Below are 57,671 nucleotides of genomic sequence, written 5' to 3'. Positions count from 1 at the left end.
CACAAGCTTGAATAGGAGCAAGCCAAGGTGGCATGAAACCAGCGTAGTGTTCAATTAGTATACCAATAAAACGCTCAAAACTGCCAAGAATTGCACGATGTAACATGACTGGTTGATCACGATCGTTATCTTCTGTGACATAAGAGGCATCTAAACGAATCGGCAAGTTGAAATCACACTGGATTGTACCGCATTGCCATACACGACCTAAGCAATCTTTCAATGAAAATTCAATTTTCGGACCATAAAATGCCCCTTCACCAGGTTGCAAGTCCCAAGCCAAGCCAGCATCATCCAGTGCATCTGCCAAAGATTTCTCAGCGATGTCCCAAAGTGCATCATCACCCACACGCTTTTCTGGACGTGTTGACAATTTCATTTGTACTTCTTCAAAGCCAAAATCTTTATAAACATCTAAAGTCAGTTTAATAAAGTCAGCGACTTCCTTACCAATTTGCTCTTTGGTACAGAAAATATGGGCGTCGTCTTGCGTAAATCCACGAACACGCATAATACCGTGTAAAGAACCTGATGGTTCATTACGATGACAAGAACCAAACTCAGCCAAACGAATTGGTAAATCACGGTAAGATTTTAAGCCTTGGTTAAAGACCTGTACGTGACATGGGCAGTTCATTGGCTTTACTGCATAGTTACGACTTTCTGAGTGCGTCGTAAACATGTTTTCTGCATAGTTTGCCGCATGTCCAGATTTTTCCCACAAGGTAAAATCAACAATTTGTGGTGTCTTGATCTCTTGGTAACCATTGTCTTGCTGAACTTTACGCATGTACTGTTCAAGCACTTGGTAAATGGTCCAGCCGTTCGGATGCCAGAACACCATACCCGGTGCTTCTTCTTGCATGTGGAACAAGTCTAAAGCTTTACCAATTTTACGATGGTCACGCTTTTCAGCTTCTTCAATACGTTTAATATATGCAGCTAACTGTTTCTTATCAGCCCAAGCTGTACCATAGATACGTTGTAGCTGTTCATTTTTCGCATCACCACGCCAGTAAGCACCAGAGATTTTAGTGAGCTTGAATGATTTTAAAAATTTAGTGTTTGGTACGTGCGGACCGCGGCACATATCCAAATAATCTTGATGATAGTACAAGCCCATTTGTGTTTCATTTGGCATGTCTGAGATCAAACGTAATTTGTATTCTTCGCCACGTGCGGTGAACTCAGCAATCACTTCATCACGTGGCGTCATTTTCTTAATAACGTCGTAATCTTGATCAATGAGCTGTTTCATGCGCGCTTCAATCGCAGCCATATCATCTAATGTAAAGGGACGTGGCATCCAGATATCGTAGTAAAAGCCTTCTTCAATAACAGGGCCAATTACCATTTTCGCTTCTGGGAACAATTGCTTAACCGCATGTCCAACGAGGTGTGCGCATGAATGACGAATGATTTCTAAACCATCTTCATCTTTAGGCGTAATAATTTGAACTGTTGCATCTTCTGTGATGAGATCAGAAGCATCCACCAAACGATCATTGATACGTCCCGCAACGGTATTTTTTGCAAGACCAGGCCCAATACTTTGAGCTAGTTCCATCACGGATATCGGCTGATCAAATTGTTTCTGATCACCATTTGGTAAAGTAATGATTGGCATAATAAAATCCTTAAGGAGTGATGCCCTCTACGAAGGAGCATATCACCGCGAGATTATGTATTGAGGTAAACCCCAAAAGATAAAAAACGGCGGATAAAAAGTATCGAAGATTTTACACAGGTTTAGGCTAGGATGAAACCTTTGTGTCATAAAAACCCAAGTTCATTCAAGGTTTTCTCTCAGACTAAAGCCTAAATGATTTAGATTGAACTAAACACTATGTTGATCTAGTTAAAGATGACAATAACATTCACGGAGCAATACACATGGTTAGTGCATATGATGAGTTACCACAAACACCCGCAAACTTCGTAGCCTTATCACCATTACGCTATTTAGAACGTGCCGCTTATATTTATCCAGATCAAGCTGCGATTATTCATGGTGAACGTCATATTACATGGAAACAAACCTATCAACGCTGCCGTCAATTCTCCCATCAACTCCAAAAATTAGGCATTCAGAAAAATGATACCGTCTCGGTGTTATTGCCCAATATCCCTGCCATGATTGAAGCACATTTTGCTGTACCGATGGCTGGTGCGGTTTTAAATACCTTAAATACTCGCCTTGATGCAAAAACCATTGCCTTTATGCTTGAACATGCTGAGGCAAAAGTCCTATTGGTTGATCCTGAATTTCGCCCAATCGCTGAAGAAGCACTCACACTTATCGCACAAGAAATTATTGTGATTGATGTGTTTGATGCCGAATTCGATGGTGAGCAAATTGCCATTGGACAATACGAATATGAATCTTGGATCGCTCAAGGTGATCCTGAGTTTGAATGGCATTTACCTCAAGATGAATGGGATGCGATCAGTCTAAATTACACCTCAGGCACAACAGGTAATCCAAAAGGTGTGGTCTATCACCATCGAGGAGCCTACCTCAATGCTGCAAGCAATATTTTAGCTTGTGGGATGAAACCACGCGCGGTGTATCTATGGACACTCCCGCTATTTCATTGCAATGGTTGGTGTTTTGCATGGTCGATTGCAGCCAGTGGTGGTACTAATATTTGCTTACGCCGTGTAGATCCAACGTTGGTCTTTAAATATATTGCAAAGCACAAAGTTGATTATTTCTGTGGTGCGCCCATTGTTTTATCCATGTTGATCAATGCACCTCAAGAACAAAAAATAGCATTTGAACACCATGTTGAAGTTATGGTCGCTGGTGCCGCCCCTCCCGTTGCTATCATTGAAGGAATGCATCATATAGGCATCAATGTCAATCATGTGTATGGTTTAACCGAGACCTATGGCCCTTCAGCACTTTGCGCTACGCAAGCAGGCTGGAGTGATTTATCTATTCAGGAACAAGCTCAGCTTCATTCCCGTCAAGGTGTGCCATATCCGTTGCAAGATAGTATGCGTGTACTTGATCCAGAGACCATGCAACCTGTACCGAATGACGGTCAAACCATGGGAGAAATTATGTTCCGTGGCAATATCGTCATGAAAGGTTATTTGAAAAACCCTCAAGCAACGGAAGAGGCGTTTAAAGGAGGCTGGTTCCATACTGGTGATTTAGCCGTCTGTCATCCTGATGGCTATGCCAAAATTACCGACCGCTCTAAAGATATTATTATTTCAGGTGGCGAAAATATTTCATCTTTAGAAGTTGAGGATGTGCTCTATCGTCACCCCGCAGTATTAACGGCAGCTGTGGTGGCAAAGCCAGATCCTCGCTGGCAAGAAGTACCATGTGCATTTATTGAATTAAAACAAGGCGCATCTACGTCAACAGAAGAGATCATTGCCCACTGTCACAAAGAGCTAGCTCGCTTTAAAGTTCCTAAAGATATCGTGATTACTGAAATTCCAAAAACATCGACAGGTAAATTACAGAAATTTATTTTACGCGAGTGGGCTAAACAACGTGCGTCAGGTGAGTTTGGAAATTAATCCCAAAAAAAAAGAAGTTTCAAATGAAACTTCTTTTTAGTCTTTAGCCTTGTTCAGATAACAACGCCACTTGCTGTACATAGTTCACTAATTTAAGCTTAGAGGCTGCTAGCTCTTCTTCACTCACTTCTCGTTTAACATCACGATGAATACGCAATACATGCTGCCGTAAAGTATGGCGTTCAGAGGCATTATAGACTTTACTAAATTCATTAATGATTGGATCACCCTGATCAATCATACGATCGACCCAACGTAACAACTGTGCTTGTTTCTTCGCACCTTGCTGTGGGGTTAGATAAGATAAAATCGTTGTTTCATTTTCATTGCGCAATAATTTACCAATTCTTAGAAACTGACGACGTTTTGCTTCATATGAACTAATCGTTTGTACATCAAGCAGTGCATCAATTAAACGCTCATCGACAGGCAATTTTTGAATCTGTTTTGGATTCAATTGAGCCAGTTGTTCACCCAAAGCGGCCATGCGCTGTACTGCTTTTTTTTGCTCAGTTCTACTTGCACGCCCTTCTAATGACTCGAAATCTTCATCGGTATAACGCTGCTGGGTACGACGTGACACTATTACTCTGCCTCATAAAATTTTGCTGCGAACAGCGATTGAATTTCTTCCAGTGCCTTTTCTTCATCAGCACCTTCAATGACTAATTTTAATGTGGTGCCCTTACCAGCGCCCAACATCAACAACGACATAATATTTTTTGCATCAACCAACTTATCGCCCTTACCAATTTGGATAGAAGAACGAAACTTCGTCGTCACTTCAATAAGTTTACCAGATGCGCGCGCGTGTAAGCCGAGTTTATTAATTACATCAATCGTTGTGTCTATCATGACCAGTGCTTCATTTCTCTATGTAAGATTTGGACAGCCCATTTTGCCTCAAGGGCTTGTTTGAGTCTATCCACAATATAAACTGAACGATGTTGCCCGCCAGTACATCCCACTGAAATGGTCATATAGTGGCGATGTCCCTCTGCAAAGGCAGGCAACCATTTATCTAAGAAAGCATAAATATCTTCAAACATTTCATTAGTTTGCTGACTACTCTCTAAAAAACGACGTACCGGCTCATCCAAGCCAGAAAAACGACGTAACTCTAAATCCCAATGCGGATTAGGTAGATGACGTACATCAAATACATAATCCGCATCCAGAGGAATACCGTGCTTATAACCAAAGGACTGTAAAATAACAATCAAATTGTTCGATTGCCCAAGTTTAGACAACAAAATATGCTTTAAATCATGGACACTTTTATCCGAGGTATCAATATGCACTGTAGAGCGGAATTGTATCGGAATTAAAAGTTGTTTTTCTTCCTGTATACATTGCAACAGGCTATTAAAACGATTCGCCAAAGGATGCGGTCTTCGTGACGCACTAAAACGTGCAATCAAATTTTGATCTTGCGTGGTTAAATAAATAATATCCACTGACCCATGTTTTTGTAATTGGTCGAAAACTTGATCGAACTCTTGCATATCTGCACGAGTACTTCGAACATCGACACCTAAAGCAAGTTGTTCCAGATTATTTTCACGATCCAGTTTTGCCACTATTTCAGGCAACAATGCCAAAGGTAAGTTATCTATACAATAATATCCCAGATCTTCGAGCACTTGTAATGCAGAGGATTTCCCTGAGCCAGATTGTCCTGTGACGATAAGAATACGCTTCATGGCATTTTGCCCTTTTTATTTTTCAAGTTCTAAGTTTTAAAATGTATTTGTAAATTATCAATCAAACGTGTTGCACCTAGTTTTGCAGCAATAAATAAAACCAAATCTTGGTCAAATCGTTCTATAGGTTGCAAGTTGGTTTGCCGAGCTTCCACATAATCCACAATGAACCCAGCGTGTGTCAATTGAGCGGAGACATTTGCTAACACTTCGGAAAGTGCTTGTCCCTCATGCAATTGTTGCTCAGCTTGTTTTAACGATTGATAAATTGTAGGTGCAACAGCTCGTTGTTGTTCAGACAAATATCCATTGCGTGAGCTTAATGCCAAACCATCTTCAGCACGCACAATCGGCACACCAATGACTTCAAGTGGCATGTTCAAGTCTTGGACCAACTGACGAATCACAGCCAACTGCTGATAGTCTTTTTCACCAAAAAAGGCATAGTCAGGTTGCACAATATTGAACAACTTAGTGACCACCACAGCGACCCCATCAAAATGGCCTGGGCGTGACTGACCGCATAAATCTTCGGTGATTTGATTCACACGAATATTGGTCAAACGAGGATGCTTGCCATACATTTGCTCAACAGAAGGTGCAAAAATAATATCGCAACCCACATCAGCCAATAGCCGACTATCTTGCTCTAAAGTACGGGGATAACTATCAAAATCTTCGCCCACACCAAACTGAATTGGATTGACAAAAATACTGACCACCACTACATCACAGATCTTTTTTGCAGCACGCACCAAAGTCAAATGACCTTCGTGCAAATTTCCCATCGTCGGCACGAAACCAATCATTTTTTTTGTACTGCGTGCAGGTGCAAGCGACGCAGTTAAGCCTTGTATCGTTGTTTCTGTTTTCATGAATCAAAGCTCAACTTGGAAAGTATGTTCTTTTGCAGGGAAAGACTGATCTTGAACTGCAGCATGATACGCTTTAAATGCATCTAAAATAGCAGTTTCACCGGCCTGCTCTTTCATAAAATTACGAACAAAACGTGCAACACGCCCAAAAGTTAAGCCCAACATGTCTTGTGCAACGAGCACTTGTCCATCCGTTTCATTACCTGCACCAATCCCAATCACAGGTGTATTTGGGAATAACTCAGCGATTTCTTTACCGAGTTGCGCAGGAACACATTCGAGCAATAAAACAGCCGCACCAGCATCCACAACCGCTTGGCAGTCAGCAATCAATTGATCTGCCGCTTCGCGCGTTCTCGCTTGAAGCTTATAACCACCAAATACATGTACGGATTGTGGTGTTAAGCCCAAATGTACACAAACAGGAACGCCGTTACGGGTCAAGACTTGAACCAACTCACTCAGCCAAGCCCCGCCTTCAATCTTGATCATTTGTGCGCCAACTTGCATGACTGCTCTAGCATTTTTCAAACCATCTTCAAGTGTTGCATAGCTCATGAAGGGTAAGTCCGTCATAATGAGGGCATGAGCATTACCACGGCGCACAGCGGCTGTATGATAAGCCATATCTTCAACCGTGACAGGAAGTGTTGAATCTCTTCCCTGAATCGCCATTCCGAGAGAATCACCGATTAAAATCGTATCAATTTCAGCCAATTCCATTGCTTTCGCCATACTTGCATCGTAGCAAGTTAGGCAAGAAAACTTGCGTCCTTCGGCTTTAAACTTTCTTAAGTCACTTAGACTAATCATGATGATGTCCTCTACAGGCATTTCCAGAACAAAATAATCTTAAGCGTTTGCCCAAGACTGATTTACGATTACAATCAAGTTTGCTTGCTGTACCAGTTCTAAATCTTTTAACGGATGACCATTTAACTGTAAATCGGCATCTAAATCTAATAAAGGAATAACCACAAAATCACGCTCAAGAATCCCCGCGTGAGGTACAGTCAAACGTTCATTATGTATTTGCTCTTGACCATAGATCAGTAAGTCTAGATCAAGGGTGCGCTCGCCCCAACGACGTAAACGTACACGCCCTGCTTCTTGCTCAAAGTGTTGTAATTGATCCAATAAAGCCAGAGGTGCAAGCGTGGTATCCAGTTGAACAACCGCGTTTAAGAAATTGGGTTGATCTTGAGGCCCCATCGGTGGACTTTGATAGAGCTTGGAAACCTTTACAGAACCTAAAGTCGAGAGTTTCGCAACAGCTTCTTTTAAAATCTGTTGCGAATCACCTAAATTACTTCCAAGACCAATAAAAGTGCGAATTGTCATTGCGTTGGTCCAAATACCACTTGGCTCAAATCACGTTGAACACGCTTACGCTTGAGAATCGGATGATCTGCATGAATCTTATGCGGGTCCATCGTTGCTTTTTCAGCGAATCGATTCGCCGACTCAGGTGCTCTCACACGTTCTTTCTTCGCACGACGATTTCTTGGTTCTGGCTCATTCACTAAAGATTCTATTTCAGTAACTTTAATATCATCCGCATCAGCAACCTTGCGACGAGTTCTTGTGCGCTGACGATTGTACTGACGAATCGCCGCTTCTTTTTGATCAGCTGACATTTCTTGGTAGTTTTCCCACCAAACACCCATACCTTCAGTTTGGGTATCGCCAGATTTCTCACGAAGTAACAAGAAATCAAATCCAGCACGGAAGCGTGCATGCCCAGCCAAAGCTTCTATTTGCTGTGGTTTAGGATTCAACAAACGCGTTTGCATTTCCCAAACTTCACGGATAAAAGTTTCAGCAAAGCGTGGAATAATCGTTCGCGTTGCTTGACGCTTCAACACATCCAGACCAGCTTGAGCACGCGCTTCAGCAGGAACAATCCCTTTATTTAAATAAAAGTCACAACGCTCTAAAAACGGTTTCCATAGTAATACTGCATAAAAGAATGCAGGATTGATGGTTTTCCCAATTTGAATCCGTTGATCAGTATTTCGAGCCGCACGCTCTATAAATGCGGTGATATTCGGTGGAATTTCAGCAAATAACTGCTTCCATACCCCAAAATCAATCAACATCGGTAACACTCGTGTTAAGTGTCCCATGGTAAAGAGCTTTTGCGATTCATCATATAAACGATGTGGCGAAACATCACGCAATAGCTGCGTCATGTCTGGATTAAATACATCGAGAATCGATTGATCAATTTGAAAATTCAGTTTCGCCGCAAAGCGTAAAGCTCGCAACATACGCACTGGATCTTCTTCAAAACGTTGTGCAGGTTCACCGAGAAAACGTAAGGTACGTGACTTTACATCTTCAACAGCATTGCAAAAATCCAGCACAATGCCTTGACGAGGTTGATAATACAAAGTGTTGATTGAGAAATCTCGACGTGCGAAATCCTGCTCAATCGTTCCCCAATTATTATCACGAAGAATCATACCAGATGCACTGGTGACTGCTTTTTTAGGGGGGGCACGGAAAGTCGCAACCTCAATGAGTTCGCGACCAGAATAAACATGTGCTAATTCGAAACGTCGCCCAATAATACGGCAACGTCGACCAAAAACTTCTTTCACTTGAGCGGGTGTTGCATCAGTAACTGCATCAAAATCCTTCGGATTAAGACCTAACATCAAGTCACGAACACCACCGCCCACAATATATGCCTCATAACCTGCTTTAGTCAGGCTATCAATCACATCTAATATGGAGGAAGGAAGTTGAGTTGTGGATAACCCACATTTTGACGCACGCAAAGTTTGCAAAAGACACTGTCTCCTACGTCAGGACGTAAATAACAATTTGTCGCTAATCATAGCTCTAACACACACAAAGGGCAATTTATTCTGTTGAAGATTCAATAGATCGATGCGTTTAATGTGTGATTTCATAACAAAACCTCTTTTAAAGCACCAGTCTTGCTTTATTCCTTTCAAGTAACTTTGGTCCTATTCCTTTTACATTCATCAGTTCATCCACCATTTTAAAGCCACCATTCTTTTGACGATACTCAACAATAGCTTGCGCCTTTTTCTCCCCGACACCTGCTAAAGTTTGCAACTGCTGTAAGTTCGCATGATTTAAACTAATTTTATCACCACGAATATTTACAGAAGATGAAACTGGCTTGGTTGTTTGCTGCTGTGTAGGTCGTGATAGATAATAGTTATTATTAGGCTGACTCGCCAATTGTTGATCACGTGTTTGCTGCTGCGCTTTCCATTTTTCATAGGATTGATCAAACTGCTGTGCATGAATACTCGGTACCAAACCCAAGCATAAAACGATGCACAAAAAAATATTATGTTTGCTGCTGAGTTGCGGCAAATTCATTGGATGTCCCCTGAAGTTTTAATGAGGGTCTATTGATATTTGAGCCATGCATTGCGTTATAGGCTAAAACCACTCAAACAAGGCATGAAACGCAGGCAATGGAACCCCCTTGTCAAGTTTCATAACGATGTTTGGGGCAGTTTTAGCCATAACCCTTCGGGACGTAAACATTTTTTGCCGCTACTGTGTTATGCCTTGCTTATTTAGAATGACTAAATTTCGTAAGTCATGCCTTGTATCGACTAAAAAATATCTTCCGTCGCAAGCATCTGTCAAATTTCAATAGACCCTATGTTTTGCTTGCTCCCATAGTTCGTCCATTTCTGTCAAACTCATTTCTTGCAAGTCTTTCTGTTGCCGTTGTGCCTGTTGTTCAATAAATGCAAAGCGATGTCTAAATTTATGAATCGTTGCCAACAGTGCTGTCTCACTCGACAGCCCAAGTTTACGTCCTACATTGATCAAAGAAAATAGACAGTCACCAAATTCTTCTTCTATTTCATCGGCTTTTTGGTTTTTTATCGCTTGCTGTAACTCTGCCAATTCCTCATCCAATTTTTCATAGGCATCTTCTACTGTTTCAAAGTCAAAACCGAGTTGTGCTGCTTTGTGCTGGATTTCATGAGCCTGCACCAGTGCAGGTGCATGTTTGATCTCGTCTAAACGCGACTGAGTTTTGCCCTGTTTCTCTTGCTGCTTAATTTGTTTCCATAACGCACTAACTTGTTCGGAACTTAAATTTTGAAATTTTTCAGCTTGAAATACATGCGGATGACGGCGAATGAGTTTCTCACTGATCGCACCCACAACATCTTGAAAATCAAATGCGCCTTGCTCACTAAACATTTGCGCTTGGAATACGACTTGGAGTAACAAGTCTCCTAGCTCATTACGGATTTCATCTAAATCCCCTGCTCGAATCGCAGCTTCAACCTCATAAGCCTCTTCAATGGCGTAACGCGTCAAACTGCTTGGTGTTTGTTGTTGATCCCATGGACATTTTCCTCGTAACTGTTGCATGATTTCTAATAACTTTTCCATGATGATCTCCCAAACCCAATACAGCCGAATTGTTGCAGCATAAAGCAGCTTATGCGTAATATACACCCACTCAAGAAATATCAATATAAAGGAAAGCCATGCAGTATAGCGTTTTTATCACTGGAGCAGCCCAAGGAATCGGTGCGGAAATCGCTCGACTTTTTCATCAAAAAGGCTTCAGAGTCGGAATCTATGATATCAATGAACAACAGGCTCAAGCTTTAGCTCAAGAACTTGGGGGAAATGCTAAAGCGGGATACCTAGATGTGAGCAATGATCACCAATGGCAAATCGCGCTACAAGAGTTTCAACACTGGGCAGGTGAACTGAATATTTTAATCAATAATGCTGGAATTTTATATTCTGGTGCATTTGAACAGACTTCAATTCAATCACACCAGCGTACGATGGATATTAATATCAAAGGGGTTTTAAACGGCTGTCATACTGCTTTTCCATATCTTAAAAATGCCAGTTTTGCTCGTGTGATTAATCTCTCTTCAGCGTCAGCAATTTATGGTCAAGCAGATTTAGCATCCTATTCTGCCAGCAAGTTTGCAGTGCGCGGTTTAACCGAAGCACTCGATGTAGAATGGCAAAAATATAATATTCGCGTGTTAGATGTTATGCCTTTATTTGTAAAAACCGATATGATTAAAAATATGGATGCAGCAAGTATTCAGAATATCGGCGTTGATTTAACTCCAACCGATGTAGCTAAACAGGTATTTAATTTAGCACTACAAAAAAACCATCTCCTCCTCCCAACACATACTCCGGTAGGAATGAAATCAAAACTCATGTATCAATTATCTAGTATTAGTCCACAATTTTTAAATCGGCTCAGCAATTTATTATTATCTAGGCAAAACAAATCATTTTAATCGCAACATTATCTTCAAATAAAATATAAGGTGGATGATTTTCAAAACTCCACCCATGTTTAGTTGAAATTTCACATAAAATCCAATTTTTAAATAAAATTCGATCAAAAAGAGAAAAAATGCACAATTTCAAGGAATATAAAATATATCAACCAACCACAAACAAACAATAAAATAAATTATAAAAATCAATAATATAAAATAAAAACTCTTTATTAAAAATACAATCAATATAACTATAATGAAGTTAAATAATAATGTAGACAGACAATTCTTTAAAAAAAGTATTAAAAAATCGTGACATTTAAAAATAAATTAAATAGAATCCACCCGCCAAACATATCTTGGTCATTTAACCGAAAACCTTTTAAAGTGTTTATAATATGAAAAAATTATTAGTTTTAACTGCTGCTGCAACCCTTTCTTTTTCTACTTTTGCAGCAACCGAGGGTAAACCTTTCTCTACAACTGAATTAAGAGCGATGGACTGCCCAACGCTTTCTGTTGAGCAAGCCAACGCAAAACGTGAACTCGCTGCCGCAGAAAAAAATATTGCCAACATTAATGCCAACGCTCAAGCACCGGGTAAAGCAATTAGCAAATGGGCTGGCGTTGCAGGTGGTGCATTAGCTGCATTTGGCGGTAACTCTGAGAAAACAGCGAAAGCAAGTCAAATTGCAAATAATATTGCAGGTGAAGACGATACTTCTGATGTGAACAATCTTTCTGTTCAAGAAGCAGTTAAAGTTAAAGCTCAAACCAATATTGATAATATTGCCACTTATCAAAAAAGCAAAAAATGCAAAATCTAATATAAATATTATGTTCAGATTTATATGAAAATTCATATTTATTGATCATAGATATAATAAAACCCGCCTAAGCGGGTTTTATTATGATTCAACAATATTTAACTGCCTTGAACCAAACGTCTTGCACTAATAATCCCCGGTTGTTGCTCTAAGCGAGCCAATAAACGAGAGAGTTGTGCTAAACCTTTAACTTCAATCAGCAACTTCATATTGGCAATACCATCGGATTCAGAAATGGTATTGACCTGACGAATATTGATTTGATCAGAAAAAATCACTTGGGTTAAATCTTTAAGCAAACCACGACGATCATAAGCCTCAACCACGATCTGCACACTCTGACCACGGGTTGGTTGCATTTCCCAATCCGCTTCTACTACACGTTCAGGTTCTAGTCCTGTCATCCGTATATAATCCGTACAAGCGACCTTATGAATGCTCACACCACGATTTAAAGTGATGTAGCCGCCAATCGACTCACCATGTACAGGCTGACAGCATTGCGCAATATGTAACTCCACATTATCCAAACCATCAATCAAGATCCCATGTGCAGATAAAGTATGGCTGGCACGCGGATTCAATGCTGGCTTCAACACCAACTCAGGCTCATCTTGATCCAAATGCATCTGACGATTCACTTGGTTAATCAGCGCATGCAGACTAATGTCCCCACTGACCAATGCCACTAAAATATCATCACCAGATTTTAGATTAAAATGAGATGAATAATCCTTTAAATCAATACTTTTCGGGTGAATAGCCAGCCGCGCGAGCTCCTTATTCAACAGCTCTCGACCCACTTCAATATTCTTACTACGATCTTGTTGCCTAAACCAGTGGCGTAGCTTGTCTCGTGCTCGTGAAGTTTTGATATAACCTAAGGAATTTACTAGCCAATCACGGTTTGGTTCCCGATCTTTTTTGGTTAAGATCTCAACCTGTTCACCTGTTTTTAAGGTATAGGTTAATGGCACATACCGCTGATTTACCCGTGCGGCATAGCATTTGTTCCCCACCTCGGTATGCACATGGTATGCAAAGTCGAGAACCGTTGAACCACGCGCTAACTCTTTAATATCACCATCACGACTAAACACATAAATCTTTTCAAAATTCTCAAAATCTTGAATCTGATCTATACCATTTGACTCATCATCTTCGCCATGTGGTGTAGTTTCAGTACGTTCCTGATAATGCTCAAGTACTGCACGCAAGGAATGTAAACGATCATTAAAGGAGTGATCGGTATTTTTTGCACCTTCTTTATAATTAAAGTGCGAGCAGACCCCGAGTTCAGCTTCTTCATGCATCTCAAAAGTACGAATTTGCACTTCTAGTGATTTATTCTCTGCAATGACTGCCGTATGCAAAGAGCGATAACCATTGGCTTTCGGATTGGTAACATAGTCATCAAACTGATTAGGAATATGTCGCCATAACTGATGCACGATCCCCAAGGCATGGTAACAATCGGGTACGCTTTTCAACAATACACGCACTGCGCGAATATCATAGAGCTGATCGAAGCTGAGATTCTTGCTTTTCATTTTTCGATAAATCGAATAAATGTGCTTCACTCGCCCTGTAATTTCAGCATCAATATCATATACAGCCAATTCAGTCTTAAGCTTGTCAATCACAAATTGAATATACTGCTCTCGCTCCAAACGTTTTTCATTTAGTAACGACGCAATTTCTTTATAACGTTCAGGCGCTAAATAACGAAAGGCAAGGTCTTCCAACTCCCATTTAAGTTGTGCAATCCCTAAACGATGTGCCAACGGAGAGTAAATGGTTAAGATTTCACGAGCGACACGTTCTTGACGCTCTTTACTTGCAGTTGCTAACTCACGCAATGCATAAGTACGTTCTGCCAATTTGATTAATACAACACGCACATCTTCTGTCACTGAGATGAGCATCTTGTATATGCCGTTTAAATGTTCACGCTGGTTATTATTAAAATGATCTTCTAGGCGCTTATTTTTTTCAATCAACTCAGACAGTTTACCCATCGCAAGTGTACCTTTGACGAGAGCCAATACTTGCTCGCCAAACTCACGCTGAATATCTTCTAGAGTGATCAATCCTTCACGTACACTGCGATATAATACTGCCGCTGACAACGTATCTTCATCTACATGTAAATGCGCTAGAATATCTGCCATACCAATCCCAGTGCTAAAGGTGTTGGTATGATGATTAACCGTAGTTTCTAACTCTTTTGCTAAGGTAAGCTCTGCAACTTTTTGTAGTTGTTTCAGCTCATCCCTATCCAAGATATCGCACACTCGATCTAGCCAAGAAACTAGACTACTTTGCGCTTCAGCGGCATGTTCTACAGTCGCTTCCTCAGACAATTCTTGGAATCGCCCAGGTAACTGTTCACGTACTGTGACCATACCATTCTCCTCTGGATATATAACTCATTTTCTAATCGTTTATCTCTTAGATTTTATCAAACTGATTTTTTTCAAATAAGGCAATAGATTCAACATGTTCAGTGTGGGTAAACATATCCATCACTGCGGCTTTCCTAAGCCGATAACCATATTGCGCCAATACACCCGCATCCCTTGCCAGTGTTGAAGGATTACATGAAACATAAACGATTCTTTTTGCTCCAAAGTTCGGTACATATTGCATTACCTCAAATGCACCCGATCTAGGTGGATCAATCAATAATGCATCAAATCCTTGTTTTGCCCAAGAATGATGCGAAAAGTCTTTTGTTAAATCTTGTGAAAAAAACACAGCATGAGCCAAATCGTTTGCTTTTGCATTCTCTGTGGCCCGTTGTACCATTTCATCACTTGCTTCCACACCGACCACTTGACCCGACTCACCAACACAACGTGCTAAAGGCAGAGAGAAGTTACCTAACCCACAGAATAGATCAAGTACCCTTTCCCCTTGTTGTAATTCTAGCAATTCACATGCCAATTGAACCATTTTAGCATTTATAGCGCCATTTACTTGTGTAAAATCCAGTGGCGAAAATGCAAAGTTGACATCAAAATCATCTAATTGGTAATGCAAACGCATCGGGGCTCGCGGATCATCCACGCGATGTACACTATCCGCACCTTTAGGTTGCAAATACAACTGCCATTGCTTGTCTAACGCAAATTGACGTAATTGGTTGACATCCGACACATTTAATTCATCTAAGTGACGAATTAGTAATGCGACCTCAGTATCTCCCATCGCCAACTCAATATGACCAATCTGTGCTTTACCCGCTAAGTTTTCAAGTAGCGCTCTTAGCTCAGGTAGTGTTTCCGATAAGCTTTGTTCCAAGACTTTACACTGTTGAATCGCAGTTAAATGATTACTATGATGCTCTCGAAAGCCCATCACTAAGCGGTCTTGTCTTGCGATATAGCGAACACCAATCCTAGCGCGACGTCGATAGTCCACTTTAACCGAACGAATTGGATCGAGCCACTGTTCAGGCTGTAAACCCGCAAAGTGCTGTAGATGAGACTGCAACACATTTTGCTTCAGTCGAATCTGCTCATCAGGATGGATATGTTGTAAGCTACAGCCACCACACACGCCATAATGCGGACAAATCGGCTCTATTCTCTGTTCAGCAGCCTCACTCTCAAGCGTCAGCATTTCAGCTTCTTCTAAACGAGTGGTCTGATGGGTAATTCTTGCCTGAACAGTCTCACCGACCAAAGCATTACGAATAAAAACTTTTTTACCCTGCTTTTCTTTCGGATGGTCTGCATGCGTTCCATAATGCGCAATCCCTCGCCCCTCATGCGAAAAAGCTTCGACTTGAAAGGTATAAATGGGATTTTGGGCTGGACGCTGTTTCGCTTTATGTTTCAAAAGATGAACCTAATTTTGGGGCGCAAAAGTGTGTGCGGTGAATACAGTATATTGCGATGTTCGCTGCCATACCTGTAAAAAATCTGATTGTTGCGTTTGCGTTTGTAAATATTCAACTGTTGACTGAATCATCTGTTGATGATCTTGTTGATTTAGCTGCCCTTTTAACAGCAACCAACGTAAATACACCAACCACGTATTTAAAACATCGCCTTCACAATAACTGGTCAGTTTTAACCACTGCTCAGTACGAACATACTCAGGCACATGATAGCCAGACTCGCCACGCTTTCCAGGAAAACCAAGAAGACACGCAATATCATCCAGTTTTTGGAAATTACGACCATTAAACATGGCCATGACATCCATCAAATCAACATGACGATGATGGTAACGGTTCTGGTAATTATTAAAGCGTTTTTGGTTATCAATTTCACCTTGATCAAATAAACTCGGTGCCGTAAGTCCGTGGTACATGGCACGGAATAAAATCACCGGCAAATCAAACTGTGAACCATTCCAACTGACCAAAGTTGGCTGTTTCTTATCAAAAATAGATAAAAACTTAGTTAACATTTCCGCTTCAGAGTTCTGTTCCCGACTAAATGAAAACAGTCTAAAACCTTTTTCATCAATCCATAAACCTGAGATACACACGATTTCATGTAAAGGCAAACGCTGAAAGTCCATACCAGACTCTTGACGGCGAATCTTGGTCAGTGCCTGCTCCACGTCGGCTTCAGGCATATCAAGGTGATACAGATGAGCACCAGCTTTTAAATCAGTCAGTGTTTCAATATCAAAAACTAAAATCGGAAAACGTAAGCTCATCATTCAATACAGTTCAGTTAGGCTTGGTCTTCATCTTGCACTGAAAACAATCCAGTCGACAAGTAACGATCACCTCGGTCGCAGATAATACAAACAATCACGGCGTCTGGATTTTCTTCTGCGATTTTGAGCGAAGCCCAAACAGCACCGCCCGAAGATGTACCTGCGCTAATTCCTTCCTTACGAGCAAGTTTACGCATGGTTCTTTCCGCTTCAATCTGCGGAATATCCATAATACGATCGACACGACTAGCATCGTAAATAGTGGGTAAATATTCTTGCGGCCAACGGCGAATACCCGCAATACTCGATCCATCTGAAGGTTGTAGACCAATAATTTGAATCTCTGGATTTTGTTCTTTTAAATATTTTGAGACACCCATAATCGTGCCCGTCGTACCCATTGAACTGACAAAATGCGTGATTTTTCCAGCAGTTCGCGTCCAAATTTCAGGGCCTGTGGTGAGATAGTGCGCTTCTACATTGTCAGGATTGCCAAACTGATTGAGTACAAAGCCTTGACCCTGTGCTTGCATTTGCAGTGCTAAGTCACGTGCGCCTTCCATGCCTTGTTGCTGTGTCACTTCAATTAACTCAGCCCCATACGCTGACATGGCATCTTTTCGTTCTTGACTCATGTTGTTCGGCATGATCAGCTTCATATTATAGCCACGCATGGCTGCGACCATCGCTAACGCAATCCCAGTATTTCCACTGGTTGCTTCAATTAAAGTATCACCTGGCTGGATTTGTCCGCGCTTTTCGGCTTGGATAATCATATTGTATGCAGGACGATCTTTGACTGATCCTGCAGGGTTATTGCCTTCTAATTTGGCTAATACCGTGGCCTGAGTATGACTTGCTAACCGCTGTAAACGCACTAAAGGAGTTTTACCAACATAACGATCTAGCAAATAGTCGTCGAGTAAAAATTCATTTGCTAAAAAATCAGTTTGCATGTTCGTCATGATCGACACCGATATCAATGTGGCGACTATTGTATGAAAAAAACAGAGAAACTGCACCTTTTCACGCTGCTTTTTATTGACCGCTAAACGCTCACGCGATGTAAAGCGTGCTAAGATATTTTGCAGAATGATAAATCTGCCCCAACTATGTCAAATTTCAATAAAGCCATCTCTAAACGTTTACGGCTCAATCATGCGTACGGACAACTGATTGCACTCATTTTCGTGCCGATCGCCATTTTGACAGCCGTGGGAATCATCTGGGTTTTATCAGAAACAACCAATGCCGCCAAACAACAACAAAATGCGGAAGCTTCCGCCATTTTGGCACGTTACCATCAGACCTCAACTGAGTTATTTCATCTGATACAAGAACATCCAGATCAATACGATCGTGCTCAAAACCTGATGCAGAAAATGTTTGATGAAAAAAACTTACAACGCGCAGTGTTGATTGACAATAAAGGACAAACTTACTTAACCGTTGGTTATCAGAATAATCGCTTCTGGCCAAACTTCCCCAAAAACAGTCATTTTTTTGGTCCTATTCCACATAATGATAATAATATTTATGGTGTAAGACTGGATAACAGCAACCCCAATTCAGTGTGGTTAATGATTGAGTTAAATAATCACTCACTCGAACTCGCTCGCTACAAGATTTTATTATCATTGGTTGCGACAGGACTGTTAACACTCTTAATTTTATTGTTTTGCTTAAATGTTTTTTCTCGTCGTTGGCTGGCACCGTTATACGAGATCCGTATGCAAATGCAACGCCTCAATGCCGATACACTGGATCAGCATATTGTGGTCAACAGTACAGGCGAACTGCGATTACTCCAACGAGACATTGCTAATGTGGTCAAACGCTTACACTTCAGTTTCTTAGAATTAAAAGAACATACCGAACAAACTGAAGAAGACTTACGCCGAACACTGGACACTTTAGAAGTTCAAAACATTACCTATCGTCAGGCACGTGACCAAGCTATTTCATCGAATCAATCGAAATCAGTCTTTCTCGCCAATATCAGCCACGAGTTAAGAACACCACTGAATAGTATTGATGGCTTTATTCACTTGTTGCTACGTCAGCAGAACTTAAGCAACGAACAGAATTTATACCTACAAACCATTCGCAAATCATCGGCACACCTTCTAGCGCTCATCAACGACGTTCTTGATTTTTCTAAAATTGACGCTGGAAAATTAGAGCTTGAAACTGCACCCTTTGACCTAGAAGAAGCCATCTTTGATGTGATGGATATGCTGTCTCCCTTGGCCGCACAAAAACATATTAATATGGCATTTTATTATGCGGATAATATCCCACAGCATGTAGTCGGTGATGCCTTACGCTTTAAGCAGATCCTAACCAACCTCATTTCTAATGCGATTAAATTCACACCTGATGGTGAAATCATCGTTCGTGTGCGTATGGAAGATGATGAGATTGGACAGTGTCTATTACATTTTAGCGTGCAGGACAGTGGGATTGGTTTAAGCGGCACAGATCGCAAGAGATTGTTTGAGTCCTTCTCGCAAGGCGATGCGTCGGTCACACGTCAATTTGGCGGTACAGGACTAGGCTTAGCCATCTCCAAACAACTGGTGCATTTGATGCGAGGACAAATCGGCTTTGAAGACAACCAAGAACGCGCACCGACTGAAAAAGGCTCAACATTCTGGTTTACCGCTTCATTTAAAGTAGAGGAACAAGATGCCATAATCGAACATCCTCGATTTGACCATTTACAAGTGGTGTCTTATCTTGCACACCCTGCGACAGCCAGTGTACTTCGTTTATATCTCGAAAATTATCATGTTGATCATATCGAAACGCAGTCGATTTTAGATTTATTTAGTCGACTCAATCACCTAAATCAGCAAGAAAATACTTGGCTGATCGTCGATCACAGTGGTGATACCGAAGCGTTACTCAAAGAAATTCGTCAACGCTATCATGGCAATCTCGCTGTTTACGGCTATCAGATGAGTCTCGATCCAACCATGTTGAATGAGTATCGTGCTCGACCAATTTACCAACCACTCAGCCGTCGTGAACTGATTCAACTGTTAGGCAATCAACCTATTTTTGAGCAAGAACCAGAAGATTTTAATGGTCAAGGCTTACACATTTTAGCTGTAGATGACCATTTACCAAACTTGATCGTACTTGAAGCACTATTAGGTGAGCTTAATGTCACCACTACCAAAGCATTGAGCGGGCAGAAAGCCATTGATATCATCCAAGAGCGTATAGAACAAAAATCGCCACCTTTCGATCTGGTCTTTATGGATATCCAAATGCCTGTGATGTCAGGCATTGATACCACTCGTGCGATTCGCTCATTAGAGTCAACTTTAGATTCAGGTATGCAACTGCCGATCATTGCACTGACTGCACATGCGCTGGCAGATGAAAAACAAAAACTCCTCAAAGTTGGTATGAATGACTATGTCACCAAGCCGATTCAAATGGAGCAAATCATTCAAATCTTGACGCAGTGGACCAAGAATAATTTTAGCTCTCAACCTGTAAATAGTGAAACCAAACGCCCTGTAGAATCAATTGATCCGCAAATTCTAAATTGGCAACAAAGCATTCAACTGGCTGCCAATAAAGAAGATTTAGCTCAAGACTTATTGCGTATGTTAGTCGATAGTTTTGATACCGAATTGACAGAAATGCAACAACTGATAGAGGTGGAAGATTTCCCACAACTTGAACACGTGTTGCACCGTCTATATGGTGCTACGCGCTATGTCGGTACACCAACCTTACAACGGGTGGCAGGTGAATTTGAACAATTTGTTTCGACACTGCGTAAAGAGCGTCGCAAAGCAGATGAAAGTTTTACTCGAGAAACCAATCATCGTTTTAATGAGCTCAACTTTGCAATTGAACAAGTTAGACAATCAGCAAATTTAATCCTTAATTTAAATGACGGTTAAGGTGACTGTTGTGTCATGTTTCATCTTAAAAACTCATGCTATGCTGCCGATCATCAAACACAATAAGAGTATGACAGATGGCCGTTTTACGCGTTGAAAAGAACAATGGAATTGCAACGGTTTACCTCAACCGTCCAGATAAACGCAATGCAATGAGTTTTGCGTTGTTAAAGGAACTTGTCGCAACTGCCAAAAAAATTGAAAAAGATCGTTCTATTCGCTGTGTCATTTTAACAGGAGAAGCACAAGTCTTCAGTGCTGGTATTGATCTTTCTGATCTAAATAATCCTAAAAATACTGTATTTGCGGCATGGGAACTGATCAAACCGGGACAAAGCCTCTTTCAAAAAGCGTTCTTAATTTGGCAAAACCTACCGATTCCAGTCATCGCGGCAATTGAAGGCTATTGTTTCGGCGCAGGTATGCAACTTGCACTCGCTGCCGACATTCGTATTGCCACACCTAATACACAAATGTCGATTATGGAAAGTCGTTGGGGGCTTGTGCCTGATATGGGCTTAACCCGTTCTTTAAAGGGTTTAATCGGCGTTGATTTAGCCAAAGAATTGACTCTGACAGCACGTATTTTTGATGCGCAATATGCCAAAGAAATCGGCTTGGTCACGCATTTGGACGCTGATCCGTTAACAAAGGCAAATCTCATTGCTCAAGAGATGCTACAACGTTCACCTGATGCATTGATGGCTGCCAAACGCGTATTAGATGCAATGCAACATCAACCAGAAAAAGCACTACGTTTAGAAAAGCTGTGGCAGCTTAAACTGATTTTAGGTAAAAACAGCGCACTTGCACGTAAGAAAGATAAGAACCCTGAAGTTGAGTTCTTACCGCGTCAGTACAAATAAGCTAAATTCAATATACAGTTTGCCCCATAACTCACTATCGTGGGGCAGCATGGATGCCGCCGTTGAGCTGCCTTGCGCTGCCTCAAAGCGTTGCTTTGAAATTGCTCAGGATGTGCAGTCAGCTCAACAGAGGGGGGTTTTGTTACTTTTGCCCAGTCAAAAGTAAGGCTAACGCCTACACAAAAATAATTTGATTTCGCACAATTTAAGCGACTATTTAAAGCTTAATATAGAGATAAGCTACAAATAGCGTCTCCAGATATCATATTTCAGTGAAAAATCTTAAATCAAAAATAATGAGGTTATTGAGTTTTTATATGCAAATCGATCAACAAACACCAATTGCTTTCTTAGGTATGGGTTTAATGGGTACACGCATGACTGCCCGACTCCTTCAAGCAGGCTACTCAGTTGCTGTTTGGAACCGCAGCCCACATGCTTGTGAGGCACTGATTCAACAAGGTGCAACCGTTTTAGAACTTGATCAGATTGCAGATTACCCCGTGATTTTGACCTGTTTGGCGGATGACAAAGCAGTTCAAAGTGTTTTTATGCAAATTCAGCCTTACCTACAACCACAACAAATTATCGTTGATTTCTCAAGTCTATCGGTAGCAGTAACCCAAGAATTAGCTCGATCTGCTCAACAACAACAAGTCACATGGATCGACTCCCCTGTTTCGGGTGGAACGATGGGCGCTGAACAGGGCACATTGGTCATCTTTGCGGGTGGAAGTGCCAAGACCATCGAACAACTGACTCCAATCTATCAAGTCCTATCGCAACGCGTAACCCGTATGGGCGATTCAGGAACAGGACAAGCAACAAAGATTTGCAATCAACTGATTGTTGCAGCCAATAGCACCTTGATTGCTGAAGCTGTTGCACTGGCCGACCAAGCTGGTGTGGATACGACTTTACTCGCTCCTGCACTTGCAGACGGTTTTGCTGATTCTAAACCCCTACAAATACTTGCTCCCCGTATGGCGACTCATACCTTTGAACCAGTGCAGTGGAAAGTCCAAACCCTTTCCAAAGATTTAAACAATGCGTTACAACTCGCACAAAGCTTTAACCTAGAGATACCTGTTGCACAAAAAGCCCTACTACAGTTACAAGCGCACCAACAAAATGGCTTTGCTGAGAATGATTTAGCTACTATCATTCAACATATAGAACAATAATTAACGCGTCATGGAGGTTAATATGAGCCATCTTGCAGTCAACTTATCGATGATTTTTACTGAAGTGCCTTTAATCGAACGTTTTGCTTTGGCACATGCACATGGTTTTCAGCATATAGAAATTCAATTTCCCTATGAATTAGAAATTTTTGATATCAAAACCCAACTTGACCAATACAACCTCTCTTTATGTCTTATTAATGCCCCTGCTGGAGACCTGATGCAAGGTGGTAATGGATTGGCAGGTGTTCCCGGATTAGAAACGACATTTTATCAAGCACTTGAACTTGCGATCAGCTATGCCAATGCATTGAATGTTCCTCGCATAAACATACTCGCAGGCAAACAACCCTTAGATGCCGATTTATTGCCTTGCTTAAACACACTGGCAAGCAATCTGAAGCTCGCATGTCATATGCTCACGGAGCATGATATTGAGCCTGTTTTTGAAATGATCAATGGCACAGATATGCCCCGTTTTTTAATACAGAATATTGCCCAAGCGCAAGAAATGCTTGAAGCAGTGAATCATCCTGCACTTAAAATGCAATATGATTGCTATCACATGGCAATGATGGGTGAAGATGTTTTAGCGGGTTTACAAGAGAATCTTCATCATATTGGGCATATACAATTTGCTGATTGTCCGAGCCGCCATGAGCCTGACACTGGAAATATTCCCTATAAACAAATCTTTGACTGGTTGTTACAAAGTGATTATCAAGGTTTAATTGCCGCCGAATACAGACCAGAAACACATTCAGATCAATCATTTGCATGGAAAAAGAAATATTTTTCCAATGATGTGAACACATAATCTGTTACGGCTAAAATTTGAATTTTTTTGTTAAAAACGGTATATTTGACAATGAGCAATTGTCAGGAAAATATACGCCCCATGAATTTAGAACCATCGCCCAGCGCTTCTAATTCTCACGACCTAAAAATCAAAACTTCAAGCACCGATGTACAGGCTTGTTTAAAAGTCGTACATGAAGCCCTTACTGATGTAAAAGCCAAAGATATTCTAGAACTAGATGTCAGTTCTATTAGCAATGTTGCTGATGCAATTGTAATTGCCAGCGGCACTTCAACCCGTCATGTTAAAGCCCTCGCGGACAATGTTGCTGATGAAGCACGTAAAGCAGGTTTTCGCCCAATCGGTGTCGAAGGTGAACGAGACGCTGAATGGATCTTAATTGATCTAGGTTTCGTCGTTGTACACGTCATGTTGCCTACTGCTCGTAAATTCTATGACCTTGAAAGTTTATGGCGCGCTCCTGAGTCTGTCGCGTAAATATTTTAAGTAAAAAAGCGATCTTCTATAGATCGCTTTTTTAATTTTTAAAGGTCAGATTTTCATTTTATATCTACACATTTTATTGCTCAATCGTGTCTTTTCTTCCCTCTCGAATAACTTCAAGCATTATCCCGGACATATTTTTCCTCATTTTTTCTACTTCCGCCCTTTTCAGCTCATCAATTAACTTTAGTTGCTCTTTACTTAGATCTTTATAGTTTTCACCCGCCAAGTTCTTTATATCAAACGTGTCCATCAATTGCTGCTCTTCTTGTCTACACTCATAAAAAGTATATTCAACAATAGCATTTTCATCCTTATTCATTTTTATCTGGGGCTCAACTTTTTGTATTAAACAATTTGCATATTTTTCACTGGCCTCTTCAAGAGGCTCTGCTAAGACAATAGAAGAAAAAGAAAAATAGATAAATGAGATCACGAAAAATATTGTTCTTTTGATCACCCGAACCTCTTAAAATAATTTAAATATGTCCGTAGAACACTATCACCCTTAGTATCTAATTAAAACAAAAAATTATCTAAGGTAGCCTTCTCAAATTTTCAACGACTAACTTCGCACCACCCAAGCGGAAATCAATCCTACATAAATTTATTCACATCAAAAGAAAATTGCCTCTTCTCGCTTTAAAACTGACATGCTAAATTGTCAAATTTAACGTATTATAAAAATGCTTAAACACTCAATCTATAAAAAGTCATAACTGGAGTAAACAAAGTGAAGATTCTGATTACTGGTGCAAATACGGGTATTGGTTTTTCCACCGCTGAACAATTAGTTAAGCAAGGACAGCATGTTATCTTAGCCTGTCGCAACCCGCAAAAAGCCCAAGCTGCACAAGACAAACTCCGTGCACTGGATCAAGGTCAAGTCGACTTAGTATCACTTGATTTAAATAGCCTCGAAAATACACGTAAAGCAGCAGACGAAATTGCCAATCGCTATGGCAGTCTGGATGTTCTAATTAACAACGCTGGACTATTTTCAAAGACCAAACAATTAACACAAAATGGTTTTGAGCAACAATTTGGTGTCAATTATCTTGGTCATTTTCTGCTGACGCACAAACTTATTCCAGTTTTACAGCAAGCACCCAAAGCTCGGATTATCCATCTCGCTTCAATTGCGCATTGGGCTGGATCAATCAAACCTAATAAATTTCGTGCCGAGGGTTTCTATAACCCATTGTTCTATTATGGTCAGTCTAAACTTGCCAACTTATTATTCAGTAATGCATTAGCCGAGCAGATGGCAGGTAGTACCATTAGCAACAACGCCCTACATCCAGGTGGTGTCGCTTCTGACATTTATCGCGATTTGCCGAAACCCATTTATGAAGTAATGAAAATTGGTTTAGTACCCACTTCTGTTCCAGCCAAACTCATTACTCAAATGGCGATAGGCGATGAATGGGAAAACTGCAATGGAGACTATGTCAGTGCACACATGCCAGATTGGCGTTCACCTCATGCTAAAAACCAGCAACTTGCCCGTGACCTGTATGCGCAATCGATGAGCCTTGTAGAAAAGTATCTTTAATCAAAAAACAGCAATAAAAAAGCCACCCGAAGGTGGCTTTTACAATCTTGATTTAGGTCAGATTAGTGACCACCACCATTGATTGCTTTAGTCATGTCTTCAACCACTTTCTTCGCATCACCAAAGACCATCATGGTTTTTTCATTGTAGAACAAGTCGTTATCTAGACCAGCATAACCTGTTGCCATAGAACGCTTGATCACCATAATCGTACGAGCTTTGTGTGCTTCAAGAATCGGCATACCGTAAATCGGTGATGTCGGATCATCTTTCGCCGCAGGGTTAACCACGTCATTTGCACCGATAACAAGAACAACATCAGTTGCAGGGAAGTCTGAGTTAATCTCATCCATCTCTAAGATGTCTTCATACGCAACATCAGCTTCAGCTAACAATACGTTCATGTGACCAGGCATACGACCAGCAACTGGGTGAATCGCAAAACGAACTTTTACACCTTGTTCTTTTAAGATTTCACACAATTCTTTAACTGCATTTTGTGCACGACCTTGCGCCATACCATAACCCGGTACGATCACAACGCTATCCGCATTTGACATCAAGAAGCCAGCATCATCAGCAGAACCAGAACGATAGTTACGTTGTACTTGCTCACCTTTGTCAACTGCAACTGCTGCGCCACCCATTGCACCACCAAATAATACATTGATGATAGAACGGTTCATCGCCTTACACATGATGTAAGAAAGAATCGCACCAGAAGAACCAACAAGTGAACCTGCAACGATCAACATATTGTTTTCAAGTGTGAAACCAATACCTGCTGCCGCCCAACCAGAGAATGAGTTCAGTAACGATACCACAACTGGCATATCACCACCGCCGACTGGTGCAATCCACATCCAACCAAATGCCAAAGCAAATGCAGTCATAATGTAAAATGCAGTCAAGCTATCTGTAGCGAAGTACACACCACCGAAAACTAACATTGTGATAAACAACAAAGCTTGTAGTGGTTTTACCCATGCACCTGAAATGGTTTTCGCCCATTTCTTTGCTGCAAGTTTGCCATAAGCAAATACAGATGCTGTAAAGGTAATCGCACCAATAAAACAACCCACAAACAATTCAAAACGATAGGTACTGCTAAAGCCAGTGAATGCTGTATAGCCTTCAGCCAACATCGCTTCATTCACAGAAGTCAATTGTGCTGCATCAAACTGGCTAAAATGAGCCGCTTTTAATACAGTCGCAATCGCAATCAATACTGCTGCTAAACCGACCAATGAGTGCATCAATGCAACCATTTCAGGCATTTGCGTCATTGGTACTGCGCGCGCTTTGGTAATCCCGATCGCTGCACCAGCAACCATTGCCAAACCGATCATCCAAACCACTGGACCTTCAGCCACAAAGAATGTCGTTGCAACCGCGATTGCCATCGCAATCATACCGTAACGGCTACCCGCAATCGCTGTCTTAGGACCTGACAAACCACGTAAAGTTAAGATAAAGAGGACAGCACCAATCAGGTAGAACCAATCCGCATAGTCTCGAATAAATTCCATCACACGCCCTCTTTTTTCTTTTGCTTAGGTTTGAACATTTCAAGCATGCGCGCCGTTACAGCGAAACCACCGAAAATGTTAATACTTGCAAGGAACACAGCGATTGCACCTAAAATGCTAATCGGGTTAATGGTCTCAAAATAAACCGAACCCTCAATCCCAATAAATGGCAAACCGACGGTTTGAATCATTGCACCAACAACAATAATTGAAGACAATGCGTTTGTTACAGCCATCAATGGCGTATGTAACGCTGGCGTTACACCCCAAACAACGTAATAACCTACGAAGATGGCAAGGACGAAAATTGTAATCGTTTCAACCATGAGAACTCTCCTTAACCACGCTTGAGCAGTACTTGACCGCCATGTGTCACGAGTAACGCTTTTTGGATTTCATCTTCTTGATTGATCGCAAAGGCTTTGTCTTTGTCAAACAATGTCTCAAGGAAGTTAAATACGTTACGTGCATACAATGCAGATGCTTCAGTTGCAACTGTGCCCGGAATATTTGGGATGCCCAAAATTTTCACGCCATTGTCAGTTGTTACTGTTTCGCCTTCTTTAGAACCTTCAACGTTACCACCCGTTTCAACTGCCATATCTAAAATGACAGAACCCGGTTTCATTTTGGCAACGGTTTCAGCTTTAATTAAACGCGGCGCATTACGACCAGGAAGCAAAGCAGTTGTGATCACGATATCTGCATTTGATACCGCTTTATCCACAATCGCAGCTTGATCTTGAATGTATTGCTCACCCGGCATCCAACCATAACCATTCTTGGCAGCGTCGGCAGCTTTTTGCTTTTCTTCATCAGACATCGGTACGTCTAACCATTTACCACCTAAAGACTCAACTTGCTCTTTAGCGGTTGGACGTAAATCAGTCGCTTCAACGATTGCACCCAAACGTTTTGCAGTCGCAATCGCTTGAAGACCAGCAACACCAACACCCATGATCACAACACGCGCAGGTTTTACAGTACCCGCAGCCGTCATTAACATCGGGAACATACGTTGATATTCAGCCGCAGCCAACAATACAGATTTATAACCTGCCAAGTTTGCTTGAGAAGAAAGTACATCCATGTTTTGTGCACGTGAAAGTGTACGTGGAAGTAACTCTAAAGCAAAAGCAGACACTTGCTGAGCAGCAAATTGATCTAATTCTGAATTTCGGTAAGGGTCAAACATTGCAATAACAGCCGTATTCGCCGCAAGTTTTTGAATTTCGTTACCACTTGGGGCACGTACTTTCAAAATAATTTGGCTACCTGTATATGCATCATCCGTAATGGCTGCGCCAACTTGTTCATAAGCACTGTCAATATACGCAGCTTTAACACCAGCGCCACGTTCAATAACAACGCTATGACCTGCGTTAATCAACTTCTTCACTGTCTCTGGTGTTGCAGCAACACGACTTTCACCGACGACAGTTTCGGTTGGGATTCCGATCTGCATGAGCGTTCCTCAAGCTAGTTTTTCTTAAGTAAACATCGCGAATCGCAATGTTTCCCCCAGGAGTATTCTTTGTAGAGACTTAGGATTTTAATGGAACTTTTTTAAAATTCCACCCAATATTTATTTAATAAATACCTATATTTTGAACTGATGATTCATATTAATGTTTAAAACTTGTATGATCAGTATGTTTGATTTTTATAATGCAAACCTACTTTTCTATACTGTTAAAGATGAAATGACACTCTCATCCACATAAATACGCTCCTTTCTACCCTTTGTATCGTATGAGTGATTGAATAGCAAAGCGATATTTATTCAAATAAATCTACATCACAGTTTTCACCATTGATAAACCTCGTTCAAATGCGTTACATATCAACGGCACTCAAGTTAGGCTTCTATAGATTGACTGCTTGAATCGGCATCATAAGCATGCGATGAGTTTGGTGGATTGGCTTATTTGAACTTTTATTGTTTTTTTCGGCTACTTTTATCAATTGACTTGCTCACATGAATTCACCGTGATTGACTGAATCGAAATTTCAACCCACCTAGAACAGAAATGCTGTTTAAATAATAAACATTATTAAAAAAGAAATGTAAAAACCCAGCTTGGCATTTTCTCAAGTGATATTTGTTTAATTTTTAGCAGTAAAATTTAGCATATTGCACAATATTGGTGCAATTATTAAGCAAACTAATCTATCCCATCATTTTTTTGGCTGAGTAAAAATAAAATTTCCTGAAAATGAGCACCCATTGCCTCTTTTGCTAAACAATCGTCAGGGTTTCTTAAAGGACATTGCTCCAAAGATAGGCAACCACAACCGATACATTGATCGAGTTGTTGCCGTAATTGCAATAACATCATGATTTGCTGATCAAGTTGCTGTTGCCATTGTTGAGACATGGTCTGCCAGTCTCGTTTAGTTGCCACTTGTTGTTTAGGTAAAGAAGCAAAGGTCTCTTTAATCTGCTGCAAACGAATTCCCACCTGTTGTGCCGCCTTAACAATCGCAATTCTTCTCAGCATGGCACGTTGATAACGGCGTTGGTTACCCGCAGTTCGAACACCCCATATCAGTTCTTTTTCTTCATAAAAGCGGATGGTTGCAACACTAACACCACTTCGTTTTGCAAGCTCACCAATCGTGAGCCAAGCCTGTAATTGTTCTTGTTCCAAAATATGCTTGACCTCTAGTTAACTTGAGCTTTGATACTAACATAACTCAGTTTTCCGAACGGTGTTTTCCAATGAATAAAGCAAATACGCAAGCATTTAAAATAATCAATCCAGATGAGTTGTATGACCCACGTGCCAATGGATATAGCCATGTCAGTATCGTACAGCCCAATATGCGTACCATTCATATTGCAGGTCAAGGCGGTGAAAATAAAAATGGTGAACTGTCACAAGATTTTGACCAACAGGTACAACAAGTCTTTTATAATATCCAACATGCTTTAACTTCAGCTCAAGCGCAACTTCAAGATATTGCGGTATTACGTATTTTGGTTGTGGATCACGATGCTGAGAAACTTCAAAAATTGACTCATATCATGCAGCATTTGTGGAAAAATCATGTTTTTCCAGTATGCACACTTATCCCTGTGCCATGTTTAGCATTAAAAGACATGCAAATCGAAATTGAAGCAACTGCATATACCGCTTAGACCCGTTATAGAGAGAATTATGTCTGCTCCCCAAGATATTAGTCAAAATAAAGCCCTACTCTGGTTCATGGCTGTGGCATGTGGTTTGTGTGCAGGTGCAAACTATTATAGTCAACCGTTGATCCATTCGATTCAGCAATATTTTGCAGTGACAGAGGGTCAAGCGGCCCTCACTGTCACTTTTGCACAAGTTTCTTATGCCTTGGGCTTACTCTTTATTGTACCAATGGGCGATGTGGTCAATAAAACTAAGTTCATTCCCCTGCTCATGTGTTTTTGTGCGGTCGGCTTATTTATTAGTGCTTTCTCGGTGAATTTGCCAATGTTATGGCTTGGAACAATCTTAGCCGGTTTATTCTCAGTTGCTGCACAAATCCTGATTCCATTGGCAACCATGACCGTACAACCTGAAAAAACAGGCGAAGTGGTTGGCTTCCTAATGAGTGGGTTGTTAGTTGGGATTCTACTATCGACCAGTTTGGCGGGGTTATTTTCCAATTTATTTCACTGGAAGATGATTTATGCAGTCAGTGGTGTATTAATGCTGATTTTGGCTTATGCGCTGAAAAGTCGCTTGCCGTATGTGATGCGGATGAAAATGAATTATGGTCAAGTATTTGCATCCATGTCACTACTACTAAAACAAGAAAAACGACTCTTATTGCGTGCGCTTTCGGGTGGATTTGCTTTTGCAGCCGTCAGTATCTTGTTTTCTACCATCGCCTTACTTTTGGCTTCTGCACATCACCTGTCTGATCTACTGATCGGCATGGTTGGATTGGTCGGTATCTTTGGTGCATTATCGACACAATATATCGGTAAATATGCAGATCGAGGTTATACCCAGCAATTGACATGGATAGGCTGTGGTTTATTTATTGTGAGTTGGATCTGCTTCTATTATGGTCAGACTTATTTATTCAGTTATATTCTTGGCTTCGCGCTGATCCAATTGGCTCTAGCACTCGTTCACACCAGTAATCAAAGCATTATTTTCCGTTTACGCCCTGATGCCAAGTCACGTATCAATGCAATCTATATGACCACCTATTTTATTGGCGGCGCTTGTGGGTCTGCATTGGGAATTTTCTCATGGAATCATGGAGGTTGGAGCATGACCTGTTTGGTTGGCCTCAGTTTGGTTTTCGCTTGTATGTTCTTTAGTTTCTTGGATAAGCTGGTTTCATCCAAAACTATTTCACCCTAAACGAAAAATGCCAAGAAGAATCATCTTCTTGGCATCTATATAAGGATAGCGTTTAAAGTCTTAAGTTATTCGGTTCGATCGCAACAATATCCTCTCGCGCCGCAATAAATTCAGGTCGGGGTTTAAGCCCACCTAATGGCTGCTGTAATTGATTGTCGATACTATTATAGACAAAGAAAATATTACTGCGTGGGAATGGAGTAATGTTACTGTTTGAACCATGCATTAAATTGCAATCAAAGAACACAACACTACCCGCCAACCCTGTACACGAATGTATTCCGCCCATATCGGCCAAATAGCGCAATAGGCTACCATCGGGTACACCATACTCTTGCTTTTTGAGCGACTTTTTATAGTGCTCATCAGGGGTCTCACCCTGACAAGAAATATAGTGTTGATGTGAACCAGGGATCACCAAAAGTGGCCCGTTGTGATCATCATTATCCGTTAGTAAAATCGAGCAACTTAAAGCACGCATTCTCGGCATGCCATCTTCACTATGCCAAGTCTCAAAGTCGGAGTGCCAAAAAAACTCTTTGCCATGCAAACCCGGTTTATAGTTAATACGCGACTGATGTATATAAACATCACTTCCCAGTAATGATCGAGCAATGTTTAATACCCGTTCATCAGAGACTAGATTTTTAAATACATCATTTAAACGGTGTACATTAAAAATCGAACGCACTTCTTGGCTTTCACGCTCAATAATCGCTTCAGGGCGTTGTTGAACGGCGAAATCTTGGCGCATTTGATGCAACTCATTCAGTAGATGTTGTACTTCATCTTGACTAAATAATTGATCAACTTGCAAAAAGCCATTTTTTGCATAATCCTGTTTTTGCTGTTCGGTTGCACCTTGAACGACATTTTGCTGATAAACCACTGGATCTGCACGCGAAATGATTGCGGCAGCATCACTTCTTCGAGTCAGGTAAGGGTTACTCATTTGCACGATTACACCTCCTCCTCAGTCTGTTTCATCATCTGTTCTGGTGTTGCATACACGCCATCTTTGTCATGCACTTCATTGCCCACTAAAGCAGGATTAAAAGTACAGACCAGAACCAAATCAGTGGTTGCACGTAGATAATGATTGTCATGCTGATTTAAGGCATAGAGTGTTCCCGGCGTGATTTTATACACCTCTCCAGACGGAATAAGTTCAATCTCTCCCTCACCTTTTACACAATACACCGCTTCTAAATGGTTCTTATACCAAATATGCGTCTCTGTACCTGCAAAGATGGTGGTTTCATGCATCGAAAAGCCCATACCATCTTCACGTAATAATAAACGACGACTTGCCCAAGTGTCTGTTTGCACATCACGATCAGTATTTAGAATATCTTGTAATTGACGTACGATCATGAAACAACTCCGTGTACTTTAACTGTCGATTTTATTTTCGCTTGAGATAAATTAGCTTGTGTGTAGACCTGAACCACATGTTCAATCGCCTGCTCTAACAGCTCAATCCCTTGTTCTAAGATTTCAGGCTCAATCGTCAATGGCGGTAGTAATTTCACCACTTCACCACGACTACCAGAAGTCTCAATCACCAAACCAAGTTGGAAGGCTTGAGTTGTCACTTCATCGGCCCAGTCTGGGTTTTTAAATGCGATACCTTGCATCAAGCCACGACCACGATGGGTTAACTCTGCCGCAGGAAATTTCTTCACAATCTCTTGTAGTCGACGACTCACCAATTCTGACTTCTGCGCCAATTCCGTTTGGAAGCTTTGATCCGCCCAAAAGTGTTGAATTGCTTTAGTCGCCGTAACAAAAGCTAAATTATTGCCACGGAATGTGCCATTGTGTTGACCCGGACGCCAAATATCTAATTCTGGTTTAAACAAAACCAAAGACATGGGTAAACCAAAGCCCGACAAAGATTTAGACAAGGTCACGATATCGGGGGTAATCTCCGCTGTTTCAAAGCTAAAGAAATGACCTGAACGACCACAGCCAGCCTGAATATCATCGACAATCAATAGAATCTTGTGCTGTTTACACAAGGCCGAAAGTCGCTTCAGCCAATCAATACTAGCCGAATTTAAACCGCCTTCGCCTTGCACACACTCAACAATAATTGCGGCTGGCAGATCAATACCACTACTACGATCTGTCAAAAGCTTATTCAGCATCGCAATGGTATCGACATCTTGACCAAAATAGCCCGCGTATGCTGCATGATGGACATTGCCCAAAGCCACACCCGCAGCTTCACGAAACTTTTGATTTCCTGTTAATGAAAGTGCGCCTAAGCTCACCCCATGAAAACCGTTGGTAAATGCAATAATATTATGGCGCTTGGTAACATTACGAGCCAACTTAATTGCTGCTTCGACGGCATTGGTTCCTGTTGGACCCGTAAACTGCAATTTATAATTTAAAGTACGTGGCTTTAAAATATATTGCTCAAAAGACTCTATAAAAGCCTTTTTCGCAGAAGTTGCCATATCCAAGCCATGCACAATGCCATCTTGCATCAGATAATCAATTGCAGCCTGTTTCAGCACGGGATGATTGTGCCCATAATTCAATGTGCCCGCACCCGCGAGAAAATCAATATAAGATCTATCGTTCTCATCCACCAAAACTGCATTTTTTGCAGTTTTGAATATGGTTGGAAAAGAATGAATATAACCTCGAACTTCAGACTCCAATCGACTGAAAATATTCATGAATAACTCCAAGTTAATTTAAAAGGAATAAATGTCTTAAATACTACTCAGTCCCAATCCCAACGACCGATGGTGTATAAGTCTTCTGGCTCATGCTGAGTGTCGAATTCTTCGGGTTGTAGAGGCTGCAAAGCTTGCTTTGATAAAAACGGGCTGACTTTACAATCAACATCAAAACGTTGGGCGAAGCTGCTGAAAAGATTTTGAGAGGCTTTATTACTTGGAGAAATTGTTGTTTTGAGGAGTTTTAATTGGCGACTTTCTAAGCATTGTTCTTTTACGTTATCAAGGAGCAAGGAACCGATCCCATTTCCTTGCTCACTGGGCGAGACTGCGATTTGCCAAAGGAAGTACGTATCTGGATCTTCTGGACAAATATAGCCCGTCACCACACCCGAGATTTCACCTTTGTGGTTATAAGCCACAAAACAGGTATCGGTATGATGTTCAGCAAGTAATGCATATGCATAGAGTGAGTTGAGGTCCAAAGATGGACAGGACTGAATCAAAGCGTGTACTTCACGTACATCTTTTGGTTTGAAATTACGAACGCTGCATTGATTCAGCTGATGAATAATTGATTGTTTAGTCAAGCGAATTGACTGTCTTGATAAAGCTTCCACGCTATCTCCTTTTGTATTTCCATACTCGGCATACTCAAGTTATAAGTGTGGTATCAGGATAGTATCTACGCATGTCATTGAATAACAATCACATCGACAATCTGTATTTCCCTATTTTCAACTGGATTTAATTTGGAACTTTTGCCTCAAGTAACTGGGCAAACCGCTCTAATGAAACAATCAGATGTTGTCTCTCATCATTGGTCAAAGCTTGTAAAGCCAGTGAAAAACCTTCAGGTAACGCAGACGGTGATTGATCTAATAATTGTTCGCCTTTAGGTGTTAGGCTGACATGTACATGTCGGCGGTCCTGTGTATCCCTCACACGTAAGACCAAACCTTTTTCCTCGAGACGATCAATAATTCCAACAACGGTACTCGGACTTACAAAAATTGCTTTGCCAATGACAGACATACTGCATGGGCCTATTTTTGCAACAGTCATCAGCGCAACGAGTTGCGGTGTCGTGATTTGGTGAAGTTGAGACAATCGTTTGGAATAAAGCTCCACACACTGCTCAATCCGCCGAACACTTTGTAAAACACGAACAGCATCATCCATCTCAATCACGCACAAAAAAAGCTAAACACACTATTGTAGTACGTTGTACATGATGTTGTCTGTATTTTAATAAAACATCACCGCGCTATTTATTTACGCTACACCTTGACTCCAAGTACTTTTATTTCCCGATACCTTGAGTAGAAATCATTATAGGTAGTGAATATTTTTTCTTCAAATCGATTCATATCAAATAGTTTGAATAAGAATGATTTTATCGTGAATCATTTTTTTTAATCCATATAATTCAAAGTATTATAAATTATGTAATTTTGTGTAATCCCACACACCCCAAGGAAAACTGCATAATGGATAAATAACAACCATTCAAGATTCATGCCATGACCAATATCTTGTGATCATTACTGATTTAGTAGCATCGATTATTCAGCTGAAATAGCTGAACTTATTTAACAAAATCTGCTTATGCAATATTTAAAAAAGCAGACGATCTAAACCGTGATGGCTGATTAAAACCCGCCCTTTTCAGATCGTCACTTAGGTTTGAAATTTTACTGATTACGTTGATTGACACGCTTGGAAAGTTCTTCAGCAGATTCTTTGCGTTCAGAATAACGATCGGTCAAGTAGCGACTTTGTCCACGTGTTAATAAAGTGAACTTATAAAGTTCTTCCATCACATCCACGATACGATCATAGTAAGATGATGCTTTCATACGACCATCCTCTTCAAACTCCAAAAATGCTTTGGGAATTGAAGACTGATTTGGGATGGTAATCATCCGCATCCACCGACCTAAGATACGCATTTGATTGACACTATTGAATGACTGCGATCCGCCACTCACTTGCATCAACGCTAAAGTTTTGCCTTGTGTTGCTCGTATCGCTCCACCAGCCAGTGGAATCCAATCAATTTGAGATTTAAAGATCGAACTCATAGAACCGTGACGTTCAGGCGAGCACCACACCATTCCCTCAGACCATGCCAGTAACTCGTGCAACTCTTTGACTTTTGGGTGCTCCATATCTGCATCTTCGGGTAAAGGCAGTCCTTTAGGATGAAAGATTTTCACCTCAGCCCCTAAATACTCCAAAATACGACCCGCTTCCATCACCGCCAATCGACTATATGAGCGTTCCCGATTTGAGCCATATAGCAATAAAATGCGTGGTGGATGATCTAGCTTTAACGCTTGAACCTGTTGAAATTCAGGCTTTGGCAGTAATTCAATATCAATATTCACTACATTTGAATCAGATTTATTCATTTGGAAAACACTTCTTCTTTAACCAGAGTGATACGCTTACCAGCGCAATCAATACAGGCACTTCAACCAATGGACCAATGACCGTAGTAAAAGCAACAGGCGATGCTAAACCAAAGGTTGCAATCGCCACAGCCAGAGCTAACTCAAAGTTATTCCCAGCCGCTGTAAATGAAATCGCTGTCGTGCGAGGATAATTGTTCCCCATCCACTTACTCATAAAGAAGCTGATAAAGAACATCAGCACAAAATAGATCGTCAATGGAATCGCAATACGAATCACATCCAAAGGCAAGCTCACCACATCACTGCCTTTTAAACTAAACATCGCCACGATCGTAAACAATAATGCCAGCAAACTTAATGGGCTAATTTGGGGCAAGAATTTATTTTGATACCAATCCAAACCCCTAGATTTGACCAAAATCAAACGTGTCATAAAGCCAAGGAAAAATGGAATACCCAAATAAACCAATACAGCATGGGTAATCGTCCAGAAATCGACATCGATCACCTGTCCTGCCACACCAAAATACGGTGGTAAAACGGTTAAAAACAACCAAGCATAAGTACTAAAGAATAAAATCTGGAAGATACTATTGAACGCGACCAATGCGGCGACATACTGATTATCACCACAAGCTAACCCATTCCAGACCAAGACCATAGCAATACAACGCGCCAATCCGATCAGAATTAGACCTGTCATGTACTCTGGATAGCTATGCAAAAAGATAATTGCCAATGCAAACATCAATATCGGTGCAATTAACCAGTTTTGTACCAACGACAAAATAAGCGTTTTCTTGTCTTTAAACACTTCAGGTAAAGTCGCATAGTCGACTTTTGCCAAAGGCGGATACATCATCAAAATCAAACCGATCGCAATCGGAATATTGACTGAGTCAAAACTCATTCGATCTAAAGCGACTGACGCTTGCGGAAAAAAAACGCCGATCGCAACACCCAATCCCATCGCCATAAAAATCCAAAGCGTGAGATTTCGATCTAAAAAGGACAATCCTGATTTAGCCATGTTCTACCCAATTAATCGATATGTGAGATTTGATTGATTGCTGCAATCATTTCTGGACGCGTCATATTGGCGGCATCGAGTGCAAACAAAGCATCAAGACGACGATTGATATGATCTACAGTGACTTGGAAAGCTTTAAGCTTTTCATCTTTAGGCAGCTCTAAATGTGAAGGATCAGCCAAACCCCAATGTGCTTTGATCGCCCCACCCAGATACAGCGGACATGCTTCTTGCGCAGCAGAATCACACACAGTGATCACGACATCAGCTTGGTATTGTTCGCAATCATCAATGGTTTTACTCCACAATCCCTCAGTAGAAAGATTTAAAGCTTGTAAGGTTTCGATCGTTAGTGGATGAACTTGGCCAGACGGTTTACTGCCGGCACTATATGCTTTCCATCCCTCTGGGGCACGATCGTTAAAAAGCACTTCTGATAAAATACTGCGACAACTATTTCCAGTGCACAAAAAAAGAAATTTCATGATGTTTTACTCGCAATAGCTCTGTGTTGGTAGAGCTGCTAATGGTGGGATATTACTGGGTTGCTGTGTGGTCAATACATTTAAAATGTCATGGCACCAATTTGGTAATTGCGGATTTATGCTGTAATAAACCCATTGGCTTTGACGTCGGTCTTGTAGTAATCCAGACGAACGTAACAAAGCGAGATGTCTTGAAATCTTGGGTTGGCTGAGTTGTAACATTTCCGTCAGATCACAAACACACAACTCTTTATTCTCTACAACTAAAGTGACGATATTGAGACGGGTTTCGTCTGATAAGCATTTAAAAAAATTAACTTGATCCATATTCACACCCTATTTGTTTATTTGAATATGCAGATAATCACATATCTGTACTAAATTTTTTAATTTATCCGTTGTCCATTTTCATCGATCACTTGTTCACCATCTTCTTTAGTGAAAGCACCTTTTTGCGGTAATGACAAAATATCCAAGACGATTTCTGAAGGACGACTAAGACGAGTACCCAAATCAGTTACAACGAAGGGGCGATTGATCAAAATCGGATGCTCAAGCATAAAGTTGATGAGCTGTTCATCCGTCCAATCCTCACGCTCCAATCCCAAGTCACGATATGGGTCGACATTTTTACGAATCGCCGCTCTGACCGTTAAGCCAGCATCACGAATCAATTGAATCAACTCATCACGGGTGGGTGGTGTCACAAGATACTCAATCACAGTCGGCTCAATCCCTGTATTGCGGATTAAAGCCAAGGTATTTCTTGAAGTTCCACAGGCTGGGTTGTGAAAAATCTTCACATCGAATGAAGTTGTCATTTAAATGAACTCTAGTTTGTATATTCTTATATTTTTATATACGAATTAGCATATATACTCAATATGTACTGCGCTTATTTTCTATCGATATTCTTCATAATTGTTCATTAGATCATGCAATAAAGTAAACCTTGAGCGCTGCAATTTAACCATCCTGCCATGACATTAAATACAAAACTTAAATCAGTAGTATTGTAAGCGGCACGTGCATTTCAGCCTTTATTCACGAAAAATTCACCGTCAAATTGGTACAAATTATCAGAGTCTTATATTGATCTCTATTCGATATTGAAAACTATAAGATGAATAAAACCTAATCAAAAAAAATTAAACCTAAGATCATAATGATCAAGGAGATAGACAATGGACTCTCGTCTGCTTATTGCAATTATGCTAAGTAGTTTTAGTGTAACAACATTTGCGTCAAGTCATCGCGAAGCGCCGTCAATTACTAAAATACCAAAGGTGGATGCTACAGACTTTTATATGTTTAAAAGTTATGAACCAAACCGAAGTAACTTTGTAACTTTACTCGCGAACTATCAGCCTCTACAAGATGCTTATGGTGGCCCTAATTATTTTTCACTTGATTCCAAAGCACTTTATGAAATTCATATTGATAATAATGGAGATGCACAGGAAGATATCACTTTTCAATTTAACTTTAATCAAGAACTCAAAGACCTTCAGGTACCAGTAGGTGGTAAAAATATTTCCGTTCCTTTATCAAATATTGGTCAAATAACAAATGATATGAGTTCAGCGCAAAATACGGCTGAAACCTATACTGTCACCATGATCAAAGGAGATCGTCGTAAGGGGCAACGTCAAGTGCTCGGTACTTTCAAAAAACCCTTTGATAATGTCGGTAATAAATCCATCCCAAACTATCAAGCATATGCCGATAGTTTTGTTCAAAATATTAACCTAGGTAGTTGTGGTACAGGCAAAGTTTTTGTTGGCCAACGTCAAGAATCCTTTGCAGTCAATTTAGGTGAAGTTTTTGACTTGGTAAATATCAAAATCCCAGCCACTCAACTTGCACCTTCTGGTGTAAATGCTGAAGATCAAGGTTTAAACACAATCGGCGATAAAAATGTCACCACAATCGCGCTGGAAGTTCCTCAGTCATGTTTAGTTTCTTCTAATGACACCATTATTGGCGGTTGGACTACAGCAAGTTTGCCTCAAGCCACTCTCTTAAATCCTAATCCTGAAAGCAACTTGACCAGTGCAAGTAAAGTCGGTGGTGCTTGGACACAAGTGTCACGTTTAGGTATGCCCCTCGTCAATGAAGTTGTTATTGGCTTAAAAGATAAGGATAAATTCAACGCAAGCAAACCTGAAAACGATGGACAATTTGCTGACTATGTAACCAACCCTGCCCTCCCAACACTAATCGAAGTACTGTTTAAAGATGCTACAGGTGGAGCAGTTGTAGCACCAACCAACTATCCACGTACCGATCTAGTCAACACCTTTTTGCTTGGCATTCCAGGTTTGAATCAGCCAAAAAATGTTAAAGCGTCTGAAATGCTTCGCTTAAATACAGCGATTGCTCCAACCACTAAAGATAAGCAAAACCGTCTTGGTGTAATTGGTGGCGATACAGCAGGTTTCCCAAATGGTCGCCGTCCTGGCGATGATGTGGTCGATATTGAGCTTCGTGTGGCAATGGGTTTATTGTGTACGATTGATGGCGTAAATACCGCTGTAGGCTGTAAAGCTGCAGATGCAAAAGCGGGTGGTATTAGCTTTACAGATGGTGCTTTACAGTCACCTGAACAATTTGGTACTGCATTCCCTTATCTCAATACTCCAGTGTCGGGTTCACCATTTAATACAGCTAGCAAATAACGAGGAGTGAACACTATGAAAAAGTTTATTTTTTTGTTCATGATTGGTATCGGATTAAGTGGGTGTGGTGGAGATGATAATAAATCAAAGCCTAATAATCACAACCAATCTCAAAGTGATCCTGTACTGAAAGAGACTTTGTTATTAACCAGCCAACCTCAAAGTAATTTTGAACAGGCAGAACCCAAAAGTCTGAATGTAATTTCAGAAAAAGCTATAGATAACCGCTCAAAACCTCTCAGCGTTAAATTTTAAAAAAATAAGGCTCTTAGCTTAATTCTTTTTGCTAAGAGCCTTTTTTAGGAGTCTATTAAATGTATATTCATCAAGTCACAATTATAATAATGACATCACTATATTTTAGCCCAGCCTATGCACACCCAAAACATCAACATACCCATAACAATACAAAAGTAACGAGCACAAACTACTCAAAGCAACTCAAAAATCATCAGAATGATGAACTTAGAAAACAAATCGTGAATCTCTTACTTGAAAAATCGTATGCACAAGGTGATGGCGAGTTACTGGTGCAAGCTGAAGATTTGATCCGAGCAAGTCACAACCCTTTAGATATCGAAAACAGACTACTCCAGACAAGAATTGCTCAAGCAAATCATGATTTTGATGAAGCAGAAGAAACACTACAGCACATATTAAAAAGCAATCCGAAGAATTCTAATGCAATTTTGCAGTTAGCAAACATCTATAGATTACAAGGTAAATTTAGTGATTCTTTAGCGCTATGTCATCAATTGAATGATAAAGATGTTGAATGGTATCAAGCAGGTTGTGTGCTTCAAGTAGATGCCATGACCTCGAGTTTTTCTAATTTAAAACCTAAAACAGATGAAATTTTACAATCGACGATTAGGCTAAGTAAAAATGATAAACAATGGATGGGAAATATCCTGCTCGAAATTGCGACTCGATTTAATGATCAAAACTTAGCTCAAAAGTCCATTCCATTATTATCTGTAAATAATTTACCCAATACACTCGCCAAATCGAATTGGTACATATCTCAAAAACAATATTTATCTGCATTAAACATCTTAAAAGAATATCGTTATCATGATGGTGCTCTCTATCGAATTATTCTAAGTAAACAGAAAATCAGTGATCCTTCAGCGCAAAAGGATCTTAATGAACTTACTCAAAGAGTTGAAAAACTATTAAAAGATAAAGATCATATTCATCTAAGAGAACAAGCTCAATATCTCTGGATCGCGAAAAAATATAATGAAGGTTTAAAAATAGCGGAACAAAACTGGGATATGCAAAGAGAGAGCGAAGACTTTGAAGTCTATGCAGCACTCGCGATTGACAGTAACAGCAAAAACAGTGCAGAAAAATTATTAAATTGGAGTAAAAAAACAGGTTATAGACATCCTATATATATTCAAAAATTAAAAGCTGTATTAAATCAGCTTTAATTTTAAATGATGTGAAATTAGAACTAAGTTATATTTTCACAGTGATTTCACAACCTAAAAACTAACATAAGCTATAAAAATTATATTTGTGAAGCAAATGAATACTAAAATTATTTCAGCACTTTTGATTAGCAGCGGTAATATAGCCATTCACCAAATAACGAATGCTGGTGGTGAATTCATTCACCACTTACCCACTATAAAAATCAATGCTAACGCTACGTCAAATAATGCGTTCGGTGCTGCTTTTACGTCATCACAAGGAACTATTTCGAAAGAGCAAATTGAAACACGCCCTTTATCGCGACCTGCTGAAGTTTTAGAAACGATACCTGGTGTAATCGTGACCCAACATAGTGGGACAGGAAAAGCCAATCAATTTTTCTTAAGGGGATTTAACTTAGATCATGGCACTGATTTCGCGACATCATTTGATGAACAGCCAATTAATATGGTAAGTCATGCACATGGTCAAGGTTATACTGATTTAAACTTCTTAATTTCAGAAATTATTGATTCAATTCAATATCATAAAGGAGCAACTTCAATTGAAGATGGGGATTTTGCTTCAGCAGGAACAGCAAAAATTTCAACTATTCATGCATTGGAACGGCCCTATGTACAAGTGACACTTGGAAAAAATGATTTAATGAGATTTTTGGGAGTAGGTAATTTTATTTTAGAAAGTGGTGAAGTCATTGGAGCTATTGAGAATTTAAACAATGATGGACCGTGGAAAAACCCTGAGAACTTTTCCAAACAAAATTTATTTTTAAAATACTACACTGGTAATCACAATAAAAATCAATCCTTAGGCTTTCAACATTATCAAGCAAAATGGGATGCAACAGATCAAATTCCTCAGCGACTAATTAATAATGGTGAACTCGATCGCTTCGATAGCCTCAATACAAGTGATGGCGGAAAATCATCTCGCACAGCGATTTGGTTCAATTCTAAATATAATGAAGGCAGCCAATACACCGAGCTTTCATCATATGCTATTTATAATAAGCTTAACTTATTCTCTGATTTCAGTTATTTCTTAAATGATCCTATTCGTGGTGATCAATTTGAACAAGCTGAAGAAAGAACCACTATTGGGGCAAAATATCAAAAAAGCTGGTTAACCAATTGGTATCAAAAAGAACAATTGAACTCGTTGGGTTCATCTATTAGATATGACAATATTAATGATTTAGGTCTTTATCAAACCCAAAATCGCCAACGATTTAATACAATTAGAGAAGATGATATTCACCAACTTTCTATAGCTATTTGGGCGCAAAACCAAACAAGCTGGCAACCTTGGTTAAGAACCATCTTAGGATTGCGTACAGACTATTATTCCTTCGATGTAAACTCCGATCGAAAAGAAAATAGTGGACAAAAAAATGACCATATTTTCAGTCCAAAATTCAGTCTCATTTTAGGGCCATGGAAAAACATTGAATACTATTTAAATTATGCTTATGGTTTCCACAGCAATGATGCTAGAGGAACCACCACCAAATTAAATGTTGATCCTCGAGATAGTCAATATTTACAACCGCTTGATCCTGTATCACCATTAGTAAAAACCATTAATTCTGAAATTGGTCTTAGAACCAATATAATCCCTGAGCTAACCAGTACCCTTGCCTTGTGGCGTCTTGATTCAGATTCAGAACTTATTTTTATCGGAGATGCAGGTACAACGGAATCCAGTCGCCCAAGTAAAAGACAAGGCATCGAAATATCACAATTCTACCAACCGACTGATGCTTGGATCATTGATATTGATGCTGCTTGGTCAAAAGCTAGATTTAAAAATGATAGTCCTGAAGGAAACCATATTCCAGGAGCAATTGAAAAGACCTTGGCTGCGGGTTTTACTTACAAATTGAGCGATAAGTTGAACTTCGGTGGACGTTTACGCTACTTTGGTACAAGACCTCTTATTGAAGATAATTCGGTACGTTCTAAATCTTCGACACTCGTTAATTTACAAAGCAGTTATCAATTTAATAAAAACCTGCAAGGACAGCTTGAAATATTTGATGTTTTTGACCGTAAAATCAATGATATTGAATATTACTATGCATCTTGTGCTAGCCAAGACCTAAACTCAGCTGCATGTTCTCCTTCCTCAAGCGAACGTGAAGGTATTTTTGATAAACATGTACATCCTAGCGAAGGTAGAAATCTACGCTTGACGCTGCGTTATCTATTCTAATTTAAAGGATTAGTGCGAAGGAGTTAAAGTATGTGGCCTCATCAACCCAAATTTAAAGCTTCCCATTGTGCTTTATTCTTTAGCATTATTCTTCATATGTTGATATTTATCATATTATTAAATTCAGAAGTCGAAAATAAAATAAATCAAATTCCAGAGATGAAGGTAAGCTTGGTTTCCCTAACCATGCCAACCGCTAAACAACCAGAAAACGAACTTTCAAAAATGCCTGAACCTAAGATTAAAGATATCCAAAATGATAGTAATCAAATTACCAATAGTTCGGATCCAGCGAATGAAATTTCAAATAATAATATCCATGATCCTATAGATGTGAAAAAAAATACTGAAAACTTATACACTAAAGATTTATACGACCCTTTACTTGATGCACAAAACAGGGCCAAGAAAGCAGTCATTGATGCTAAAAAAAAATCAGATTTGTATAACAACTCCTTAGAGAAATTTGATGATGATTTAAGTAAAATACTTGAAAATAAAAATTTCCGTGAAACACAGGATAACGATATTTCAAACAATTTATATAAAATTGAAATTATTAATAATTCAACAGAGACCCAAGAACACTCGCATATTATAGAACAAGCACTATTACATACCAAAATCCCAGAGGAAATACAAAAGATTAACCATCTAAAAGAAACGGTTACTCTTTTATTTAAAAGTGATATTCTCTCAAAAAAATCGGATTCTAAAACTTCAATAAAATTTATTGTAGATCCAAAAAATTTAACGATTCTAATTAAGCTCGACCCTATCGATATTTATTCAGAAGAAAAAATAGAACAATTCATCAAACAAGAAAATTTAGATCTAATTTTTATTAACTCCAATTTAAATGATGCCCCTTATTCATTTTCAGTGGAAATCTAAGAAGAATAATTGTCATACTTCATCAAAGATCACTCTACATGTGCCTTTACAGAACAATAAGTACAATCGAAATTCGATCACAGGTATGAGCTTAAGTCCAGCTTCAAGCCGCAAAAACCATTACTCCCCTTAAACAACAAACTATTTTTTCCCACGATGGTGTAAAATTCAAGATAAGTGTTAATGGCAAAACATACATTCACAGGTGTTACCATGCGTTTTCACAGATTCAAAGACTAGATTGCAAGGTATGATTTTTAATGACGCCGAACCAAACCATTGAAACAACTTCAAACCCACGAATCAGTGTAGCTCCGATGATGGATTGGACAACCAAAGATTACAGATTCTTTGCCCGTTTATTTAATCCAAATGTGGTGCTGTATACCGAGATGGTCACTACAGGTGCAATCATTTATGGTGGAGCGAATCGTCATTTAGATTTTAACAAACAAGAACATCCGATCGTGTTGCAGCTCGGTGGTTCAAATCCACAAGAATTAGCCACCTGTACCAAAATGGCTGAAGACTGGGGCTATGATGAAGTCAACTTAAACGTCGGCTGCCCAAGTGATCGCGTTCAAAATAACAAGATTGGGGCATGCTTAATGGCTGAGCCAAATCTGGTTGCGGACTGTATTCATAGCATGCAAAAAGCGGTATCAATTCCTGTGACGGTCAAACATCGTATCGGCATCGATGACATGCACTCATATGAAGAAATGCTGCATTTTGTTGATACCGTTGCAGCAACAGGTTGCACCCATTTTATCGTACATGCGCGGATCGCAATCTTGCAGGGCTTATCGCCGAAAGAGAACCGTGAAGTGCCACCTTTACGCTATGAAGATGTCTATCGTTTAAAACAAGAGCGCCCACATCTCACCATTGAAATTAATGGTGGCATCAAGACCCTTGAGGAAACCCAACAACACCTACAACATGTCGATGGTGTGATGATTGGTCGTGAAGCTTATCACAATCCCTATTTGCTCGCGGAAATGGGACAATTGTGGGACTTAGAAGCGCCTAATCGTTTCGAGATTATGCAGCAAATGATGCCGTATATTCATCAACGCGTTGCTGAGGGTGCCCCACTATCCATTATCACACGACATATTCTCGGTTTATTTCAAAACTTGCCGGGTGCGCGTAAATGGAGGCAAGCTCTGAGTGGCGGCAACGCAAAGACTATTACGGATATTGAAAATGCGATTCAGAACATCCAAGTGGCAATGCAGCGCACCGAAGACTATATTCGAGAACAGCAGCTCTAGTTTTGCTATAGATTGATACAACGAACTCTTTTATTTATACCTGTAAGGGATGATGCTCAAAGCTCATCCTCTTGATAGTTCAGTTTCTTATAAATTTTATTTATAACAGTATCTTGCGGACATTTAACGACCTTCATCTAAAATAAAATACTCTCACATAAATGATTTAAAATATCTATGCTGTTCATGAACGCACATTTAAGTGAATCACTTGTTAAATTTTCTAATGAATGACAAAGGTCTTAAAATTTTAAATATTTAAAAATATTTACATATTAAACAATAACTTGATAATAAAAAAATCAATTCTTTCTCTTTTTAATCACCCCAAAACGCTCATTTAACATACGATTTTGAAATATAATATTACAAATCATTTTATCTAAAGTTAACACTCGCCAAACTGATGATAATTAATAAAAAAATTGTTCTACGATTTAGGTAAGTTTAACCCAAGCGCCCTCAAATGATACATTATTACATTACAAAGGGGCTTTTATGCTTTTTTTCGCTTACCATGTCTTTCGCCAAGAGTCTGGCATAAGTCTGGTTATTTAGAAATGCGATAGAGATTATAAATGATTTATGATGCGCCCTCAGTTGATCACAGTATGGTTCACACCCCACCTCATCAAATGATTGTGACGACCAAAGATGTACCAAAACAGCCTTCACTCGATGTCATGGCTTTTGCACAAAAGTTAACGCGTAGAGCTTCTTATCGTAGTTCAGCACAATGTGCCAAATTCGTCAGGATCGCTTTACAATCTGCGGGTGCAAAAATCGTCAATCATCCTGTTGCAGCCTCTGATTGGGGCAAAACCTTACAAGAAATTGGTTATAAGAAAATCACCCCTGCTTTTGATCAACCGCAAAAAGGTGATATTTATATCATTCATCGTACCAAGAAGCATCGTTACGGACATATTGCTGGCTTCTCGGGGACACAATGGATTTCAGACTTTAAGCAACGCAGTCATGATATATATAAAGATAAAAATGTGACTTATAGTTACTACCGCTTAGGTTCAAATTACATCTAAATTAAGCAAGGGCTGTGAGCATCAGCCTTTCTTTGCATCTAACTTTTTCAAAACCTCTGCCACCGCAACCATCGCAAAGCTTGATGTCACCACAACAGCTGATCCATAACCACCACAACGCAAGCCTGAGCCTGGATTAAACAAAGCAGCGCTTTGTCCAGGCGCAAGATGAGGGCTATGCCCGAGTGACGTTGGACATACCTCCACATTGGAAAATGGATTATCGATTGAATACACACAAGTAATCCCAAACTTTTCTTTTGGTTTTTTACAGATTCCTTTAGAACGAAGTTGTGCTCGCAGCTTTGCCAACATCGGGTCTTGTTCAGTTTTTGATAAATCAGCCACCCGAATCTTAAGTGGATCAAGCTTGCCCCCAGCCCCACCCGATACAATCAATGGAATCTTGTTAAAGCGACAATGCAACATCAGCGCAAGCTTAGCTTTGACATCATCAATACAGTCTAAAATGATATCGGGAACAGGATTTAAAATCTCTTTGACATTTTCAGGAGTTAAGTAGTCATCTATTACATTGACTTTCATACGTGGATTGATCTGACGACAGCGCTCCGCCATCACTTCGATTTTTTCTTGCCCCAAGGTTGATGTCATCGCTGGAAGTTGACGGTTAATATTCGATGCGGCAACCACATCCATATCGACAATCGTTAACTCACCAATCCCTGTACGTGCCAGCGCTTCTACAGCCCAGCTCCCTACACCACCAACGCCGATCACCATCACATGACTGTTTTCATAATGGCTAAATGAACTTTCTCCATAAATCTTTGCCACACCAGCAAAACGGCGGTCATATTCATCATTTACAAGCACATCGGTCATAACAGTGGCGATCTATATCTTTCAATCAAAGCGCTATTTTAACTCGTTTAATATGGTTTAGGTTAGGAAGATGAGACTTTGATTGCGAATCGATGACGTCCACTTAAAATAATTAATATTACAAAAACAACAACACTCATCGATAAAGCCAACAGGTTAGCATTCATCCAACCAACCTTCGTCAAAATCGGTGCAGGTAAGAAAGCACCGAGCGTCGCGAATAAAGCAATTATGGTTTCATTAATACCTTGCACGCGATGCTTTTGCTGTTCGTTTAATCCTGCCAATAGCGTAGACGCACCTGAATAAGCAAAGTTCCAGCCTACACCCAGAATAATCAGAGCAACATTGACATAAACTCCCTCTTGCCCAAAAATTGGAATCAAAGAGGACAACATTAGTAAAACAAAACCGATATAAATCGTGCGATGTGTTCCCCAGCGTTGAATCAGCTTAGATACAAAGAATGAAGGTAGGAACATGGCCAAGACATGTAACTGAATAGAGATAGAAGCATAATGAAATGAATGGTGTTCCTTTAAATGCAAGGAAGACATAATCATCATGACATTCATAACATAGTATGCAAATGCCCCACTGATCACTGCCACAACAATAAAATTGACAGGTAATTTAGCTCGCTCTAGCGACTCAATCACAACTTGCTGTGCTTGCTGTGATTTAAATTTCTGATTCCAAACATACAAAATTGGCGACAACAACAATGCCAACACACTGAAAATTAAATAAATCGCAGTAAAATCAGGTAAGCCTTGCACTTGTTGAAATTGAATCGCCAAAACAGGTGCAATAATAGCGGCGACTACGCCGCCAGAAATAACCATCGCTGTGGCTTTCGGGATTAAATCAGAAGCAAGACGATCAGAGGCAGCAAAACGGTAAAAGTTTGCAGTAGAAATAAATAAGCCCAGTGAAAAATGACTAAGGCACAATAAATAAAACTGTTCACTTTGTAATGCAAGATAGCCAAACACACCTGCTAAAAAAAGACAAATGCATCCAAACTGGAACACTAGATGTCGACCCAGCTTTTTCATTAAGAATGAAAAGATAAATGTTGTCAGCAACATTGCCAAGAATTGCAAACCATACGGTACAGTCGCCAAGGCCTGAGTTGGCGCAAGTTTTAAGCCAACAATCGCTGAAACCGTTACCGATAATACCGCTGCAATTAAATTAAATGCTTGCGCAGCCAATAAGTAATAAACATATCTCGGCAACTGATTCAAAGCCATCATCCTCACAGATTAATGGCTATCACCTTAACGCCGAAAAGGTAAAATTCAAACAAAAAAAAAGATGAAAGACTAGCTTTCATCTTTTTACAATAACTGTTTTGGTGCTATGCAGCGATTAAATTCCGCAGTACATAATGCAAAATCCCACCTGCTTTAAAGTATTCCACCTCATTTAAGGTATCGATTCGGCATAACACCTTAAATTGCACTTGGCTGCCATCTTCTCGAATCACATTCACATCTAAAGCCTGATGCGGTTGAATCCCATCAGATAAGCCATGAATTGAAAGAACCTCTCGACCTGTTAGGTTTAAAGACTGACGTGTTTGCTCATCAATAAATTGAAGTGGTAATACGCCCATGCCAACAAGGTTTGAACGGTGAATTCGCTCAAAGCTTTCTGCAATCACTGCTTTAATGCCAAGTAAATTTGTACCTTTCGCAGCCCAGTCTCTCGATGAACCTGTACCATATTCTTTACCTGCAATAATAATCAGCGGTGTTTGCTCCTGTTGATAACGCATAGAAGCATCATAAATCGATAATTTATCACCACTTGGTATATGAATGGTGTTGCCGCCTTCTTCGCCACCTAACATTTCATTCTTAATTCGGATGTTGGCAAATGTTCCTCGCATCATCACTTCATGATTACCACGACGCGAACCATAGGAGTTAAAGTCATTCGGGTCTACGCCTTGTTCCTGTAAATAACGACCTGCTGGACTATCTTTCTTGATATTCCCCGCTGGAGAAATATGGTCAGTCGTTACTGAATCACCCAGCACCGCCAAGATACTGGCCTGATCAATATTGGTGATTGCTTTGGGCGGTTGCTCAATTCCCTCAAAGAAAGGCGGATGACGAATATAAGTTGAATTGTCCTGCCATGCATAAGTTTGGCTTTGCGGGATTTGAATCGCTTGCCAAGTTTCATCACCATCAAATACGGCGGCGTATTCTTTATGGAACATGGCAGTAGTCACTTGTTTCAATGCTTGGTCAATTTCAGCCTGACTTGGCCAAATGTCTTTTAGATATACATCTTGTCCATTTTTTCCAGTACCAATCGGCTGTGTCGTTAAATCGGTACGGATATTACCAAGCAAACCATACGCAACCACCAATGGTGGTGAAGCCAGCCAGTTGGTTTTTACCAATGGATGCACACGCCCTTCAAAGTTTCGATTGCCTGAAAGCACCGAAGCTACATTTAAATCATGGCATTGAATGGCTTCTTCAACAGGATCTGGTAAAGGTCCAGAATTACCAATACAGGTCGTACAACCATAACCTACAAGGTTATAACCGAGTTGATCGAGGTATGGTGTCAATCCTGCTGCGGCCAAATAATCTGTCACCACTTTTGAACCAGGTGCGAGTGAACTTTTTACCCAAGGTTTGCGTTGTAAGCCTTTCTCGATCGCTTTTTTCGCCAATAAACCCGCAGCCAACATAACACTTGGGTTCGAAGTATTGGTACATGAAGTGATCGCGGATATCACCACATCGCCATGATTTAAAGGATATATTTGTCCATCAATGGTACAAGAGGGACTCTCATGTGGAAGATTGGCCTGATGAGCTGCAACCGCTGTACCGCCCCCTCCTTCATTTTCCAATTGTTCTTTCATCTCTTGGGCTGGTTTTAATGTCAGCTCCATGAGCGCATTAAAGGTTTTCGGTACATCTGCCAGTAGCACACGATCTTGAGGACGCTTAGGACCAGCCATGCTGGCTTGAACCGTACTCATATCAAGACTCAATGTATCGGTAAATACAGGCTCATCCCCAGCATTTCGCCATAAACCTTGTTCTTTACTATATGCCTCCACCAAATCAATCCGATCCTGTTGGCGGCCTGTCAATACAAGATATGCCAGTGTCACATCATCAATTGGGAAGAAACCACAAGTTGCACCATATTCAGGTGCCATATTGGCAATCGTGGCACGATCAGCAAGTGGCAAGTCGGACAAACCGTCCCCATAGAATTCAACAAATTTACCAACTACACCTTTTTGACGTAGCATTTGAGTAATGGTTAAAACCAAGTCTGTTGCGGTAATGCCTTCATTGAGTTTACCAGTCAGTTTGAAACCGATCACTTCAGGAATCAACATCGAAACAGGTTGTCCGAGCATCGCCGCTTCTGCTTCGATCCCGCCGACACCCCAACCCAACACTCCAAGTCCATTAATCATGGTGGTATGTGAATCTGTTCCGACCAAGGTATCTGGAAAAGCAAAATGTTGACCATCCTCTTCACCCAGCCAAACGGCCTGAGCCAGATATTCTAAATTGACTTGGTGACAAATACCCGTACCTGGTGGCACCACACTAAAGTTATTAAAAGCCGACTGCCCCCATCGTAAGAATTGATAGCGCTCGCCATTGCGCTCCATTTCAATTCTCACATTTACGGAAAATGCATTTTGATTGGCAAAATGATCAACCATGACTGAATGATCAATCACTAAATCAACAGGTGACAATGGATTAATTCGATTCGGATCACCGCCAGCTTTGGCCATGGCTGCACGCATAGCGGCTAAATCTACAACCGCAGGTACACCCGTAAAATCTTGCATCAATACTCGCGCTGGTCGATATTGAATTTCTTGATCGGAGCTACGCGTTTTCTGCCAGTCGACTAAGGCTTGGATATGTTCAACTTTTACACTTTCTTGGTCTTCAAAGCGAAGTAGATTCTCTAATAAAACTTTTAACGATTTAGGTAGATGGTCAATATTACCAAGTGTCTGCGCGGCTCGTTTCAAGTTAAAAATTTGATATTGTTTTGAACCGACATCAAGCGTTTGTAATGCATTAAAACTATTGATTTTGCTATATCTGGCCATAGGATGATCCTCCCAGTTTGGCGGTTTCATTCGTTTATTATGAAGTTCTTTATTTAATGTAAGCCAGTTTGAGAAATGCTGTGTTCCCTTTTAGTTATCTTATTTAAAATTACATGATTATTATTCTATTGTAGGCAGGTATTAGTTGAGATGTAGTGCCTCAAATGAGTTGTGCCAGAGTTGTGCGGCAAGCTGTGCTTGAGGCAACTGCAGTGTTTGAGCCAAGCCTTCTAACACATAAGGCAAATTCACAGGTGTATTACGCGTTCTATGTTCGGTTGACGTCTGGCAACACAACGGCGTCATATCAGGACAGTCAGTTTCAATCACCAAATTTTCTGCACCAATCGCTTGTACCACTTGATGTAATTTTTTGGCATTTGGATTGGTGATTTGTCCGGTTATCCCAATTTTAAAGCCAAGTTTCACCAACGCCTTCGCTTCTTCAATACCGCCACTAAAGGCATGAGCAATTCCACCCCATTTGAATTTTTGCGCTTTTAAAATCGCAAGCGTTTCTGCATGGGCTTTGCGAATATGGAGTAACACAGGCTTGTTATATTGGGCTGCCAGCTCAAGCTGAGCATTAAAATAATATTGTTGTTTGGCAAATAATTCAGACTGTTTGTGTTGCTTTAAAAAAGTATCTAAACCAATCTCACCTACAGCAACACAATGATGTTGCTGTAAAATCTGCTCCAACTGGTGTAAATGTTCTGACTGATGTTGCTCGATATAAAAAGGATGCAAGCCCGGTGCTAAATGAGATCGAGGTACGCTCTGCCACTGTTGTAATTGTTGATGTGTAGCCATTAACTCATCAAAGCGGGATGCAATAAACCCGATCAGAACCAAATCCTCGACCCCCGCTTGTTTGGCTCCTAAAGCCAGTTGTTGCCGATCATGATCAAAATCGGCAACATCAAAATGGGTGTGGGTATCAAAGAGTTGCATTAGGTCTTGCTTTTGGTATCTGCAACAGCAGTTGAGGCCGCCTGCACATCTACTTTTGGCAAATATTCAGGCTTTAAAATTCCTTTCAATTGATCAAATGGAATCACCAAACGAGGTAAACCCACCACATAAGGACCAATTTCATATTCACCGTATTGGAGGATTAAACCATTTTCTCCTAACAAGAAATTATCGGTCATTTCAAATGGCCAAGCCTGCTCATACTCCTCAGGACTATTGGCTAATTTAGAATCTACAATCCATGTCTTAAATGCATCATGCGCCAGCTTTTTCAAAGTTGCTTGCTGTTTTGCTAACACTAAATCATTGAGATTAATTTGCTTTTGATTCACCAAATCGAAATTATAATAACGTTGTGAAGTTGAGCCATGCGCTCCGCCCATATAACTACTACTATTGAGTACCACCGTCGCCAAAGAGCCTTCTGTTTGTAATATCTTTGGTTTAACCAATAAACTAATTTGATGACTGACACTCAGCGCTTTTAACTCTTCATCAATTTTAATAAAAGCATTCGCGTAGTGCTGTACTTGTGTATCTAAATTCGGCTTTTGCTCAGCGGCCTGTACCGTCGATATGGCCTTATCAGCATCGACTACATCCAACATTTTGCTGAGTTGATCGAGTATTTGCTCATCCAGAAATTGATCAATAAATGAAAAGTTACTCTGCAAACGTTCAACCACAAAATCAGGGCAAGTATTACCCTCACACTCTGGTAAAGTCAGTGCTACTTTTACACTCTCTCCACGCAATGTAGGTTCTGTTTGCTGCTGTATCGTCGCTGAGTCTTGTGACTCCTGTGATTCTTTTGGCTCTGATTTCGGTTGGCATGCCGCAAGTAAAATTGCGCAAGCAAGAACGCTATATTTATAAAATTTTTTCATCTAAACCTATCACCATTATTCGTATACAAGCTTTTTAAAATGCTATCTGACTTCGCTCGAAACCACCATAAACGCATGCGATTTCTATACATATCTTAGTCAAGTTAGAACATTTGCTGATAAATATCGGGCTGTAACATCTGTTTCGTTTGCTCTGCTGTGAAATAAATAGCCAGTTGCGGTGCATCTTTACTGATCTCATTGGCACGATAATGCAATCCAATGCCCTCGCCATCAAAGAACCAATCCGCTTGACCCCAGTATAAGGTCTTTGGTACTTGTTTTTTCACCTCTATCGACTGCTGCTCAATCCATTTCTGATAATGGACTTGAATCACATCATGCATGGCACTTTGCTGCTTTTTTTGAATGACATCTAACACCGTTAAATGCTTTTGTAGCTTACGATCTGCGACAAAGAAATAATAACGATCTTTTACCTCGATATCTTCTTGCTTGGTATCGACACCCACTTGTAGCAAGACATACTGATTACGTTGTGACGCCATTCGAGTATTCAGGTGCAATGCATAGGCTTTATTTTCCGAATATTTATCTTGCCACTCATCGGACTTTTTAACATAAGCATTTATGGCTTGTTGTAGAGTCATACTTTGTTTGAGTTCTATTTGCTGTTGAATGACCATGGCTTGATTTCTCTCAATCCAAGTATTCAACCATTCATCTTGGGTTTTAATGGTTTGAATATCAACATCAATACAGTTTTTCTTTTCGCAAAAAGGCAATGCATATTTTGCTTTGCTTTCTTGGATATTTAAATAAGGAAGAATCTCTGCTTTTTCAGTTTTTGCTGTTTTCGACTCAATCGTTTCTGTTGAATCAGATTCATTTTTTTTAGGAGAATCACATGCTGTTAAAGCCATCATTCCAATCATTAACGTTATGTTGAGAATTGGTTTTAAAGCGTTCATATCATTATCCTTTATTTTAAGGTGATTCAATTAAAAACAGCCTCCAAATAGAAGCTGTTTTTATTTATTTTAATGTTCTCGCGTACTGCTAAACTGAATATCAGGCCAACGCTCTTGCATCAACTGCAAATTAACACGGCTTGGTGCAAGATAAGTAAGGTGACCACCACCATCTACTGACAGCTGATCATGCGCCTTTTTCTTAAATTCATTGAAGATTTTTTCATCATCACAATGCACCCAACGTACAGTGTGAACACTCACAGGCTCATAGATACAGTCTACTTTATATTCTTCTTTCAGACGGTAAGCAACCACATCAAACTGTAATACCCCCACTGCACCAACGATCAGATCGTTACTGATTTGTGGCATAAACACCTGCGTTGCGCCTTCTTCAGACAATTCTTTCAAGCCTTTTTGCAATTGCTTCGACTTTAATGGATCACGCAAACGGACGCGACGGAACATTTCAGGTGCAAAGTGAGGAATACCTGTAAAATGAAGGTTCTCGCCACTGGTAAAAGTATCACCAATTTGAATAGTGCCATGGTTATGTAAACCAATGATGTCACCCGGCCAAGCTTCTTCTAGTTGTTCGCGCTCACCAGCAAGGAAAGTCAAAGCATCACTAATACGCACGTCTTTTCCGATACGTACGTGATTCATTTTCAAACCTTTTTCATATTTCCCTGAGCAGATACGCATAAAGGCAATACGGTCACGATGCTTAGGATCCATGTTGGCTTGAATTTTGAAGACAAAGCCAGTGAATCCGTCTTCATTGGCATCCACAACACGTTCTTGCGCAGGATGTGCCTTCGGTTCAGGCGCCCAATTGATAAAAGCATCGAGGACATGGTCAACTGCGAAGTTACCCAATGCTGTACCAAATAAAACTGGGGTTTGTTTACCTTGTAAGAACAACTCTCGGTCTAAAGGCTCATTTGCCATCTGTACCAATTCAAGAGATTCTTCAAAAGATGCCCAAGCTAAATCGCCGACTTTTTCACGAATATCAGGATAGTCATATCCCTCACGCACTTCGATATCGGTAATCGTTGAACCAAAACCGGCCTTGTAGACATACAATTTATTTTCGAGCAGATTATATACGCCCGCAAAATCACGCCCCATACCTAACGGCCATGTGATTGGTACACAGCGAATTTTTAGGACATTTTCAATCTCATCAAGCAACTCTAAAGGCTCTCGAATTTCACGGTCCATTTTGTTCACGAATGAAATGATCGGTGTGTCACGCATACGACACACTTCCATCAATTTAATGGTTCGATCTTCGACCCCTTTTGCACCATCGATCACCATCAATGCAGAGTCAACCGCAGTCAAAGTACGATAAGTATCTTCAGAGAAATCTTCGTGTCCCGGTGTATCGAGAAGGTTAATGGTGTGCTTTTTATAAGGGAACTGCATCACAGACGTAGTAATCGAAATACCACGCTCTTTTTCCATTTCCATCCAATCCGATGTTGCTGCGCGGTCAGATTTACGGCTTTTCACCATACCTGCAACTTGAATCGCTTTACCCCATAACAGCAACTTTTCTGTCATGGTGGTTTTACCCGCATCGGGGTGGGAAATAATCGCAAAGGTGCGACGTTGGGCAACTTGTGCCGCTAATTCATCTTTAAACATGAGAAAAATCTTCAATATGCACACAGTTATGTACACATCTTTTTAATATGTACTAACTGAAAAAGTGAGAATTCAAAATTGGCGCAATTGTAGCAGATTTCAACGTTTATTTATCTAGGCTTCTTTAGTTTACATATTGATCCAGCATTTCGACCCAAGAATTTGAATAAAATTATGTGGAAAATTTGCTCTAAAATCGCTTAAATCGTCACTCAGGCATTGTATAAAAAAGCCATCATAGTGATGGCTTCATTTTGCAACAACTTAAGGTCCATCACCCAAACCGAAACCACCGAAGATAGGTGGTTCAGCTTCGTCATCATCCAAATCATATCCTCCAAAAATTGGAGTAGGATTTACAGGCTGATTATTCTCAGAGCCAGAATTATTGGTATTTCCTGTATTTGATGGTGGAGGTGCACCATCTTTAGTAGATGGATACTCATCGATTAATAAAGCTGTACTCAAAGGATCACATTGGACTCT

Annotated in this window: 55 protein-coding genes (2 of these 55 cut by a window edge); 18 read left to right on the top strand and 37 right to left on the bottom strand. The window is 40.3% G+C overall.

Annotation, left to right across the window (positions count from 1 at the left end; translation table 11 throughout):
• Window positions 1-1,627, bottom strand: the 5' portion of a protein-coding gene (gene thrS / locus EAH57_RS13735; protein ID WP_121930550.1) for a threonine--tRNA ligase. Its footprint begins 296 nt before the window's first position; the window shows 1,627 of its 1,923 coding nt (coding positions 1-1,627); it begins with the start codon at window positions 1,625-1,627; its stop codon lies off the left edge, out of view.
• Window positions 1,628-1,893: 266 nt separating this feature from the next.
• Here thrS and EAH57_RS13730 point away from each other — a divergent pair, with 266 nt between their 5' ends.
• On the top strand, window positions 1,894-3,537 hold the full coding sequence (locus tag EAH57_RS13730) for an acyl-CoA synthetase (RefSeq protein ID WP_121930549.1): 1,644 nt from the start codon (window positions 1,894-1,896) through the stop codon (window positions 3,535-3,537).
• A gap of 43 nt (window positions 3,538-3,580) precedes the next feature.
• Here the strand turns inward: EAH57_RS13730 and yjgA are convergent, their stop codons facing one another.
• The 9 genes from yjgA to mazG form a co-directional block, all read right to left on the bottom strand.
• Entirely contained in the window at window positions 3,581-4,120 is a 540-nt protein-coding gene (gene yjgA / locus EAH57_RS13725) for a ribosome biogenesis factor YjgA (RefSeq protein ID WP_004672508.1), read from the bottom strand.
• A 2-nt stretch (window positions 4,121-4,122) separates the two neighbouring features.
• Window positions 4,123-4,392 carry an HPr family phosphocarrier protein gene (locus EAH57_RS13720; RefSeq protein ID WP_121930548.1) on the bottom strand — a complete coding sequence of 90 codons (270 nt, stop codon included), beginning with the start codon at window positions 4,390-4,392 and terminating at the stop codon, window positions 4,123-4,125.
• Entirely contained in the window at window positions 4,389-5,240 is an 852-nt protein-coding gene (gene rapZ / locus EAH57_RS13715) for an RNase adapter RapZ (RefSeq protein WP_121930547.1), read from the bottom strand. Before rapZ ends, EAH57_RS13720 begins: the two co-directional genes overlap by 4 nt.
• Before the next feature lie 29 nt (window positions 5,241-5,269).
• Window positions 5,270-6,115, bottom strand: coding sequence for a pantoate--beta-alanine ligase (panC, locus tag EAH57_RS13710; protein ID WP_121930546.1), 846 nt, complete (start codon window positions 6,113-6,115; stop codon window positions 5,270-5,272).
• A gap of 3 nt (window positions 6,116-6,118) precedes the next feature.
• Window positions 6,119-6,928, bottom strand: a complete 810-nt coding sequence (gene panB / locus EAH57_RS13705; RefSeq protein ID WP_121930545.1) for a 3-methyl-2-oxobutanoate hydroxymethyltransferase — start codon at window positions 6,926-6,928, stop codon at window positions 6,119-6,121.
• Window positions 6,929-6,967: 39 nt separating this feature from the next.
• On the bottom strand, window positions 6,968-7,456 hold the full coding sequence (folK, locus tag EAH57_RS13700) for a 2-amino-4-hydroxy-6-hydroxymethyldihydropteridine diphosphokinase (protein WP_121930544.1): 489 nt from the start codon (window positions 7,454-7,456) through the stop codon (window positions 6,968-6,970).
• Window positions 7,453-8,907 carry a polynucleotide adenylyltransferase PcnB gene (pcnB, locus tag EAH57_RS13695; protein ID WP_121930543.1) on the bottom strand — a complete coding sequence of 485 codons (1,455 nt, stop codon included), beginning with the start codon at window positions 8,905-8,907 and terminating at the stop codon, window positions 7,453-7,455. The genes folK and pcnB overlap by 4 nt, the downstream gene beginning before the upstream one ends.
• Window positions 8,908-9,046: 139 nt before the next feature.
• Entirely contained in the window at window positions 9,047-9,475 is a 429-nt protein-coding gene (locus EAH57_RS13690) for a ComEA family DNA-binding protein (protein ID WP_121930542.1), read from the bottom strand.
• A gap of 279 nt (window positions 9,476-9,754) precedes the next feature.
• Window positions 9,755-10,516, bottom strand: a complete 762-nt coding sequence (gene mazG / locus EAH57_RS13685; RefSeq protein WP_121930541.1) for a nucleoside triphosphate pyrophosphohydrolase — start codon at window positions 10,514-10,516, stop codon at window positions 9,755-9,757.
• A 98-nt stretch (window positions 10,517-10,614) separates the two neighbouring features.
• Between mazG and EAH57_RS13680 the strand changes: the two genes are divergently transcribed.
• Complete coding sequence (locus EAH57_RS13680; protein WP_121930540.1) at window positions 10,615-11,400, top strand: SDR family oxidoreductase; 786 nt, start codon at window positions 10,615-10,617, stop codon at window positions 11,398-11,400.
• Window positions 11,401-11,783: 383 nt separating this feature from the next.
• A complete protein-coding gene (locus tag EAH57_RS13675) occupies window positions 11,784-12,212 on the top strand; it encodes a hypothetical protein (RefSeq protein ID WP_121930539.1) in 429 nt (142 codons plus the stop codon).
• Between the two features lie 98 nt (window positions 12,213-12,310).
• On the opposite strand, the gene EAH57_RS13670 is transcribed toward EAH57_RS13675, so the two are convergent.
• The 4 genes from EAH57_RS13670 to cysM are packed head-to-tail and all read right to left on the bottom strand — an operon-like array spanning window position 12,311 to window position 17,854.
• A complete protein-coding gene (locus EAH57_RS13670; protein WP_121930538.1) occupies window positions 12,311-14,617 on the bottom strand; it encodes a RelA/SpoT family protein in 2,307 nt (768 codons plus the stop codon).
• A 46-nt stretch (window positions 14,618-14,663) separates the two neighbouring features.
• Complete coding sequence (gene rlmD, locus EAH57_RS13665) at window positions 14,664-16,055, bottom strand: 23S rRNA (uracil(1939)-C(5))-methyltransferase RlmD (protein WP_121930537.1); 1,392 nt, start codon at window positions 16,053-16,055, stop codon at window positions 14,664-14,666.
• A 9-nt stretch (window positions 16,056-16,064) separates the two neighbouring features.
• On the bottom strand, window positions 16,065-16,886 hold the full coding sequence (locus EAH57_RS13660; protein WP_121930536.1) for a 3'-5' exonuclease: 822 nt from the start codon (window positions 16,884-16,886) through the stop codon (window positions 16,065-16,067).
• Window positions 16,887-16,903: 17 nt separating this feature from the next.
• Window positions 16,904-17,854 (bottom strand): cysteine synthase CysM, encoded by a 951-nt coding sequence (gene cysM / locus EAH57_RS13655; protein WP_121930535.1) that lies wholly within the window; start codon window positions 17,852-17,854, stop codon window positions 16,904-16,906.
• Window positions 17,855-18,001: 147 nt separating this feature from the next.
• Here cysM and EAH57_RS13650 point away from each other — a divergent pair, with 147 nt between their 5' ends.
• The 5 genes from EAH57_RS13650 to rsfS all read left to right on the top strand — a co-directional run bounded on the left by EAH57_RS13650 (window position 18,002) and on the right by rsfS (window position 24,159).
• Window positions 18,002-20,812: an ATP-binding protein gene (locus EAH57_RS13650; protein WP_121930534.1), complete on the top strand. Its 2,811-nt coding sequence runs from the start codon at window positions 18,002-18,004 to the stop codon at window positions 20,810-20,812.
• 77 nt (window positions 20,813-20,889) lie between these two features.
• Window positions 20,890-21,678: a crotonase/enoyl-CoA hydratase family protein gene (locus EAH57_RS13645; protein WP_121930533.1), complete on the top strand. Its 789-nt coding sequence runs from the start codon at window positions 20,890-20,892 to the stop codon at window positions 21,676-21,678.
• Between the two features lie 317 nt (window positions 21,679-21,995).
• Window positions 21,996-22,862 (top strand): NAD(P)-dependent oxidoreductase, encoded by an 867-nt coding sequence (locus EAH57_RS13640; protein ID WP_121930532.1) that lies wholly within the window; start codon window positions 21,996-21,998, stop codon window positions 22,860-22,862.
• Window positions 22,863-22,884: 22 nt separating this feature from the next.
• The gene (locus EAH57_RS13635) at window positions 22,885-23,679 is read left to right on the top strand and encodes a hydroxypyruvate isomerase family protein (protein WP_121930531.1); all 795 of its coding nucleotides are present in this window, start codon (window positions 22,885-22,887) and stop codon (window positions 23,677-23,679) included.
• A gap of 81 nt (window positions 23,680-23,760) precedes the next feature.
• Window positions 23,761-24,159, top strand: coding sequence for a ribosome silencing factor (gene rsfS, locus EAH57_RS13630; RefSeq protein ID WP_004672480.1), 399 nt, complete (start codon window positions 23,761-23,763; stop codon window positions 24,157-24,159).
• Between the two features lie 82 nt (window positions 24,160-24,241).
• On the opposite strand, the gene EAH57_RS13625 is transcribed toward rsfS, so the two are convergent.
• Window positions 24,242-24,625: a hypothetical protein gene (locus EAH57_RS13625; RefSeq protein WP_121930530.1), complete on the bottom strand. Its 384-nt coding sequence runs from the start codon at window positions 24,623-24,625 to the stop codon at window positions 24,242-24,244.
• A gap of 273 nt (window positions 24,626-24,898) precedes the next feature.
• Between EAH57_RS13625 and EAH57_RS13620 the strand changes: the two genes are divergently transcribed.
• Window positions 24,899-25,720: an SDR family NAD(P)-dependent oxidoreductase gene (locus tag EAH57_RS13620; RefSeq protein WP_121930529.1), complete on the top strand. Its 822-nt coding sequence runs from the start codon at window positions 24,899-24,901 to the stop codon at window positions 25,718-25,720.
• Between the two features lie 62 nt (window positions 25,721-25,782).
• Here the strand turns inward: EAH57_RS13620 and EAH57_RS13615 are convergent, their stop codons facing one another.
• The 4 genes from EAH57_RS13615 to soxR all read right to left on the bottom strand — a co-directional run bounded on the left by EAH57_RS13615 (window position 25,783) and on the right by soxR (window position 29,900).
• Window positions 25,783-27,249 carry an NAD(P)(+) transhydrogenase (Re/Si-specific) subunit beta gene (locus EAH57_RS13615; RefSeq protein ID WP_121930528.1) on the bottom strand — a complete coding sequence of 489 codons (1,467 nt, stop codon included), beginning with the start codon at window positions 27,247-27,249 and terminating at the stop codon, window positions 25,783-25,785.
• The gene (locus EAH57_RS13610; RefSeq protein WP_004672473.1) at window positions 27,249-27,575 is read right to left on the bottom strand and encodes a proton-translocating transhydrogenase family protein; all 327 of its coding nucleotides are present in this window, start codon (window positions 27,573-27,575) and stop codon (window positions 27,249-27,251) included. Before EAH57_RS13610 ends, EAH57_RS13615 begins: the two co-directional genes overlap by 1 nt.
• An 11-nt stretch (window positions 27,576-27,586) precedes the next feature.
• A complete protein-coding gene (locus tag EAH57_RS13605) occupies window positions 27,587-28,714 on the bottom strand; it encodes a Re/Si-specific NAD(P)(+) transhydrogenase subunit alpha (RefSeq protein ID WP_121930527.1) in 1,128 nt (375 codons plus the stop codon).
• A 700-nt stretch (window positions 28,715-29,414) separates the two neighbouring features.
• Window positions 29,415-29,900 (bottom strand): redox-sensitive transcriptional activator SoxR, encoded by a 486-nt coding sequence (gene soxR / locus EAH57_RS13600; RefSeq protein ID WP_121930526.1) that lies wholly within the window; start codon window positions 29,898-29,900, stop codon window positions 29,415-29,417.
• 71 nt (window positions 29,901-29,971) lie between these two features.
• Here soxR and EAH57_RS13595 point away from each other — a divergent pair, with 71 nt between their 5' ends.
• On the top strand, window positions 29,972-30,391 hold the full coding sequence (locus EAH57_RS13595) for a RidA family protein (RefSeq protein ID WP_121930525.1): 420 nt from the start codon (window positions 29,972-29,974) through the stop codon (window positions 30,389-30,391).
• A 19-nt stretch (window positions 30,392-30,410) separates the two neighbouring features.
• A complete protein-coding gene (locus EAH57_RS13590) occupies window positions 30,411-31,598 on the top strand; it encodes an MFS transporter (protein WP_121930524.1) in 1,188 nt (395 codons plus the stop codon).
• Window positions 31,599-31,650: 52 nt separating this feature from the next.
• Here the strand turns inward: EAH57_RS13590 and thpD are convergent, their stop codons facing one another.
• The 10 genes from thpD to arsC all read right to left on the bottom strand — a co-directional run bounded on the left by thpD (window position 31,651) and on the right by arsC (window position 39,044).
• Entirely contained in the window at window positions 31,651-32,556 is a 906-nt protein-coding gene (gene thpD / locus EAH57_RS13585; RefSeq protein ID WP_121930523.1) for an ectoine hydroxylase, read from the bottom strand.
• A 2-nt stretch (window positions 32,557-32,558) separates the two neighbouring features.
• Window positions 32,559-32,972, bottom strand: coding sequence for an ectoine synthase (locus EAH57_RS13580; RefSeq protein WP_121930522.1), 414 nt, complete (start codon window positions 32,970-32,972; stop codon window positions 32,559-32,561).
• Window positions 32,969-34,288, bottom strand: coding sequence for a diaminobutyrate--2-oxoglutarate transaminase (gene ectB / locus EAH57_RS13575; RefSeq protein WP_121930521.1), 1,320 nt, complete (start codon window positions 34,286-34,288; stop codon window positions 32,969-32,971). Before ectB ends, EAH57_RS13580 begins: the two co-directional genes overlap by 4 nt.
• Window positions 34,289-34,335: 47 nt before the next feature.
• Window positions 34,336-34,911 carry a diaminobutyrate acetyltransferase gene (ectA, locus tag EAH57_RS13570; RefSeq protein WP_121930520.1) on the bottom strand — a complete coding sequence of 192 codons (576 nt, stop codon included), beginning with the start codon at window positions 34,909-34,911 and terminating at the stop codon, window positions 34,336-34,338.
• A gap of 127 nt (window positions 34,912-35,038) precedes the next feature.
• A complete protein-coding gene (locus EAH57_RS13565; protein ID WP_121930519.1) occupies window positions 35,039-35,473 on the bottom strand; it encodes a MarR family winged helix-turn-helix transcriptional regulator in 435 nt (144 codons plus the stop codon).
• Window positions 35,474-35,985: 512 nt separating this feature from the next.
• Window positions 35,986-36,705 carry an arsenical resistance protein ArsH gene (gene arsH, locus EAH57_RS13560; protein ID WP_121930518.1) on the bottom strand — a complete coding sequence of 240 codons (720 nt, stop codon included), beginning with the start codon at window positions 36,703-36,705 and terminating at the stop codon, window positions 35,986-35,988.
• Window positions 36,698-37,738, bottom strand: coding sequence for an ACR3 family arsenite efflux transporter (gene arsB / locus EAH57_RS13555; protein WP_121930517.1), 1,041 nt, complete (start codon window positions 37,736-37,738; stop codon window positions 36,698-36,700). The genes arsH and arsB overlap by 8 nt, the downstream gene beginning before the upstream one ends.
• Window positions 37,739-37,749: 11 nt before the next feature.
• Window positions 37,750-38,223 carry an arsenate reductase ArsC gene (locus EAH57_RS13550; protein WP_121930516.1) on the bottom strand — a complete coding sequence of 158 codons (474 nt, stop codon included), beginning with the start codon at window positions 38,221-38,223 and terminating at the stop codon, window positions 37,750-37,752.
• A 6-nt stretch (window positions 38,224-38,229) separates the two neighbouring features.
• Entirely contained in the window at window positions 38,230-38,550 is a 321-nt protein-coding gene (locus tag EAH57_RS13545) for a metalloregulator ArsR/SmtB family transcription factor (RefSeq protein ID WP_121930515.1), read from the bottom strand.
• Window positions 38,551-38,609: 59 nt separating this feature from the next.
• Entirely contained in the window at window positions 38,610-39,044 is a 435-nt protein-coding gene (arsC, locus tag EAH57_RS13540; protein WP_121930514.1) for an arsenate reductase (glutaredoxin), read from the bottom strand.
• A 363-nt stretch (window positions 39,045-39,407) separates the two neighbouring features.
• Here arsC and EAH57_RS13535 point away from each other — a divergent pair, with 363 nt between their 5' ends.
• The 7 genes from EAH57_RS13535 (at window position 39,408) to EAH57_RS13505 (ending at window position 47,766) form a co-directional block, all read left to right on the top strand.
• A complete protein-coding gene (locus EAH57_RS13535; RefSeq protein ID WP_121930513.1) occupies window positions 39,408-40,901 on the top strand; it encodes a DUF4331 domain-containing protein in 1,494 nt (497 codons plus the stop codon).
• Window positions 40,902-40,916: 15 nt separating this feature from the next.
• Window positions 40,917-41,156 (top strand): hypothetical protein, encoded by a 240-nt coding sequence (locus tag EAH57_RS13530; RefSeq protein ID WP_121930512.1) that lies wholly within the window; start codon window positions 40,917-40,919, stop codon window positions 41,154-41,156.
• Between the two features lie 59 nt (window positions 41,157-41,215).
• Entirely contained in the window at window positions 41,216-42,337 is a 1,122-nt protein-coding gene (locus EAH57_RS13525) for a tetratricopeptide repeat protein (RefSeq protein WP_121930511.1), read from the top strand.
• A 97-nt stretch (window positions 42,338-42,434) separates the two neighbouring features.
• The gene (locus tag EAH57_RS13520) at window positions 42,435-44,552 is read left to right on the top strand and encodes a TonB-dependent receptor (RefSeq protein ID WP_121930510.1); all 2,118 of its coding nucleotides are present in this window, start codon (window positions 42,435-42,437) and stop codon (window positions 44,550-44,552) included.
• Window positions 44,553-44,582: 30 nt separating this feature from the next.
• Complete coding sequence (locus EAH57_RS13515) at window positions 44,583-45,446, top strand: hypothetical protein (protein ID WP_121930509.1); 864 nt, start codon at window positions 44,583-44,585, stop codon at window positions 45,444-45,446.
• Between the two features lie 260 nt (window positions 45,447-45,706).
• Window positions 45,707-46,723 (top strand): tRNA dihydrouridine(20/20a) synthase DusA, encoded by a 1,017-nt coding sequence (gene dusA / locus EAH57_RS13510; protein WP_121930508.1) that lies wholly within the window; start codon window positions 45,707-45,709, stop codon window positions 46,721-46,723.
• A 635-nt stretch (window positions 46,724-47,358) separates the two neighbouring features.
• Window positions 47,359-47,766, top strand: a complete 408-nt coding sequence (locus EAH57_RS13505) for a CHAP domain-containing protein (RefSeq protein WP_416240493.1) — start codon at window positions 47,359-47,361, stop codon at window positions 47,764-47,766.
• Window positions 47,767-47,787: 21 nt separating this feature from the next.
• On the opposite strand, the gene EAH57_RS13500 is transcribed toward EAH57_RS13505, so the two are convergent.
• From EAH57_RS13500 to EAH57_RS13465, 8 genes are all read right to left on the bottom strand, one after another.
• Window positions 47,788-48,612, bottom strand: coding sequence for a ThiF family adenylyltransferase (locus tag EAH57_RS13500; protein WP_121930506.1), 825 nt, complete (start codon window positions 48,610-48,612; stop codon window positions 47,788-47,790).
• A gap of 62 nt (window positions 48,613-48,674) precedes the next feature.
• Entirely contained in the window at window positions 48,675-49,868 is a 1,194-nt protein-coding gene (locus tag EAH57_RS13495; protein ID WP_171407471.1) for an MFS transporter, read from the bottom strand.
• A 107-nt stretch (window positions 49,869-49,975) separates the two neighbouring features.
• A complete protein-coding gene (acnA, locus tag EAH57_RS13490) occupies window positions 49,976-52,732 on the bottom strand; it encodes an aconitate hydratase AcnA (RefSeq protein WP_121930505.1) in 2,757 nt (918 codons plus the stop codon).
• A gap of 141 nt (window positions 52,733-52,873) precedes the next feature.
• Window positions 52,874-53,686, bottom strand: a complete 813-nt coding sequence (locus tag EAH57_RS13485) for a TatD family hydrolase (RefSeq protein WP_121930504.1) — start codon at window positions 53,684-53,686, stop codon at window positions 52,874-52,876.
• A complete protein-coding gene (locus tag EAH57_RS13480) occupies window positions 53,686-54,594 on the bottom strand; it encodes an RsiV family protein (RefSeq protein WP_121930503.1) in 909 nt (302 codons plus the stop codon). Before EAH57_RS13480 ends, EAH57_RS13485 begins: the two co-directional genes overlap by 1 nt.
• 104 nt (window positions 54,595-54,698) lie before the next feature.
• Window positions 54,699-55,526 carry a hypothetical protein gene (locus EAH57_RS13475; protein ID WP_121930502.1) on the bottom strand — a complete coding sequence of 276 codons (828 nt, stop codon included), beginning with the start codon at window positions 55,524-55,526 and terminating at the stop codon, window positions 54,699-54,701.
• 69 nt (window positions 55,527-55,595) lie between these two features.
• Window positions 55,596-57,185: a peptide chain release factor 3 gene (locus EAH57_RS13470; protein ID WP_121930501.1), complete on the bottom strand. Its 1,590-nt coding sequence runs from the start codon at window positions 57,183-57,185 to the stop codon at window positions 55,596-55,598.
• Between the two features lie 264 nt (window positions 57,186-57,449).
• On the bottom strand, window positions 57,450-57,671 hold the end of the coding sequence (locus EAH57_RS13465) for a hypothetical protein (RefSeq protein ID WP_171407470.1). The gene runs 654 nt beyond the window's last position; 222 of the gene's 876 nt are visible here — the last part of the coding sequence; its start codon lies off the right edge, out of view — the gene reads right to left on this strand; the stop codon is at window positions 57,450-57,452.

Origin of the sequence: Acinetobacter sp. 2JN-4 (assembly GCF_003687745.1) — a bacterium.
Taxonomy (GTDB): domain Bacteria; phylum Pseudomonadota; class Gammaproteobacteria; order Pseudomonadales; family Moraxellaceae; genus Acinetobacter; species Acinetobacter halotolerans.
The sequence above is the reverse complement of the archived record's forward strand: the minus strand, read 5'-3'. Positions and strand labels throughout refer to the sequence as shown.

Coding starts and splice junctions, on each gene's coding strand:
- EAH57_RS13610 (WP_004672473.1), bottom strand. CDS start 27,575: ATGGTTGAAACGATTACAATTTTCGTCCTTGCCATCTTCGTAGGTTAT.
- EAH57_RS13470 (WP_121930501.1), bottom strand. CDS start 57,185: ATGTTTAAAGATGAATTAGCGGCACAAGTTGCCCAACGTCGCACCTTT.
- dusA (WP_121930508.1), top strand. CDS start 45,707: ATGACGCCGAACCAAACCATTGAAACAACTTCAAACCCACGAATCAGT.
- EAH57_RS13580 (WP_121930522.1), bottom strand. CDS start 32,972: ATGATCGTACGTCAATTACAAGATATTCTAAATACTGATCGTGATGTG.
- EAH57_RS13515 (WP_121930509.1), top strand. CDS start 44,583: ATGTGGCCTCATCAACCCAAATTTAAAGCTTCCCATTGTGCTTTATTC.
- ectB (WP_121930521.1), bottom strand. CDS start 34,288: ATGAATATTTTCAGTCGATTGGAGTCTGAAGTTCGAGGTTATATTCAT.
- mazG (WP_121930541.1), bottom strand. CDS start 10,516: ATGGAAAAGTTATTAGAAATCATGCAACAGTTACGAGGAAAATGTCCA.
- arsC (WP_121930514.1), bottom strand. CDS start 39,044: ATGACAACTTCATTCGATGTGAAGATTTTTCACAACCCAGCCTGTGGA.
- EAH57_RS13720 (WP_121930548.1), bottom strand. CDS start 4,392: ATGATAGACACAACGATTGATGTAATTAATAAACTCGGCTTACACGCG.
- panB (WP_121930545.1), bottom strand. CDS start 6,928: ATGATTAGTCTAAGTGACTTAAGAAAGTTTAAAGCCGAAGGACGCAAG.
- EAH57_RS13495 (WP_171407471.1), bottom strand. CDS start 49,868: ATGGCTTTGAATCAGTTGCCGAGATATGTTTATTACTTATTGGCTGCG.
- folK (WP_121930544.1), bottom strand. CDS start 7,456: ATGACAATTCGCACTTTTATTGGTCTTGGAAGTAATTTAGGTGATTCG.
- EAH57_RS13480 (WP_121930503.1), bottom strand. CDS start 54,594: ATGAAAAAATTTTATAAATATAGCGTTCTTGCTTGCGCAATTTTACTT.
- EAH57_RS13680 (WP_121930540.1), top strand. CDS start 10,615: ATGCAGTATAGCGTTTTTATCACTGGAGCAGCCCAAGGAATCGGTGCG.
- EAH57_RS13675 (WP_121930539.1), top strand. CDS start 11,784: ATGAAAAAATTATTAGTTTTAACTGCTGCTGCAACCCTTTCTTTTTCT.
- EAH57_RS13520 (WP_121930510.1), top strand. CDS start 42,435: ATGAATACTAAAATTATTTCAGCACTTTTGATTAGCAGCGGTAATATA.
- EAH57_RS13535 (WP_121930513.1), top strand. CDS start 39,408: ATGGACTCTCGTCTGCTTATTGCAATTATGCTAAGTAGTTTTAGTGTA.
- EAH57_RS13690 (WP_121930542.1), bottom strand. CDS start 9,475: ATGAATTTGCCGCAACTCAGCAGCAAACATAATATTTTTTTGTGCATC.
- EAH57_RS13670 (WP_121930538.1), bottom strand. CDS start 14,617: ATGGTCACAGTACGTGAACAGTTACCTGGGCGATTCCAAGAATTGTCT.
- EAH57_RS13475 (WP_121930502.1), bottom strand. CDS start 55,526: ATGAACGCTTTAAAACCAATTCTCAACATAACGTTAATGATTGGAATG.
- EAH57_RS13505 (WP_416240493.1), top strand. CDS start 47,359: ATGATTGTGACGACCAAAGATGTACCAAAACAGCCTTCACTCGATGTC.
- rsfS (WP_004672480.1), top strand. CDS start 23,761: ATGAATTTAGAACCATCGCCCAGCGCTTCTAATTCTCACGACCTAAAA.
- arsB (WP_121930517.1), bottom strand. CDS start 37,738: ATGGCTAAATCAGGATTGTCCTTTTTAGATCGAAATCTCACGCTTTGG.
- arsH (WP_121930518.1), bottom strand. CDS start 36,705: ATGAATAAATCTGATTCAAATGTAGTGAATATTGATATTGAATTACTG.
- EAH57_RS13530 (WP_121930512.1), top strand. CDS start 40,917: ATGAAAAAGTTTATTTTTTTGTTCATGATTGGTATCGGATTAAGTGGG.
- EAH57_RS13615 (WP_121930528.1), bottom strand. CDS start 27,249: ATGGAATTTATTCGAGACTATGCGGATTGGTTCTACCTGATTGGTGCT.
- rapZ (WP_121930547.1), bottom strand. CDS start 5,240: ATGAAGCGTATTCTTATCGTCACAGGACAATCTGGCTCAGGGAAATCC.
- EAH57_RS13565 (WP_121930519.1), bottom strand. CDS start 35,473: ATGGATGATGCTGTTCGTGTTTTACAAAGTGTTCGGCGGATTGAGCAG.
- EAH57_RS13595 (WP_121930525.1), top strand. CDS start 29,972: ATGAATAAAGCAAATACGCAAGCATTTAAAATAATCAATCCAGATGAG.
- EAH57_RS13650 (WP_121930534.1), top strand. CDS start 18,002: ATGTCAAATTTCAATAAAGCCATCTCTAAACGTTTACGGCTCAATCAT.
- EAH57_RS13485 (WP_121930504.1), bottom strand. CDS start 53,686: ATGCAACTCTTTGATACCCACACCCATTTTGATGTTGCCGATTTTGAT.
- EAH57_RS13730 (WP_121930549.1), top strand. CDS start 1,894: ATGGTTAGTGCATATGATGAGTTACCACAAACACCCGCAAACTTCGTA.
- acnA (WP_121930505.1), bottom strand. CDS start 52,732: ATGGCCAGATATAGCAAAATCAATAGTTTTAATGCATTACAAACGCTT.
- EAH57_RS13635 (WP_121930531.1), top strand. CDS start 22,885: ATGAGCCATCTTGCAGTCAACTTATCGATGATTTTTACTGAAGTGCCT.
- cysM (WP_121930535.1), bottom strand. CDS start 17,854: ATGACGAACATGCAAACTGATTTTTTAGCAAATGAATTTTTACTCGAC.
- EAH57_RS13605 (WP_121930527.1), bottom strand. CDS start 28,714: ATGCAGATCGGAATCCCAACCGAAACTGTCGTCGGTGAAAGTCGTGTT.
- panC (WP_121930546.1), bottom strand. CDS start 6,115: ATGAAAACAGAAACAACGATACAAGGCTTAACTGCGTCGCTTGCACCT.
- EAH57_RS13500 (WP_121930506.1), bottom strand. CDS start 48,612: ATGACCGATGTGCTTGTAAATGATGAATATGACCGCCGTTTTGCTGGT.
- EAH57_RS13545 (WP_121930515.1), bottom strand. CDS start 38,550: ATGGATCAAGTTAATTTTTTTAAATGCTTATCAGACGAAACCCGTCTC.
- EAH57_RS13525 (WP_121930511.1), top strand. CDS start 41,216: ATGTATATTCATCAAGTCACAATTATAATAATGACATCACTATATTTT.
- EAH57_RS13640 (WP_121930532.1), top strand. CDS start 21,996: ATGCAAATCGATCAACAAACACCAATTGCTTTCTTAGGTATGGGTTTA.
- EAH57_RS13660 (WP_121930536.1), bottom strand. CDS start 16,886: ATGAGCTTACGTTTTCCGATTTTAGTTTTTGATATTGAAACACTGACT.
- EAH57_RS13645 (WP_121930533.1), top strand. CDS start 20,890: ATGGCCGTTTTACGCGTTGAAAAGAACAATGGAATTGCAACGGTTTAC.
- EAH57_RS13550 (WP_121930516.1), bottom strand. CDS start 38,223: ATGAAATTTCTTTTTTTGTGCACTGGAAATAGTTGTCGCAGTATTTTA.
- EAH57_RS13590 (WP_121930524.1), top strand. CDS start 30,411: ATGTCTGCTCCCCAAGATATTAGTCAAAATAAAGCCCTACTCTGGTTC.